The sequence below is a fragment of the Streptomyces sp. NPDC101152 genome (assembly GCF_044768275.1).
GTDB lineage: Bacteria > Actinomycetota > Actinomycetes > Streptomycetales > Streptomycetaceae > Streptomyces.
Map to the genome: position 1 here is coordinate 337859 of NZ_JBIWPO010000002.1, position 57671 is coordinate 395529.

The following is a 57671-nucleotide window of genomic DNA, read 5'->3' on the forward strand; positions in this document are numbered from 1 at the left end:
CACTGCGACGCACGAGCGTGATCTTGTCGCCGGGACCGGGCTGGGGCGGTCCGCCGGATCGTAAAGTGCCCGCATGAGCATCATCGGCGTCGGGATCGACGTGGCCGAGATCGCGCGGTTCGAGGCGTCGCTGAAGCGGACGCCGGGGATGGCGGAGCGGTTGTTCGTGGAGCGGGAGTTGTTGTTGCCGAGCGGTGAGCGGCGCGGAGTCGCCTCGCTCGCCGCCCGGTTCGCTGCCAAGGAGGCGTTGGCCAAGGCGTTGGGGGCGCCCGCGGGGCTGCACTGGACCGACGCCGAGGTGTATGTCGAGGACAGTGGGCAACCGCGGCTGCGGGTGAAGGGAACCGTGGCTGCCAGGGCGGCGGAACTGGGCGTGCAGTCCTGGCATGTGTCGCTCAGTCATGATGCCGGGGTGGCTTCGGCGGTCGTGGTCGCCGAGGGCTGACGTCCGACAGGGATCGCTAAACGCATATCCAGCAGTACAGGCGGTGCCCGCGGGCGACCGCCCGTTCCGCCAGGTCCGACAGTTCGCGCAGGAAGTCCGCCAGGTCGGATGGGTCCGGTGGGGTGGAGAAGCCGCCCGCCGTCGCCCAGCCCTCGGCCACGGCATCCAGCAGTCCTCTGTCGAAGCTCGCGAGCGCGTCACGGAAGGTGTCCGTGAGGGAGACACTGACGACCTCGCCCTCGGCGACCATCGCGATCAGCTCGGCATGGCGGGGATCGGCCTTGACCGCCTCCTCCGACCTGCCCGTTATCAGCGTCTCGGCGGGCAGCAGGTCGACCATCGGGTCGATGCCCTTGACCTCCACCTCGTCGTACCCCGCCCCGAAGGGCTCGTCGTCCTCGCGCACGATCGCCCCGGCGGCGTGCGCGTCGTCCGCGGCGGCGTAGTAGCCGTAGATGACTCCCATACGGCCGATCATGGCAGCCGCCACTGACAATCGGGCATCCCGGGAACCGACGGGGATGCGACCCGGGGTGCCGGCGAGGGAGACTCGTCCGCATGCGTACTGCCTACAGCGTGGAGACGGTCAGGAACGCCGAGCGGGAGCTCATGGCGCGGCTTCCCGAAGGGGCGTTGATGCAGCGGGCCGCGGCCGGGCTCGCCGCCGCCTGCGCCGAGATGCTCGGGCGGGTCTACGGCAGCCGCGTCGTGCTGCTCGTCGGGAGCGGCGACAACGGGGGCGACGCGTTGTACGCCGGCGCCCGGCTCGCCCGGCGCGGGGCAGGGGTCACGGCGCTGCTGCTGGCGCCCCAGCGGGCGCACGCCGGGGGGCTCGCGGCCTTGCGGCGGGCCGGGGGCCGTGCCGTCGACGTGAGTACCGGCAGCGCCGCGACGGCTGTCGGCGGTGGCGAAGAGGCTCTGCGCCGGGCCGATCTCGTCGTCGACGGGATCGTGGGGATCGGCGGTAAGGGCGGACTTCGGCCTGACGCTGCGCAGTTGGTCGGGATCGTCGCGGACGAGCGCGTTCCCGTCGTCGCCGTCGATCTGCCCAGTGGGGTCGATGCGGACAGTGGTGAGGTGCGGGGGGAGGCCGTTCGGGCCGATCTCACCGTGACCTTCGGGACGCACAAGCCCGGTCTGCTGATCGACCCCGCGCGCGACTACGCCGGGTCGGTCAGGCTCGTCGACATCGGCCTGCGGGACGTGCTCCCGGGCGAACCCGAACTGGAGGCGCTGCAGCACGCCGATGTGGCCGCGCTGCTGCCCGTGCCCGGCGCCGAGAGCGACAAGTACCGGCGCGGGGTCGTCGGGATCGCCGCCGGGTCCGCGCGCTACCCGGGGGCCGCCGTGCTCGCCGTGTCGGGGGCGCTGCGCGGCGGCGCGGGGGCCGTACGGTACGTCGGGCCCGCCGGGGACGCCGTCCTCGCACGGTTCCCCGAGACGCTGGTCTCGGACCAGGGGCCGGAGAAGGCGGGGCGCGTGCAGGCGTGGGTCGTGGGACCGGGCGCCGGGGACGACGCCGCGACCGTCGCCGAGGTGCTGGAGGCGGACGTACCCGTGCTCGTCGATGCGGACGGGCTGCGGCTGGCCGAGCGGGAGGCGGTACGAGGGCGTACGGCGCCGACGTTGATGACCCCGCACGCCGGGGAGGCCGCCGCGCTGCTCGGGGTGGCGCGGGAAGAGGTCGAGGGGGCGCGGCTCACCTCCGCGCGCGAACTCGCCGCCCGGTACGGCGCCACCGTCCTGCTCAAGGGCTCGACCACGCTGGTCGCCGACTCAGCGGGAGGGGCCGTACGGGTCAATGCGACGGGGACGGCCTGGCTCGCCACGGCGGGCAGCGGGGACGTGCTGTCGGGGCTGGCCGGGTCGTTGCTGGCTTCCGGGCTCAGCGCGTCGGACGCGGGAAGCGTCGCGGCGTACCTGCACGGTCTGGCCGGACGGTTCGCCGCGAACGGGGCGCCCGCCGGGGCACACGACGTGGCGGAGGCGATTCCGGCCGCCTGGCGCGACGTACGGGAGTGAAGGGCTGACCGCACGCAGGCCCGCCTGGCTCGTCGGAAAGGGTGACCCCGCCGCGCGCCACCTCCGTCTCGACATCCCTCCGCGTTTTTCTGACTGAATGATCAGAAGACGTATCGCATGCCGCGGCCTCGCCGTCCTGCTCGCCGCCGCCTCCGTCCTTCCCGCCGGCACGTCGGCGTTCGCCACACCGGCGCCGCCCCTGCCCGGCCCCCGTCCGGAACTCCAGCTCGTCCCGGGCGTGCCTCCGGGCCCCTCCCAGCCCTGGCAGATCGACACGCCCGACCAGATGCTCGCGCCGAAGGTGTACACGCCCACCGCACGGGAGGACGCCGTACGTCCCCGGGACGCCGCCCCGGGGACGTACGACCTGGTCGAGTACGTGCCGCTCGACGACGCCGTCCAGAAGGTCGCCTGCAGCAAGCAGACGGGGCCGTACCAGCGGGGGGTCGAGCGGTGGCTGAAGCTGAAGGTGGACGGGAAGCAGTCGGCCGCCGACTGCCGGGCGATCCGGGCGTTCCAGCTCCAGCACGGGATCAAGCCCGCCATCGGGTTCGCCGGGCCCGTCACCTGGGCCACCATGCAGCTCATCGGGGCGCGGAAGAACCCCAACGCAGCCGGGAGGTGTCCCGTGCGCGGCTACCGCGTCGCCTGCGTGGATCTCGACCGGCAGCTCACCTGGGTGCAGAAGGGGAGGAAGGTCGTCTTCGGGCCCGTCCCGATGCGGAGCGGGCGGGCCGGGAACCCGACCCGGACCGGGTGGTTCCGGATCTACTGGAAGCACAAGAACCACTGGTCCACGCTCTACAACCAGCCCATGCCCTATGCCCAGTTCTTCAGCGGCGGCGAGGCCTTCCACGCCGTCTACGGGAGCATCTACACCACCGTCGGGTCGTGGGGATGCGTCAACCTGCGGCTGGGGGACGCGCGGACGTTGTGGGGTGTGCTGAAGACCGGGGACCACGTGTACGTGTGGGGACGGCGGCCCGGCGCGTAGGCGTCCGCAGGGTCTGTCGGAGCCCTCTGAGACACTGGGGGCGCCATGACTGAGACAGCATCTTCCCCGACCGCGCCCCTGCGGGCCCGCGCCGAGATCGACCTGGCCGCGTTGCGCGCCAACGTGCGGGCCCTGCGCGCCCGCGCGCGCGGGGCGCAGCTCATGGCCGTGGTCAAGGCGGACGGGTACGGCCACGGCGCGGTGCCGTGCGCCCGCGCGGCCGTCGAGGCGGGGGCCGCCTGGCTGGGGACCGCCACGCCCGAAGAGGCCCTCGCGCTGCGGAAGGCGGGACTGGCGGGCCGGCTCATGTGCTGGCTGTGGACGCCGGGCGGGCCCTGGCGGGAGGCGGTCGAGGCCGACATCGACGTGTCGGTGAGCGGGATGTGGGCCCTGGAGGAGGTCAGCGCGGCGGCACGGGAGGCGGGGCTCCCCGCGCGCGTGCAGCTCAAGGCCGACACCGGGCTCGGCCGGAACGGCTGCCAGCCGGGCGAGGACTGGGCCGAGTTGGTCGCCGCCGCCCTGCGCGCCGAGGCCGACGGGCTCGTCCGGGTCACCGGGCTGTGGTCCCACTTCGCCTGCGCCGACGAACCCGGGCATCCCTCCATCGCCGCCCAGCTCACCCTCTTCCGGGAGATGACCGCGTACGCCGAGCAGCAGGGCGTCCGCCCCGAAGTACGGCACATCGCCAACTCGCCGGCCACGCTCACCCTCCCCGAGGCCCACTTCGACCTCGTACGGACCGGGATCGCGCTCTACGGCATCTCGCCGAGCCCCGAGGTCGGCACGCCCGCCGACTTCGGACTGCGGCCCGTGATGACGCTCGCGGCGAACATCGCCCTCGTGAAGCGTGTGCCAGGGGGTCACGGGGTCAGTTACGGGCATCACTACATCACCCCCGGCGCCACGACCCTCGGGCTCGTGCCGGTCGGGTACGCCGACGGGATCCCGCGGCACGCCTCCGGCACCGGGCCCGTCCTGGTCGACGGCAAGTGGCGGACGGTCGCGGGGCGGGTGGCGATGGACCAGTTCGTCGTCGACCTCGGCGGCGACGAGCCGCCGGTCGGCACGGAGGCGGTGCTGTTCGGGCCCGGTGACCGCGGTGAGCCCACCGCCGAGGACTGGGCGCAGGCCGCGGGCACCATCGCGTACGAGATCGTCACGCGCATCGGAACGCGCGTTCCCCGCGTCTACGTGAATGAGCAACAAGCGGGGTAACCGCACGGGGTGCACCCCGCCAAGGTCAGCAACAGCCCGTTCGACAGCAGCAGCATCACCCGACCCAGCGAAGAACAGTCCGGCGAAGAGGAGCGGTACGTGAGCGAGAGCAGTGCGGAGGCCGTCGCAGCCGTCGCCTCCGCCACGGGGGCGGCCGGCAACTGGCGCAGGGCCACCGGCATCGCGGGCGCCGCGATAGGCGTGGTCGCCGCGGGCGCCGCGGCGGGCGTCGCCATAGAGCGGCTCACGGTCGGCCGGGGCATGCGCAAGAAGGCCCGGCTGGCCCTCGACGCGACCGGGCCGTACGGCTCGCTGCGCGGCACGCCCGGCAAGGCGTACGCCGACGACGGCACGGAGCTGTACTACGAGGTCGACGACGTCGACCCCGACGCCGTGCCCGCGCTCGGCCCGCGCCGACGGCGGCTGTTCGGCCGCAAGGCGCCCGCTCCCGTCACCGTCGTCTTCAGCCACGGCTACTGCCTCAGCCAGGACTCCTGGCACTTCCAGCGCGCGGCACTGCGGGGTGTCGTACGGACCGTGCACTGGGACCAGCGCAGCCACGGGCGGTCCGGGCGCGGGGTGCGGCAGACGCAGGACGGGGTGCCGGTCGACATCGAGCAGCTGGGGCGGGACCTGAAGGCCGTCATCGACGCGACCGTGCCGGAGGGGCCGATCGTGCTGGTCGGGCACTCCATGGGCGGGATGACCGTGATGGCGTTCGCCGACCAGTACCCCGAGCTGGTGAGGGAACGGGTCGTCGCCACCGCCTTCGTCGGCACCTCGTCCGGGCGGCTCGGCGAGGTCAACTTCGGGCTGCCGGTGGCCGGCGTCAACGCGGTGCGGCGGATCCTCCCCGGAGTGCTGAAGGCGCTCGGGCAGCAGGCGGCGCTGGTGGAGAAGGGGCGCCGGGCCACCGCCGATCTGTTCGCCGGGATCATCAAGCGGTACTCGTTCGCCTCGAAGGACGTCGACCCGGCGATCGTGCGGTTCGCCGAACGGATGATCGAGGGCACCCCCATCGACGTGGTCGCCGAGTACTACCCGGCCTTCGACGACCACGACAAGACGGCTGCCCTGGCCCTCTTCACGGACATGCCGGTCCTGGTGCTGGCCGGGGTGCGCGACATGGTCACGCCCAGCGAGCACAGCGAGGCCATCGCCGACCTGCTTCCGGACGCCGAACTGGTGCTCGTGCCGGACGCCGGGCACCTGGTGATGCTGGAACACCCGGAAGTGGTCACCGACCGGCTGGCCGACCTCCTCACCCGTGCGGGTGCCGTGCCCGCAGGGGCTACCGTGGGTGGCTATGGAAGCACCAGCAGCACCGCACAACCCGGCTGAGACCGAGTCCTCCGTACCGTCCGTGGAGATCACCGTCACGTCCGCCGAGCAGATGCGGGACCTCGGCCGCCGGCTGGCCAAGCTGCTGCGCGCCGGTGACCTCGTGATGCTCAACGGGGAGCTCGGCGCCGGCAAGACGACGCTCACCCGGGGGCTCGGCGAGGGCCTTGGGGTGCGCGGGGCCGTCACCTCCCCTACCTTCGTGATCGCCCGGGTGCACCCGTCCCTGGGCGACGGGCCGCCCCTCGTGCACGTCGACGCCTACCGGCTCGCCGGCGGACTCGACGAGATGGAGGACCTCGACCTCGACGTCTCGCTGTCCGACTCGGTGATCGTCGTGGAGTGGGGCGAGGGCAAGGTCGAGGAGCTGACCGAGGACCGGCTGAACGTCGTCATCCACCGGGCCGTCGGGGACACCACGGACGAGGTTCGTCAGGTGACCGTCGCCGGGCTCGGTGAGCGGTGGACGGCGGTGGATCTCACCGTGCTGTCCGCGTGAACGTTCCGACAAGCCGTCGGCAAGATGTTGCGCTCAGGCTCTTGTCCGTGGTCACATGGTATCCAGCTCGTGGTTAGGTCTACCTAACCACGCCCGCCCCCGGTCCTCAGGAGGCGTCCATGTCGGCCACGGAACGATCGGTCGCGCAGCGAGCGGAGACGCTGCCGCGCGAGGTGCCCGAGGTGCCCGAGGTGCCCGAGGTGCCCGGGGCGCCCGGGGCGCCCGGGGTGTCGGGGGTGTCCATGCGGGATCTGCTGGCGTCGTGCGCCGCGGCGACCGCGATCTCCACCCCGCCGGGCCTGCCGGACCCGGGGACCCTGCGGCCCCCCGTACCGCACCGCGACGCGGCCTGAGGTCGCCTAGCGGATCACGACCACCTTCACGCCGATCGTTGCGAACTGCCACATCGCGTCGCCGTCCGCGCGGGACTCGCGGATGCCGCCGGTGCGGACCTCCGCGTCGGCCGTGGGCTTGCGCTGGCCCACCGCCGCGCTGAAGCCGACGGCCACGCCGTCCACGGCCGTGAAGCGGACGACGTGCTCGATGGGGGTGCCGTCGGTGCCGGTGACCGAGTTGGAGCGGGAGGTGACCGGGTAGGTGCCGGGCACCGGGTCGATGCTGCCCGGGGTGACCGTGAACGTACGGGTGACCCGCTCGTGTCCGTCGACCAGCCATACCCGGGCGCGGTCCACCGCGTACACGACCCGTTCACCCCTACCGGTCCCGGCGGGCAGGGCGGCGGGGTTCCTCGCCTCGCGGGTCGCCTTGTCGGCGGCCGCCCTGGCCGAGGCCGTCGGCCGCGGCTTGCCGAGGCCCGCCGGGACGGTCGCGGAGGCCTGGTAGGCGAGGAAACCGACACTCGCCACGGCCGCCGCGGTGAGGCCGAACACGAATCCGGAGCTGCCCTTTGCCACCGTCGCCCACCTGACCCATCGCCTCGTACGCCGCACTTGCGGCGACCGTAGCAGCCACCCCGCCCCCGACCCGGGCGGCAATGCCGCATCCCAATCCGCCGTACGCTGTTTGCGTGCTCTTGCTCGCTCTGGATACCGCCACCCCCGCCGTGACCGTCGCCCTGCACGACGGGACGGGCGTCATCGCCTCGTCGACCCAGGTCGACGCGCGCCGGCACGGGGAGCTGCTGCTGCCGGCCGTCGACCGGGTGCTCGCCGAGGCCGGGCTCCGGCTCGACGCCGTGACCGGCGTCGTCGTCGGGATCGGACCCGGCCCGTACACCGGGCTGCGGGTCGGTCTGATGACCGCGGACACCTTCGGGCTCGTCCTCGGTGTCCCCGTGCACGGCGTGTGCACGCTCGACGGGCTGGCCTACGCGGCCGACATCGAGACGGGCCCCTTCGTCGTGGCGACCGACGCCCGCCGCAAGGAGGTCTACTGGGCCAGGTACGCGGACTCCCGCACGCGGCTGACCGACCCGGCCGTCGACCGGCCCGCCGACATCGCGGACGAGGTGGCCGGGCTGCCGGCCGTCGGCGCGGGCGCGCTGCTGTACCCGGACACCTTCCCCGGCACGCACGAGCCCGAGCACGTCTCGGCGGCGGCGATGGCCTCCCTCGCGGCGGAGAGGCTCGCCAAGGGTGAGGAGCTGCCGGCGCCCCGGCCGTTGTACCTGCGCCGGCCGGACGCCCAGGTGCCCAAGAACTACAAGGTGGTCACCCCCAAGTGACCGACGCCGTGACTCCTCGACTGCGCGAGATGCGCTGGTGGGACATCGATCCCGTGCTGGAGCTGGAGAAGGAGCTGTTCCCGGAGGACACCTGGTCCCGGGGCATGTTCTGGTCCGAGCTCGCCCACGCGCGCGGAGCCGAGGCGACCCGCCGTTACGTGGTCGCCGAGGCCGGTGACCGGATCGTCGGCTACGCGGGCCTCGCCGCCTCCGGGGACCTCGCCGACATCCAGACCATCGCGGTCGCGAGCGACCACTGGGGCACCGGCCTCGGCGGGCGTCTGCTCGCCGAGCTGCTCCGGGCCGCCACCGCCTTCGAGTGCGGTGAGGTCATGCTGGAGTGCCGCATCGACAACATCCGCGCGCAGAAGCTGTACGAGCGCTTCGGCTTCGAGGCCATCGGGTTCCGGCGCGGCTACTACCAGCCGGGCAACGTGGACGCCCTCGTGATGCGCCTGACCGCGCCCTCCGACAGCGGCCCCGCCGCCGGTCCAACCTCCGAACAAGGAACCGAGATCCATGGCTGACGAACCCCTGGTCCTGGGGATCGAGACCTCCTGCGACGAGACCGGCGTCGGCATCGTGCGCGGCACCACCCTGCTGGCCGACGCCATCGCCTCCAGCGTCGACGAGCACGCCCGCTTCGGCGGTGTCGTCCCCGAGGTCGCCTCCCGCGCCCACCTCGAGGCGATGGTGCCGACGATCGACCGCGCGCTGAAGGAGGCGGGGGTGAGCGCCCGGGACCTGGACGGCGTCGCGGTCACCGCCGGCCCCGGCCTCGCCGGCGCCCTGCTGGTCGGCGTGTCGGCGGCGAAGGCGTACGCCTACGCGCTGGGCAAGCCCCTCTACGGCGTCAACCACCTCGCCTCGCACATCTGCGTCGACCAGCTCGAACACGGCGCGCTGCCCGAGCCGACGATGGCGCTGCTGGTGTCCGGTGGCCACTCGTCCCTGCTGCTGTCGACGGACATCACCGCCGACGTACGCCCCCTCGGCTCGACCATCGACGACGCGGCGGGCGAGGCCTTCGACAAGATCGCGCGCGTGCTGGACCTCGGTTTCCCGGGCGGTCCGGTCATCGACCGGTACGCACGCGAGGGCGACCCGGAGGCGATCGCGTTCCCGCGCGGCCTGACCGGCCCGCGCGACGCGGCGTACGACTTCTCCTTCTCCGGCCTGAAGACGGCGGTCGCCCGCTGGATCGAGGCGAAGCGGGCCGCGGGGGAGGAGGTGCCGGTGCGGGACGTGGCGGCCTCCTTCCAGGAGGCGGTCGTCGACGTGCTGACCCGCAAGGCCGTACGGGCCTGCAAGGACGAGGGCGTCGACCATCTGATGATCGGCGGTGGCGTCGCCGCCAACTCCCGGCTGCGGGCGCTGGCCCAGGAGCGGTGCGAGGCGGCCGGGATCCGGCTCCGGGTGCCGCGGCCGAAGCTGTGCACGGACAACGGGGCGATGGTGGCGGCACTCGGCGCGGAGATGGTCGCGCGCAACCGCGCCGCCTCCGGCTGGGACCTGTCGGCGGACTCCTCCCTGCCGGTGACGGACCCGCACGTCCCCGGGCACGACCACGTCCACGAGGTCAGCAAGGAGAACCTCTACTCGTGACGGTCGCCCTGATGTGGGAGGCCCGGGCGGCCGAGGGCCGCGGCGCGGAACTGCTCGCCTGGGCACGGGCCCAGGAGCTGCCGGTTCCGCCCGTACGCCGGGAGACCTTCCGGGCCCCGCAGGACCGGGTCCTCGTCATCACGTGGTGGGACGCCCCGTACGACGCCGAACTCCCCGAACTCCCCGAGCCGGAGGGGGAGTTGGTCAGCCGGGCGGTGCATCGGTGGCGGTTCGAGTCGGTGCGGGAGGACTGACCGTCAGTTCAGCTTCCGGGCCTCCGTCTCGCACGTCAGTCGCCGGTCGGGGCCGAGTTCGCGGACCGGTCCCGTGAGGGTCAGGTGGGCCGTGTGGCGTACGTCCGCGCTCGATGCCGCCAGGCGTAGTTCCAGGGCGCCCGGTTCGACCACCCTGGTGCCGGTGCGGTTCGTGAAGGCGGACAGGTCCGCGTGGAAGTGGAAGGTCACGCGGGTCGACTCGCCGGGGGCCAGGTCCAGGCGTTGGTAGCCGATCAGGCGTACGTCCGGGCGGGTCACGCTTGCCACCGGGTCGTGCAGGTAGAGCTGGACGACCTCGGTGCCGGGCCGGTCGCCGGTGTTGCGGACGGTCGCCGAGAGGTCGTACGAGCCGTCCGTCGTGATCTCCGCGCCCGTGGAGTCGGACTCCCAGGTGAACGTCGTGTACGAGCGGCCGTGGCCGAAGGGGTACAGCGGGGTCGGGTCCAGGTTGCTGACCTCGTCCGCGAGGCCCAGCGGGGGCTGGAGGTAGGTCCAGGGCTGGCCGCCCGGTACCTGCGGGACGCTGACCGGGAGGCGGCCCGAGGGGTTGACGCGGCCCGACAGCACGCCCGCCACCGCCGGGCCGCCCTCCTCCCCCGGGAAGAACGCCTGGACGACCGCGCCCAGGCGTCCGTGCCAGCGGCCCAGCGCGTACGGGCGGCCGGTCAGGAGGACGAGGATCACGGGGACGCCCGTCGACACCAGGGCGTCCAGCAGTTCGCCCTGGACGCCGGGCAGGCGCAGGTCGGTCACGTCGCAGCCCTCGCCCGACGTGCCCCGGCCGAACAGGCCCGCCCGGTCGCCCAGGACCGCCACGCACACGTCCGCCTCCGCGGCCCGCGCCACCGCCTCCTCGAAGCCGGAGGTGTCGGGGTCCGACACCCCGCAGCCCTCGGCGAACGTCACCTTGGCGTCCGGAAGTTCGGTGCGCAGCGAGTCGAGGACGGTGGGGATGTCGATGCCCATCGGCACCTCGGGGTGCCGGGGCAGGACGTGGGAGGGGAAGGAGTAGCAGCCGAGCATGGCGAGGGCGTCGGCGGCGCGCGGGCCGACCACCGCGACCCGGGTGTCGGGGGCCAGCGGCAGCAGGCCGTCGGGGTTGTCCAGCAGGACCACCGACTCCTCGGCCAGCCGGCGGGCCAGCGTTCGGTTCGCGGCCGAGTCGAGGTTCAGGGGTTCCTTGGGTTCCGGATCCCAGTCCTCGTCCAGCAGGCCCAGCTCGCACTTCTGCAGCAGCACCCGGCGGGCCGCGCGGTCGACCAGCGCCTCGGGGACGTCTCCCGCCCGCACCGCGTCGAGCAGCGGCCTGCCGTAACACTTGAGCGTCGGGAGCTCCACGTCGATGCCGGCCTCCAGCGCCGCGTGCGCCGCCTCGGCGGGGGAGCCCGCGACCCGGTGCAGGGTCTCGAGGAACCCGATGCCGAAGTAGTCCGCGACCACCGTCCCCGTGAACCCCCAGAGCTCCCGCAGGAGTTCGGTCAGCAGCCCGGGGTCCGCGGAGGCCGGGACACCGTCCGTGTCGTTGTACGCGGCCATCACCGACCGCGCCCCGCCCTCGCGCAGCGCGAACTCGAAGGGCGGCAGTGTGATGTCCGCGAACTCCCGCACGCCCGCCCGCACCGGCGCGAGATTGCGGGCCCCGGCGGAGGACGCGTACCCGGCGAAGTGCTTGAGCGTCGCGACCACACCCGCGGACTCCAGGCCCCGCACATAGGCCGCCCCGATCGTGCCCACCAGGTACGGGTCCTCGCCGATCGTCTCCTCGACCCGTCCCCACCGCGGATCGCGTACGACGTCCAGGACCGGCGCCAGCCCCTGGTGCACGCCGGCGGCCCGCAGGTCACGTCCGATGGCGCGGGCCATCTCCTCGACCAGGCCCGCGTCGAAGCTCGCTCCCCAGGCCAGCGGCACCGGGTAGGCGGTGGCGCCCCAGGCCGTGAAGCCGGCCAGGCACTCCTCGTGGGCGACGGCGGGGATGCCGAAGCGGCCCGCCGCCGCGATACGGCGCTGGGCGCGGGCCAGTGCCTGCGCGCCCAGCGCCGGGTCCACGGGGGCGGTGCCGTAGGAGCGGGTGAGCTGGCCGAGGCCGTGGGTGATCAGTTCGTCCCAGTCATAGTCGGCGGTCATCTCGGACTGCAGCGGGGCGACTCCGTCGCCGTCCGTGGCGGCGCCCACCCACACGCCGTAGAGCTGGGCGGTCTTCTCCTCCAGGGTCATCCGGGAGAGGAGGTCGTCGACGCGGGAGGCGGCGGGCAGGGCGGGGTCACGCCAAGGCGCGGTGGTCATGAAACTCCTGCTCTGGTCGAGTCGGGACGAGCCCTCTCACGAATGTTTCGCTTTTCATCTCGAATGTTCCGGGAACCTAGGCCGGTCGCAAGGGTTCGTCAAGAGGGGGCGCAGGGATACGATCGCCGCCATGACGCCTCCGGAGCCCGTTGAGACGCGGACGACAAGCCCGACGACAGGCCGGTCCTCGCAGACCGCGACCCTCGCCGAGATCGCCCGCGAGGCCGGCGTGTCCGCGCCGACAGTTTCGAAGGTCCTCAACGGCCGGGCCGACGTCGCCCCGGCCACCCGCGGGCGCGTGGAGGAACTGCTGCGCGCGCACGGCTACCGGCGCAGGCGGGCGGAGGCCAGCCGGTCGCCGCTCATCGACCTGGTCTTCCACGAGCTGGAGAGCGCCTGGGCGATGGAGGTCATCCGGGGCGTGGAGAACGTGGCCCGGGACGCCGGGCTGAGCGTCGTGCTGAGTGAGAGCGCCGGGCGGCTGACCCCGGGGCGGACCTGGGCGGACCAGGTCGCCGCCCGCAGGCCGCACGGGGTGATCCTGGTCCTCTCCGGCCTCGACGAGTCCCAGCGGGCGCTGCTGACCAGCCGTTCCATCCCGTTCGTGGTGATGGACCCGGCGGGCGACCCGGGCGTCGACGTCCCCTCCATCGGCGCCACCAACTGGCAGGGCGGCCTCGCCGCCACCCGGCACCTCGTCGAACTCGGCCACACCCGTATCGGCGCCATAACGGGTCCGTCCCGCATGATGTGCAGCCGCGCCCGCGTGGACGGCTACCGCGCGGCCCTGGAGACCGCCGGGCTCCCGGTCGACCCCTCGCTCGTCGCGTCCGGCGACTTCCACCACGAGGCCGGCTACCGCCAGGGCCTTGAGCTGCTGCGCCGCCCGGAGCGGCCCACCGCCGTCTTCGCCCTCAACGACCTCCAGGCCCTCGGCCTGTACGAGGCCGCCCGCGAGCTCGGGCTGCGCATCCCGGAGGACCTGAGCGTGGTCGGCTTCGACGATCTGCCGGTCGCCCGCTGGGTGGGGCCGCCGCTGACGACCGTCCGGCAGCCGCTGACGGAGATGGCCGAGGCGGCGGCCAAGCTGGTGCTGGACCTGGGGCGGGAGGACCAGGCGCCGGTGGCGACGCGGGTGGAGCTGGCGACGAGCCTGGTGGTGCGCAGCAGCACGGGAGCGCCCCCGGCGGCTTAGCGGATGACCCGAAGTCAATCGGTTACCCGGCCGAAACTTTCGAAGGTCCGGCCCGACTCCCGACGGTGACCCTGGGCTGAGGAAACCTGAGATTTTCCGAAGAAAGCCGTCTCGCGCGGTCAGCGCTAACACTCTCCTCATATTTCGGACGTACGTTCCTGTCCGTGACGCGATCGAAGGTACTGAAGGTCGCCGGCCTCACCCTGGCGGGTCTGCTGGTGCTGGGAGCGGGGGCCGCGGGGTGGGCGTACTGGCACCTCGACAGCAACATCAAGAGCGTCGACATCAACCAGGCGCTGGGCGACGACCGCCCGGCCGAGGGGGTGCGGACGCCGTCCGCCGGGGTCTCGGAGTCCCCCCTGCCCACCGGCTCCGTGAACATCCTCGTCCTGGGCTCCGACTCCCGCAGCGGCCAGGAGAACCAGGCGCTCGGCGGGGGCAGCAGCACCGGGGCCCGCTCCGACACGGCGATGGTGGTGCACATCGACGCGGGCCGGAAGACGGCGACGATCGTCAGCATCCCGCGCGACACGCTCGTCACCCGCCCGTCCTGCCCGCTGAAGTCGGGCGGGTCGACGGCGGTGGCGTACAACTCGATGTTCAACAGCGCCTACGAGGTGGGCGGCCCGGTGTGCGCGGTCAAGACGGTCGAGTCGATCACCGACGTCCGCATGGACCACTACGTCGAGATCGACTTCGCCGGGTTCGCGAAGCTGGTGAACGCGCTGGGCGGGGTCACCGTCACCACCGACCAGAACATCGACGACAACGACAGCCACCTGCACCTCGCGGCCGGCACCCACCACCTCGACGGCACGCAGGCCCTCGCCCTCGCCCGCACCCGGCACGGCATAGGCGACGGCAGCGACCTCGGCCGGATAGGCCTCCAACAGAAGCTGGTCAAAGCCCTGCTGACACAGATCTCCTCGACGAACCTCCTCACCGACCCGGCCCGGCTCTACTCCGTCGCCGACGCCCTGACCGGCAGCCTCACCACCGACACGGGCCTGGACTCCATCAGCGAACTGGTGAGCTTCGGCCGCAGCGTGCAGGGCCTGTCCGCGCAGAACGTCAGGACCGTGATGATGCCGGTGGTCATCGCCCCTTCCGACGCCAACCGGGTGGTGGCGAAGGAACCGGCGGCGAGCCGACTGTGGGCCTCGCTGCGCTGACCTCGCCGCCGGAAAAAAACTTCGAGGATTTCCGGCGCGCCTGTCGATCCGCCCGTCCCTCGATCGACGCACTGGTGAGAGGCCGGGAAGGACCCGGCCCGCGACCCACCGAGGAGTCACCATGCCGCGCTACCTGTCGATCGTCCGCGTCGACGAGACCACCGCACCGCCCGAGGGCCCGAGCCCCGAGCTGATGCAGCGGATGGGGGAGCTGATCGAGGAGATCACCAAGGCCGGCGTCATGCTGGACACCGCCGGGCTGACCCCGCACAGCCAGGGCAAGCGGGTGCACTGGGAGGGCGGCGAACTCACCGTCACCGACGGGCCGTTCACGGAGTCCAAGGAGGTGATCGGCGGCTACGCCATCACCCAGTGCAAGGACCTCGACGAGGCCGTCGAGTGGACCAAGCGGTTCGTGAAGGTCCACGAGGACTACTGGACCGTGACCTGCGAGGTGCGGGAGATCGCCGAGGGCTGAGAGTTCTTGGCTCGTGCCCGTGCGGGGTGTTCGATGGTGGGTTGTGGAACCGCAGCCCACCCCCGTCACCCCGCCGGACCCCTCGGCGCACGCCATCGAGACCGTCTTCCGCCTGCAGTCCCCGCGCATCATCGCCGGCGTCACCCGCATCGTCCGAGACGTGGGCATCGCGGAGGAACTCGCCCAGGACGCGCTGGTCGCCGCGCTCGAGCAGTGGCCGCGAGACGGGGTGCCGGACAACCCGGGCGCCTGGCTCATGGCCACCGCCCGCCACCGCGCCGTCGACCTGATCCGGCGCCGGGAGAACTACGCCCGCAAGCTGGCGGAGATCGGCCGCGACCTGGAGACGGCCGCGCAGCCGGAGGAGCCCGCCGACCCCGAGGACATCGACGACGACCTGCTGCGCCTGGTCTTCACCGCCTGCCACCCCGTCCTGTCCGCCGCGGCGCGCACCGCCCTCACCCTGCGCCTGCTCGGCGGCCTGACCACGGCCGAGATCGCCCGCGCCTTCCTCGTCCCCGAACCGACCGTCGCCCAGCGCATCGTCCGCGCCAAACGCACCCTCGCCACGAGGAACGCCGCCTTCGAGGTGCCGTACGGGCCGGAGCGCGAGGCCCGGCTGGGCTCGGTCCTCGACGTCATCTACCTGATCTTCAACGAGGGGTACGCCGCCACGGCCGGCGACGACTGGCTGCGCCCGGGGCTGTGCGAGGACGCGCTGCGGCTGGCCCGCGTGCTGTCGTCGCTGATGCCGAAGGAGCCGGAGGTGCACGCCCTGACCTCCCTGCTGGAGTTCCAGGCCTCCCGCGCCGCCGCCCGCACCGGCCCGGACGGCGAGCCCGTGCTGCTGAGGGACCAGAACCGGCGCCGCTGGAACCGTATGCTCATCGCCCGCGGCATCGCGGCCCTGCACCGCGCCGAGGCCGCCTCCTCCACTCTCGGCTCCGCTCGAGCGGGGGGACCCCCATCCGGCGCTCCGGGCCCCTACGCCCTCCAGGCCGCCATCGCCGCCTGCCACGCGCACGCTTACACCTACGAGGAGACCGACTGGGCGTCCATCGCCACCCTGTACGGCCTGCTCGCCGCCCGGGCCCCCTCGCCGGTCGTGGAACTCAACCGCGCGGTCGCCGTGTCGATGGCGCAGGGGCCGGCCGAGGGCCTGGCGATCGTCGACGCCCTCGCCGCGGAGCCCGCCCTCAGCGACTACCACCTGCTCCCCAGCGTGCGCGGCGACCTGCTGGAGCGGCTGGGGCGTACGACGGAGGCGCGCGCCGAGTTCGCCCGCGCGGCGGAACTGACCCGCAACGAACGCGAGCGGGAGCTGCTGCTGCGGCGGGCGGGGGAGTCCTCCTGATCAGGCGGGGTGCCCGAGGAGCATCGTCGGGGCACCGGCCACCCGGGTCAGGAACACGGTCGCCGAGTGGGGGCCGCTCGGCTTGACCTTCTTGCGGAGTTCCTCCGGCTCCACGGCCGACCCGCGCTTCTTCACGGTCAGCGTCCCGACCTCGCGTTCCCGCAGCAGCGCCTTCAACTTCTTCACGTTGAAGGGGAGTTGGCCGGTGATCTCGTAGGCGGTGGCGTACGGGGTGGGGAGGAGGGCGTCGGAGGTGACGTACGCGATGGTGGCGTCGACCAGCCCGCCGTCCAGCTCCTCGGCCACCTCGGCGACCAGATGGGCGCGGATGACGGCGCCGTCTGGTTCGTACAGGTAACGGCCCACGGGGCGGACCGCCGGGTCGGGGAGTCCCTTGCCGAGCAAGGTGCGCGGACCCGGCAGCAGGGTGGCCCGGACGGCTCCGGGCCGCGTCCCGAACCACAGCACCGCTTCCTTGACGTCCCCGCCGTCCGAGACCCACTCGGCCTCGGCGTCCTCGGGTACGGCCTCGTGCGGGATGCCGGGGGCGACCTTCAGGGCGGCCGCCAGTGACGCCTTGCGGGCCGCCTCGACCGCCCAGGACAGCGGCGGCGAGTAGGCCTCCGGGTCGAAGATCCGGCCGCGGCCGCCCCGCCGCGCCGGGTCGACGAACACGGCGTCGTGGCCGGCCGTGTCCACCTCCGTGACGTCGGCCTCCCGCACCTCGATCAGGTCCGCCAGCCCCAGCGCCCGGGCGTTCGCCCGCGCCACGGTCACCGTGAGCGGGTCCCGGTCGACGGCCAGCACCCTGATCCCGGCCCGGGCGAGCGCGATCGCGTCCCCGCCGATCCCGCAGCACAGGTCGGCGACCGACCGTACCCCCAGGGCCCGGAAGCACTCCGCCCGGTATGCCGCCACACTCGCCCGCGTCGACTGCTCCACCCCGTTCGGCGTGAAGAACATCCGCTGCGCGTCCTCGGCGCCGAACTTCGCCGCCGCCCGCTGCCGCAGCCGTGCCTGCCCGAGGGCCGCCGAGACCAGGTCGGCGGGGTGCTCGCGGCGCAGCCGCGTGGCCACGGCGAGCTCGTCGGCCGGGGCGGTGCCGCGCACCTCGTCGAGGAGGGCGCTGCCTTCAGGGGTGAGGAGGAGGGCGAGGTCGTTCACCGGGTCATTGTGGGCCAGTCGGTGGACGGTGCGCCCGCGCACGCGGTGTCGGCCCGGGATCGGGTTTCCGGCCTGGGAGGATCCGGCACCATGCGAGTAGTAGGACAAAACGATAAAAACGGGGCGTCCCGGAGGTTGCGAGTCCGTGGCGGAATCGCCGTGCTCGCCGTCGCCGCCATCGCCTCCGGCTGCGCGACGGGCTCCGGCCCCGACGTGGACCCCGCCCACGGCCAGCAGCCCACCAAGGCGGCCGAGGCCCGGGCCCTGGACTCGTACGCCACGAAGCTGCGCGCGGCCCGCGCCGCACGGGCCCTCGCCGCGCGGCACTGGGGGCTGCGGCAGGTGCCCCTCATGGCCCCGCCGGCACCGGTCACCAAGCCCAGGATCACCGCCCGCAAGGGCTTCGAGGTGGACGAGCAGGAGGAGCTGGGCCTCCCGCCGGTGTTCACCACCGTGCCCACCCGGCAGAAGGTCGTCTTCCTCACCATCGACGACGGCGCCGAGAAGGACCCGGCGTTCCTGCGGATGATGAGCGACCTGAAGATCCCCTACACCGCGTTCCTCACCAACTTCCTGATCAAGAACGACTACGGGTACTTCCGCAGGATGCAGTCCGAGGGGGTCACGCTCAACAACCACACCCTCACCCACCCCTACCTGCCAGGGCTGTCGTACGCGGAGCAGCGGCACGAGATCTGCGGCATGCAGCAGATCATGAAGAAGGAGTTCGGCAGGGCGCCGACCGTCTTCCGGCCGCCGTACGGCAACTACAACCAGGACACCCTGCGGGCCGCGAAGTCCTGCGGCATCAGGTACGCCCCGATCTGGGACGAGGAGGTCTACGTCGACCACTGGGAGTTCCGCGAGGACGACCAGGACCTGCACCCCGGCGACATCGTGCTGACCCACTTCCGGGGCCGTGACGAATGGAAGGGCACGATGGTCGACGACATGCGGCGCTTCCTGAACAGGGTCACCGCCGAGGGATACGCGGTGGCCCGCCTGGAGGACTACCTGTGAGGGTCCGCCCCCTGGCGGCCGCCGCCCTGGCTCTGGCCCTCCTCACCGGCTGCGCCCAGTCCGTCGACCCCATCGAACGGCTCGGCCGGAAGGCGGCCCAGGAGGTACGGCCGCACGTGTACGCGGCCCGCCCCGTGCGGTCGTACCGCCGCTGGGGCCTCCCGGCCCCGCTGCCCCGCGCCCCGAGACCCACCCCCGCCCCGGCTCCCCGCCCGACGGGCACCGCTCTGCCGCCGGTGGTCACCCGCGTCCCCACCCACGACCCGGTCGTCTTCCTCACCTACGACGACACCGCCGAGCGGGACCCGCGCTTCGGCGCCATGGTCCGCGAACTCCGGCTGCCGGTCAGCGTGTTCCCGGCCGACGCGGGCAACGGTCACCCCGCGCGCCCCCGGCCGGCCCGCACCGCCCTGCGCGGCCTGCCCCACGCCCGCCGGCGCGCCGGGATCTGCGGCCGGCGAGGCGGACTCCCCTCCCGCCTGCTCCGCCCGCCCCACGGCGCGTACGACACCGACACGCTCCGCGCGGCCGCCGACTGTGGGGTGACGGCACTGGTCCTGTGGCGCGCGACGATGACAGCCGCGGGCCGCCTGACCTACCGGCACGGCGTCCACCGTCTGTGCCCGGGCGACATCGTCTCCGTCGCCCCGGACGACGGAAGGGGCCCGTCCCTCACCCGGCGGACGTCGGGGCTGCTGGCGAAGGTGGAGGAACGGGGGCTGACGGTGGGCCGTCTGGAGGACTATCTCTGACCGGCGCCGACGGGCGAATCCGGAGCGGTCAGCGCGTCGAATTAGCAGTCCGCTTGACCGAGTGCTAATCGCGGTCATAGTCTCGGCTCTGGCACTCGGCAGATGAGAGTGCCAACCACGCGACGGGCAGGTCCGGCACCCGCGACGACGGATCCACCTGGTCGCCACCTCAGACAGTTAACCCCGTGAGATCTCCGAAGGGGGAGGTCGGATCGTGACGACCACCAGCTCCAAGGTTGCCATCAAGCCGCTCGAGGACCGCATCGTGGTCCAGCCGCTCGACGCCGAGCAGACCACCGCCTCTGGCCTGGTCATCCCGGACACCGCCAAGGAGAAGCCCCAGGAGGGCGTCGTCCTGGCCGTGGGCCCGGGCCGCTTCGAGAACGGCGAGCGCCTGCCGCTCGACGTCAAGACCGGCGACATCGTGCTGTACAGCAAGTACGGCGGCACCGAGGTGAAGTACAACGGCGAGGAGTACCTCGTCCTCTCGGCTCGCGACGTGCTCGCGATCATCGAGAAGTAACCCCACCTCGAAGCACCTTTCTGCTTCCAGCTGCGCCCCTGGCCCCCGCGACCACACAGAAGCCGGGCGCCCGGGGCGCAGTGTCTTTTTGAACCCACAGATTCCGAGAGGGCTCCCGCTGTCATGGCGAAGATCCTGAAGTTCGACGAGGACGCCCGTCGCGCCCTCGAGCGCGGCGTCAACAAGCTGGCCGACACGGTCAAGGTGACGATCGGCCCCAAGGGCCGCAACGTCGTCATCGACAAGAAGTTCGGCGCGCCCACCATCACCAACGACGGTGTCACCATCGCCCGCGAGGTCGAGGTCGAGGACCCGTACGAGAACCTCGGCGCCCAGCTGGTGAAGGAGGTGGCGACCAAGACCAACGACATCGCGGGTGACGGCACCACCACCGCCACCGTGCTCGCCCAGGCGCTGGTCCGCGAGGGCCTGAAGAACGTCGCCGCCGGCGCCTCCCCGGCCGCCCTGAAGAAGGGCATCGACGCCGCGGTCAAGGCCGTCTCGGACGACCTGCTCGCCTCGGCCCGCCCGATCGACGAGAAGTCCGACATCGCCGCCGTCGCCGCGCTGTCCGCCCAGGACCAGCAGGTCGGCGAGCTCATCGCCGAGGCGATGGACAAGGTCGGCAAGGACGGTGTCATCACCGTCGAGGAGTCCAACACCTTCGGTCTGGAGCTGGACTTCACCGAGGGCATGGCCTTCGACAAGGGCTACCTGTCGCCGTACTTCGTGACGGACCAGGAGCGCATGGAGGCCGTCCTCGACGAGCCCTACATCCTCATCACGCAGGGCAAGATCTCCTCGATCGCCGACCTGCTGCCGCTGCTGGAGAAGGTCATCCAGGCCAACTCCTCCAAGCCGCTGCTGATCATCGCCGAGGACGTCGAGGGCGAGGCCCTCTCCACGCTGGTCGTCAACAAGATCCGCGGCACCTTCAACGCGGTCGCGGTCAAGGCCCCCGGCTTCGGCGACCGCCGCAAGGCGATGCTGCAGGACATGGCGGTCCTCACCGGCGCCACGGTCATCTCCGAGGAGGTCGGCCTCAAGCTCGACCAGGTCGGCCTGGACGTGCTGGGCTCCGCCCGCCGCGTCACCGTCACCAAGGACGACACCACCATCGTGGACGGCGCCGGCAACTCCGCGGACGTCCAGGGCCGCGTCGCCCAGATCAAGGCCGAGATCGAGAACACCGACTCCGACTGGGACCGCGAGAAGCTCCAGGAGCGCCTCGCGAAGCTGGCCGGCGGCGTGTGCGTGATCAAGGTCGGCGCCGCCACCGAGGTGGAGCTGAAGGAGAAGAAGCACCGTCTGGAGGACGCCATCTCCGCGACCCGCGCCGCGGTCGAGGAGGGCATCGTCTCCGGTGGTGGCTCCGCTCTGGTCCACGCCGCCAAGGTGCTCGAGGGCGGCCTCGGCAAGACCGGCGACGAGGCCACCGGTGTCGCCGTCGTGCGCCGCGCGGTCGTCGAGCCGCTGCGCTGGATCGCCGAGAACGCGGGCCTCGAGGGCTACGTCATCACCTCCAAGGTCGCCGAGCTCGACAAGGGCCAGGGCTTCAACGCCGCGACCGGCGAGTACGGCGACCTGGTCAAGGCCGGCGTCATCGACCCGGTCAAGGTCACCCGCTCCGCCCTGGAGAACGCCGCCTCCATCGCCTCCCTCCTCCTGACGACCGAGACCCTGGTCGTCGAGAAGAAGGAAGAGGAGGAGCCGGCGGCCGCGGGCCACGGCCACGGTCACTCCCACTGACGTACGTCAGCACGAAGGCCCGGCACCCCTCGGGGTGCCGGGCCTTCGGCGTGCCGCTACTGCTCCAGCGCGTCCAGCGCGCCCAACTGCGCCATCAGCCCCAGCCGGTCGTACTGCCACCAGCCCTCGACGATCTTCCCGTGCTCACCGAACCGGAAGACGGTCGTGCCGGTCATGACGACCTTCCGCCCGCTGGCCGGGATCCCCATGAACTCGCCCTTGTGGGTCGCGTTCCCGGTCCACCGCGTGCACACGCGGTCGCCTTCGCAGATCTGGTCCTCGATGGTGAACGTCATGGCGAAGCCGCCGCGCCACATCTCCATCTCGCGCCGCACGGCGTCCATGCCGATGGTGTCCTGCTCGTTGGCGGGATCGTGATCGTGGTAGTCCTCGTCGAACAGGTCGTTGAGCGGGGGCAGCTCGCCCCGGCCGGCCATCGTGTCGAAGAAGCGCCGCGCGGTGGCCGCGTTCAACTGGTCGTCCCGCACCACGTCCAGGTCCGTGAACGTCGGCATCTCCTCGCAGAGAGCCACCATCTCCTGGAAGATCCTGTCCGTCTCCGGCATGTTCGAGTTCCGCATCGCCTCCTCGTACGACGGGAACTCCACGATCTCGATGAAGTGCGACGCGTCCGCGTGGTCCTTCCCCACCACCGCGTGCGTCGCCGTCCGCTTCCCCCTGGTCTGCTCGACCCATGTGTCCATCAGCCGGTTCATGTCGTCGAAACGGCTGGTCCTGCAGTCGATGATCTGAACGAAGGTCATGGTGGTGCCTCCGGCCACTCGGGTCCGGTTGAACACCCCCATTCTCTGCCCGCCGGCGTCATCGGGCCATGCCGGAGCCCTACTGCGGCCCGTACTTCCGCCCCGTCCGCGAGGTGATCCCGCCCAGCAGCGCCCTCGGCGTCACCTTCACGATCCCCATCAGGGCCTTGTAGCGGGGGTCCGGAATCGAGAGGGACTTGCCCCGGGCCAGGTCGCCGAGTGCCGCCGCGACCAGTTTGTCCGCGTCGAGCCACATCCAGCCGGGGATGTTGTCCGTGCCCATCCCGGCCCGCTCGTGGAACTCGGTGCGGACGAAGCCCGGACAGAGGGCCATCAGGCGCACTCCGCTTCCGGCCAGGTCCTTCGCCGCGCCCTGCGTGAACTGCACGACCCACGCCTTGGACGCGCCGTACGTGCCCCGGGGGACGAAGGCCGCCACCGACGCGACGTTGACGACCCCGCCGCGGCCGCGCTCGCGCATCGCCTCCGTCGCCGTCGCCGTCAGCCGGAGCACCGCCTCGCAGTGCACCTTGAGCATCTTCAGCTCGTCGGCCATCGGGACGTCGAGGAAGTGGCCCTTGTTGCCGAAGCCCGCGTTGTTGATCAGCAGGTCGACGGGGTTCCGGCGGTCGCCGAGGCGGGCGGCGACCGTGTCGATTCCGTCGTCGGTGGACAGGTCCGCCGTCAGGACCTCCGCCTCGACGGCGTGCCGGTCGTGGAGCTCCGTCGCCTGTTCCGTGAGCCGCTTCGTGTCGCGGGCGACGAGCACCAGGTTGTGCCCGTCCGCCGCCAGCCGCCGCGCGAAGGCGGCGCCGATGCCCGCGGTCGATCCCGTAATCAGAGCCGTTGTCATGGCCCAAGGGTAGTGAGCCGGAGGGCGCGCATCCGATCTCTGCACACGGCCCGACGGTGGTGAAGGCCCTGGGGAGAGGGCTCACGCGGGCCGTCAGGACGGCTGTCGGACGACTGTCAGAGGGTGCCCGCCGAGGGCTGCGCAGGACCGTACTTCGCCAGGTACTCGCGGGCCGCCCTCAGGGCCTCCGGATGCAGTGCCTCCCCGGCCGGCAGCAGGCGCGGCAGTAGTTCCCGCGCCGTGGTCGTCGCCCGGAACTGGAGCGCCACGGTCACGTCGTGGTCGGGACGGTGGACCACCTCGACCGGGTCGCCGGCACGGATCTCGCCCGGCTCGACCACCCGCAGGTACGCCCCCGGCGCCCCCTTCGCCGTGAACCGCTTCACCCAGCGCTTCTCACCCAGATGGCCCTGAAAGGTGCCGCACGGAATCCGCCCGCAGGTGACCTCCAGGACCACCTCGCGGCCGATCCGCCAGCGTTCGCCGATCAGCGCGCCAGAGATGTCCAGACCCTCGGTGGTGAGGTTCTCGCCGAAGGAGCCGTTCGGCAGCTGGCGGGCCAACTCCCGCTCCCAGTCGTCCAGATCCTCGCGCGCCATCGCGTACACGGCCTGGTCGTTCCCGCCGTGGTGCTGCCGCTTGCAGACCGCGTCCCCCGCCAGCCCGCTCCCGCCGATCCCCTTCGGCCCGGGCGCGGCCACCCGCACCGGTCCCCCCACCGGCCGCTTGTCGATGCCGGTCACCCCCTCCGGGTTGTCCGTGTACGGCACGGCCTTCGCGCTGCCCAGGTTCACCGACAGAAGCCTCATGCCGGAGACGGTAGTGACCGCACACCAAAGCGTCGACGCATTATTCGGCGGTGTACCAAAGCCTCGCTTATTCTCGGAGGGTGATCGAGGCCCGTCATCTCCGTGTCCTGCGCGCCGTCGCCGTCGGCGGCTCCTTCTCGGCGGCGGGGCGTGCGCTGGGCTGCACCCAGCCCGCCGTCAGCCAGCAGATGAAGGCCCTGGAGACGTCCGTGGGCACGCCGCTGCTGGTCCGCAGCGGCCGCGAGATGCGGCTCACCCAGGCGGGCGAGGCGCTCGTGCGGCACGCCGGCACCATCCTCGCCGGGCTCACCGCCGCCGAGGAGGAGGTCGCCGCCATCGCGGGACTGCGCGCCGGGCGTGTACGGCTCGTGTCGTTCCCCAGTGGCAGTTCCACGCTCGTGCCCACCGCCCTCGCGGCCCTGCGCGCCGCGCATCCCGGTACCCGCGTCTTCCTGGAGGAGGCCGAACCGCCCGCGTCGGTGGAGATGCTGCGCGAGGGCGAGTGCGACGTGGCGCTCGCCTTCCGCTACGAGGGCGCTGGGGGCGCCGAGGAGTGGGACGACCTCGTCGTACGGCCGCTGCTGACCGACCGGTTGGTCGGACTCGTGCCCGAGCGGCACCGGCTCGCCGGGGCCGGTTCCGTGGCCATCGGCGAGCTCGCCGACGAGCCCTGGATCGCCGGGTGTCCGCGCTGCCGGGGGCAGTTGGTGGAGGTGTGCGAGGACGCCGGGTTCACCCCCCGGATCGACTTCGCGACCGACGACTACCCGGCCGTGGTCGGCCTCGTCGGCGCCGGTCTGGGGGTCGCCGTCCTGCCCCAGCTCGCCATCGAGTCCGCACGGCCGCGCCACGCGCGCGTGTTGCGGCTGGAGCCGGCCGTACGGCGGCGGATCGTGGCGCTGACCCTGCCGGACCTGGCGCAGGTGCCGGCGGTCGCGGCGACCCTGGAACAACTCGCGCGGGCCGCCGCGCGGTAGGGAAGGCGGGGGAGAAAAGGACGGGCACGCGTGCGCGTGCCCGTCATCGGTGAATGCTGAAACGTTCCTTCAATTGTTCGAGGCGCTGTCCCCGCCGGCGGCCATCGCCGATACCAGCCGGTTCCGCGCCCGCCCCATGAGCTCTTCGCGCTCGTCCTCGGTCAGGCCGCCCCACACGCCGTACGGTTCTCTCACCGTCAGCGCGTGCGCCGCGCACTGCGCGCGCACCGGGCACCTCATGCAGACCTCCTTGGCCGAGTTCTCGCGAGCGCTCCGGGCCGCGCCCCGCTCGCCCTCCGGATGGAAGAAGAGCGAGCTGTCCACCCCGCGACAGGCGGCCAGGAGCTGCCAGTCCCACAGGTCCGCGTTCGGTCCGGGAAGGCGGGAGAAATCTGCCATTACGTGACCCCTTGCAGCCGTTCTGAGCGGATACGGTGCCCACGACCGTACATCTACGATCTAAGGAGATGAAAATATGACTCATTGCGAATCTAGCCTCAGACACCAGTACATGGGAAGAAAAGGGGCTGAATGGGGCATCGGTTGTGATGAAACGTTGTGGGTCGGCCTCGCGTGTCTGCACCGTGTCCGCCTCCTCACGTAGAGTGCCGAAGATGGCACACGGCCCCGTAACTCTTTCGAGTGACCGTCGTTGAGAGTGCGGAGGCGGTTGAAACAGGAAGTGCTCGGGCTAGTGTCCGAGACGGTCGACCGCACAGGTGACGATTTCGTACCAGCCTGGAGGCTCAAGGTGACGTGCATCAGCTGCGGAGGGCGGCCATGACATCCGTCCTCGTCTGCGACGACTCCCCGCTTGCCCGAGAGGCGCTCCGCCGCGCGGTCGCGACCGTGCCCGGTGTCGAGCGCGTGACGACCGCGGCCAACGGCGAGGAAGTCCTCCGCCGCTGGGGCGCCGACCGCTCGGACCTGATCCTGATGGACGTACGCATGCCCGGACTGGGCGGCGTCGAGACCGTGCGCCGGCTGCTGTCCGCCGACCCGGGCGCGCGCATCATCATGCTCACCGTCGCCGAGGACCTGGACGGCGTCGCCCTCGCGGTCGCCGCGGGGGCGCGGGGCTACCTCCACAAGGACGCCTCGCGCGCGGAGTTGCGCGCGACCGTGACGCAGGCGCTCGCCGACCCGACGTGGCGGCTCGCCCCGCGGCGGCTGAGGTCCGCCGAGATGGGGGCGGCGCCGACGCTCACCGCGCGGGAGATCCAGGTGCTCGAGGGGATGAGCCACGGGCGGTCCAACGCGGAGATCGGGCGGGAGCTGTTCCTGTCCGAGGACACCGTGAAGACGCATGCGCGGCGGTTGTTCAAGAAGCTCGGCGCTTCGGACCGGGCGCACGCCGTGGCACTTGGCTTCCGGTGGGGTCTGGTTCGGTAGACCTCATGGGGTGCCGCCTTGTGTCGTCTGGCGGCTGCGGGGTCGTATTGGCTGGTCGCGCCCACACGGCGGAGCCGCACAGTGTCTCGCCCCGCGCCCCTTCGGGGCGCGGTCGCGACGTCCGTCAAGCGGTCCCCTCGGTACCCGCTGCTCGTTTCGGCGCGGATGCCGCATCCTTGAAGATGTGGAGTCTCTCGGGGACGAGTCGGTCGAGCGGAAGGGGAGGGCGCAGGGGATGAGTGCCGGCGCACCTGCTCATAACGCTTCGGTGCACAACATCGGACGCGGTGCCACGGACCGCACGGCCGCAAGGCACCATGGACCGATGCGCGACGACGAGGCGGCAGGCGCCGCAGGGGCGATCGGTGCACTCGTCCATCGCGCCGTCGACGGGGACGAGCAGGCCACGCACGACCTGCTCGCCCATGTCCACCCCTTGGCGCTGCGGTACTGCCGCACCCGTCTGTCGCGGCTGCCGGGCGACGCCCGGCACTTCGTGGAGGACCTCGCCCAGGAGGTCTGCGTCGCCGTCCTCCTCGCGCTCCCGCGCTACCGGGACACCGGCCGCCCCTTCGAGGCGTTCGTCTTCGCCATCGCCGCGCACAAGGTCGCCGACCTGCAGCGGGCGGCGATGCGGCACCCGGGCTCGACGGCGGTCCCCTCCGACGAGATGCCGGAGCGGCCGGACGACTCGCTGGGCCCGGAGGAGCGCGCGCTGCTCAGCAGCGACGCCGAATGGGCCAAGAAACTGCTGGCCAACCTGCCGGAGAACCAGCGGGAGCTGTTGCTGCTGCGCATCGCGGTGGGGCTCACGGCCGAGGAGACCGGCCAGATGTTGGGAATGTCACCCGGCGCGGTCCGGGTGGCGCAGCACCGGGCCCTGAGCCGGCTCAGGGCGCTGGCGGAACAGTAGGTCCAGGGCGGTCGGCGTCCTTTCCGAAGGTGCGCCTTGCTTGAACAGGCCGCCCCGGTATTCCGTACGAACATACGAAGCCGGAGGTCACGCGGAACCGTGGAATTCGGCGCCCCTGCTTCCCGTTAGCATGGACATCCGCACCGATCAAGGCCATTTGGGGAAGGTGTCATGACTGCAAACGTCGACGGAGTGCCCGGTAAATTCGCGACACTCGGGCTGACCTACGACGACGTGCTGCTGCTGCCGGGAGCCTCCGAGGTCCTCCCCAACGCGGTCGACACCTCGTCCCGCATCTCCCGCAACGTCCGGGTCAACATCCCGCTGCTCTCGGCGGCCATGGACAAGGTGACCGAGTCCCGCATGGCCATCGCGATGGCCCGGCTCGGCGGCGTCGGCGTGCTGCACCGCAACCTCTCCATCGAGGACCAGGTCAACCAGGTGGACCTGGTCAAGCGGTCCGAGTCCGGCATGGTCACCGACCCCATCACGGTGCATCCGGAGGCCACCCTCGCCGACGCGGACGCGCTGTGCGCGAAGTTCCGCATCAGCGGTGTCCCCGTCACCGACCCGGCCGGCAAGCTCCTCGGCATCGTCACCAACCGTGACATGGCCTTCGAGTCCGACCGCAGCCGTCAGGTGCGCGAGGTCATGACGCCGATGCCGCTGGTCACCGGCAAGGTCGGCATCTCCGGTGTGGACGCCATGGAGCTGCTGCGCCGCCACAAGATCGAGAAGCTTCCGCTGGTCGACGAGGCGGGCGTCCTCAAGGGCCTGATCACCGTCAAGGACTTCGTCAAGGCCGAGAAGTACCCGAACGCCGCCAAGGACTCCGAGGGCCGCCTGCTCGTCGGCGCCGCCGTCGGCGCGAGCCCCGAGGCCCTGGAGCGGGCCCAGGCGCTCGCCGAGGCAGGCGTGGACTTCCTGGTCGTCGACACCTCGCACGGCCACAACAGCAACGCGCTCAGCTGGATGTCGAAGATCAAGTCCAGCGTGAGCGTCGACGTGATCGGCGGCAACGTCGCCACCCGCGACGGCGCCCAGGCGCTGATCGACGCCGGCGTCGACGGCATCAAGGTCGGCGTCGGTCCCGGCTCCATCTGTACGACCCGTGTCGTCGCCGGCATCGGCGTCCCGCAGGTCACCGCCATCTACGAGGCGTCCCTCGCCGCCCGCCCGGCCGGCATCCCGCTGATCGGCGACGGCGGCCTGCAGTACTCCGGCGACATCGGCAAGGCCCTCGCGGCCGGCGCCGACACGGTGATGCTGGGCTCGCTGCTCGCGGGCTGCGAGGAGTCGCCCGGCGAGCTGCAGTTCATCAACGGAAAGCAGTTCAAGTCGTACCGGGGCATGGGCTCGCTCGGCGCCATGCAGTCCCGCGGCCAGGGCAAGTCGTACTCGAAGGACCGCTACTTCCAGGCGGAGGTCGCCTCCGACGACAAGCTCGTGCCCGAGGGCATCGAGGGTCAGGTGCCCTACCGCGGCCCGCTGTCCAGTGTCCTGCACCAGCTCGTCGGCGGTCTGCGCCAGACCATGGGCTACGTGGGCGCGGCCACCATCGAGGAGATGGAGTCCAAGGGCCGCTTCGTGCGGATCACCTCGGCGGGGCTCAAGGAGAGCCACCCGCACGACATCCAGATGACGGTCGAGGCGCCGAACTACAGCAGCAAGTAGGCGGCAGGCGTCACCGAGGGCGGTCCCGGGAGCATCCGGGGCCGCCCTTGTCGTACCCGTCGGCGATACTGGGAGACGCTGAAACGCATCAGGGAAAGGCCACAGACGTGACTGAGATCGAGATCGGGCGCGGCAAGCGCGGCCGCCGGGCGTACGCCTTCGACGACATCGCCGTCGTCCCCAGCCGCCGTACGCGGGACCCGAAGGAGGTCTCGATCGCCTGGCAGATCGACGCCTACCGCTTCGAGCTGCCGTTCCTGGCCGCCCCCATGGACTCGGTCGTCTCCCCGGCCACCGCGATCCGCATCGGCGAGCTCGGCGGCCTGGGCGTGCTGAACCTCGAAGGCCTGTGGACGCGGTACGAGGACCCGCAGCCCCTCCTCGACGAGATCGTCGAGCTGGACGCGGACACCGCCACCCGCCGCCTCCAGGAGATCTACTCCGCCCCCATCAAGGAGGAGCTGATCGGCGCGCGCATCAAGGAGGTGCGCGACTCCGGCGTGGTCACGGCCGCCGCGCTCTCCCCTCAGCGCACGGCCCAGTTCTCCAAGGCGGTCGTGGACGCGGGCGTCGACATCTTCGTCATCCGCGGGACGACGGTCTCCGCGGAGCACGTCTCCGGCTCGCACGAGCCGCTGAACCTGAAGCAGTTCATCTACGAGCTCGACGTCCCGGTGATCGTCGGCGGCTGCGCCACGTACACGGCGGCCCTGCACCTGATGCGCACCGGCGCGGCGGGCGTGCTGGTCGGTTTCGGCGGCGGCGCGGCGCACACCACGCGCAACGTCCTGGGCATCCAGGTCCCCATGGCGACCGCGGTCGCGGACGTGGCGGCGGCCCGCCGGGACTACATGGACGAGTCCGGCGGCCGGTACGTGCACGTCATCGCCGACGGCGGTGTGGGCTGGTCCGGCGACCTCCCGAAGGCGATCGCCTGCGGCGCCGACTCGGTGATGATGGGCTCCCCGCTCGCCCGCGCGACCGACGCCCCGGGCCGCGGCCACCACTGGGGCATGGAGGCAGTCAACGAGGAGCTGCCGCGCGGCAAGAAGGTCGACCTCGGCACGGTCGGCACGATCGAGGAGGTCCTGACGGGCCCCTCGCACACCCCCGACGGCTCGATGAACTTCTTCGGCGCGCTGCGCCGCGCGATGGCCACGACCGGCTACAGCGAGCTGAAGGAGTTCCAGCGCGTCGAGGTGACGGTGGCGGACTCGCAGCACAAGCGGTAGCGGTAGGGCTTACGGCGGGAAGGGGGCCGGTCACCTGACGGGTGACCGGCCCCCTTCCGTGTGCCTGGGGCTTGCGCGGGCCGCGTGGGGTGGCGTGGGGGCGTGCGGTTGCGTTCGGGGCAGATACGGGCTGGTCAGCCGGGTCGAGGACGATAACGTCCGTATCGGCGCCCCAAGTTGCTGGAGCGCCCCCTTCCAAGGACTTGGTTCCGGACCCCGCTCCTCGGGGCCCGGCCCGATTTCCGACGGACCGTCTCACCGGGCTACTGGGCGGTGTCGTGGAAGGGGGCGCCCATGGGACGTCACCGCAAGCCCACTCGCTGGGATCGGATCCGTCTGTGGGTGAAGTGCCGGAGGAGGTGGATCTTGCGGATTTTCGGATGGTGAGCGGCCGCCCCCACGCAACCTAGGGGCGGACACTCCGTGAACCATCCTGGAGTCTGCCGCAGTGCCTGCTGCGGCGGGCTCCACCTTTTCGGTGGTGAGCGGACGCCCCCATAGCGACTAGGGGCGGACACTCCGTGAACCATCCTGGAGTCTGCCGCAGAAGCCCCTGCGGTGGGCCCCACCTGCCATGTACGGTACCCGCGCCGCGCCCCCCATGCCACCAGCCCCGGAGTCCGTCGCATCCGCGCGCGCCCCTTCACAACCGGTGCGCCGCCCCCGTCGGTGTCGCCCCCCGTGTGTCCAGGAGTAGTTGCGCCTTCACCGACAGGCCCTGGAGGTCGTACGTGCGGTGGTGCTGGAGCAGGATGGTGAGGTCCGCGTCGGCTGCCGCCTCGTAGAGGGAGTCGGCGCGTGGGACCGGGCGGTCGAGGACGTTCCAGGACGGGACGTGGGGGTCGTGGTAGCTGACGGAGGCGCCGAGTCCCATCAGGCGGACGGCGATCTCGCGTGCGGGGGTGGCCTGTTGGTCGGCGAGGTCGGGCTTGTAGGTGACGCCGAGGAGGAGGACGCGGGCGCCGCGCGCCGACTTGCCGTGTTCGTTCAGGAGCGTGGCCGCGCGCTGGACGACGTAGCGGGGCATCTGGCTGTTGACCTGCCGGGCGAGTTCGACCATGCGCAGGGTGCGGCCGGCCGGGACGGTCAGGTCCTGGGGGACGGTGTGGCCGCCGACGCCGGGGCCGGGGCGGAAGGCGTGGAAGCCGAACGGTTTGGTCTCGGCGCAGCGGATGACGTCCCAGAGGTCGACGCCGAGGTCGTGGCAGAGGACGGCCATCTCGTTGACCAGGGCGATGTTGACGTGCCGGAAATTCGTCTCCAGGAGCTGGACGGTCTCCGCCTCGCGCAGGCCACGCGCGCGTACCACCTTGTCGGTGAGGCGGCCGTAGAAGGCGGCGGCCGACTCGGTGCAGGCGGGGGTGAGGCCGCCGATGACCTTGGGGGTGGTGGCGGGCGTTACCTCACGGTTGCCCGGGTCCACCCGACTGGGGGAGTAGGCCAGGTGGAAGTCGCGGCCCGCGTGGAGCCGGGAGCCCTCTTCGAGGATCGGGCGGAGCAGGGTCTCGGTGGTTCCCGGCGGGACGGGCGATTCGAGGATGACCGTGGTGTGCGGACGCAGGTGTGTGGCCAGGGTGCGGGCCGCCGACTCGACCTGGGTGAGGTCCAGGCCGCCGTCCGGGACGGGCGGGGTGGGCACGCAGATGACGGCGGTGCGGACGCGGCCCAGCTCGGCGGGGCTGGTGGCGTGCCGGAAGCCCCCCGAGAGCATCCGGCGCAGTTCGGCGGGGCTGAGCGAACCGGGCTCCGGCCCGGTGCGGTAACCGAGCGTGGGGATGCCGGCCGCGACGGCGGCCTGGGCCAGGGGCAGGCCGAACGGGCCGAGTCCGATGACGGCGAGATCTGCGGGCATGGCGTGGGCCGTCCTTCCCAATAGCGGAAGCGGGGCAGGTGCGCAAGCCCGGTGGACAGGATGGGCGAGTGCAATGTCAGACTAGGAGTAAATATGACCGTTATGCGGGATTGGCCGCCTGTGTTTTCCGGGAGTCCCGGGAAAGTTGTCCACAGGGTGGGGAGCCGTGGTGGCTGAAGTCGGGCAAGACGGTCAGAATTTGGGCATGGGGGGTACGACACGGGCTTCGCCCGACGGGTGCGGCCGGCGCTATCGATAGCGGGAGGCAGCAGTGAGGACAGCGACACTAGGGCCGGTGCAGCGCGCCGAGTCACTGGCGGCGATGGCCGAGCGCGAACTGGACATCCTGGTGGTGGGCGGCGGTGTGGTGGGCGCGGGCACCGCCCTCGACGCCGTGACCCGTGGCCTGTCTGTCGGCCTCGTCGAGGCGCGTGACTGGGCGTCGGGCACCTCCAGCAGGTCCAGCAAGCTGATCCACGGCGGACTGCGCTATCTGGAGATGCTGGACTTCGCCCTCGTACGGGAGGCGCTCAAGGAGCGCGGGTTGCTGCTGGAGCGGCTGGCCCCGCATCTCGTGAAGCCGGTGCCCTTCCTGTACCCGCTGCAGCACCAGGGCTGGGAGCGGCTGTACGCCGGTTCGGGCGTCGCGCTCTACGACGCCATGTCGATGGCCCGCGGCCACGGGCGCGGCCTGCCGACCCACCGTCACCTGACCCGCCGTCACGCCCTGCGCGTGGCCCCCGCCTTGAAGAAGGACGCGCTGGTCGGCGCCCTGCAGTACTACGACGCCCAGATGGACGACGCCCGTTATGTGGCCACGCTGGTGCGCACGACCGCCGCCTACGGCGCGAAGTGCGCCAACCGGGCCCGGGTGACGGGCTTCCTGCGTGAGGGCGAGCGGGTCGTGGGCGCGCGCGTGCAGGATGTCGAGGGCGGCGGCGAGTACGAGATCCGCGCCAAACAGGTCGTCAACGCGACCGGCGTGTGGACCGACGACACCCAGGCGATGGTCGGGGAGCGCGGGCAGTTCCACGTCCGGGCCTCCAAGGGCATCCACCTGGTCGTACCGAAGGACCGCATCAACTCCTCGACCGGGCTCATCCTGCGCACCGAGAAGTCCGTCCTCTTCGTCATCCCCTGGGGCCGGCACTGGATCGTCGGGACGACCGACACCGACTGGGACCTCGACAAGGCGCACCCGGCCGCCTCCAGCGCCGACATCGACTATCTGCTGGAGCACGTGAACTCCGTGCTCGCGGTGCCGCTCACCCGCGACGACGTGCAGGGCGTGTACGCGGGGCTGCGCCCGCTGCTGGCCGGCGAGTCCGATGCCACCAGCAAGCTGTCGCGCGAGCACACCGTGGCGCACCCGGTGCCGGGGCTGGTGGTCGTGGCGGGCGGCAAGTACACGACGTACCGGGTGATGGCCAAGGACGCCGTGGACGAGGCCGTGCACGGGCTCGACATGCGGGTCGCCGAGTGCGTGACGGAGGACGTGCCGCTGCTCGGTGCCGAGGGCTACCGGGCGCTGTGGAACGCTCGGGCGCGGATCGCGGCCCGGACCGGCATACACGTGGTGCGCGTGGAGCACCTGCTGAACCGCTACGGCTCGCTGGCCGAGGAGATCCTGGATCTGATCGCCACCGACGCCTCGCTCGGCGAGCCGATGCCGGCCGCCGACGACTACCTGCGCGCCGAGATCGTGTACGCAGCCTCGCACGAGGGGGCCCGGCACCTGGACGACGTGATGACCCGGCGCACCCGCATCTCCATCGAGACCTTCGACCGGGGCACCCGCAGCGCCCGTGAGGCCGCCGAACTGATGGCGCCGGTGCTGGGCTGGGACAAGGACCAGATCGAGCGGGAGGTCGAGCACTACGAGAAGCGGGTGGAGGCCGAGCGGGAGTCCCAGCGCCAGCCGGACGACCTGACGGCGGACGCGGCGCGGCTGGGGGCGCCGGACATCGTGCCGCTGTAGCGGGCTGCGCTGCAGACGCTCTGTTGCTTGTCCGGCTGCTGGGCGGGGTCTCAGGGGCAGTTGTGCGGGGCCTGTCCGGGGGCGCGGGGGCGTGCGCGGCCGTCGAACCGGTGTGCGGCGCGTGCTCCTCTGCCAGGGGCACCCTGGGCGTCGGGCACTTGTCGGGTGAGGGACAATGGAGGCTCTGTCAGGGCGGGTTGTATGAGGGGACGCATGTCGGAGGCGGAGCGGGCGGGGACATCTCGTCAGGACACTCGTCAGGACTCTCGTCAGGACAGGAGCGAGCGTCTTCTCGCAGGGCGCTACCGGCTGCACGACGTGCTCGGCCGGGGCGGCATGGGCACGGTGTGGCGGGCCGAGGACGAGACCCTGGGCCGGACGGTCGCCGTGAAGGAGCTGCGGTTCCCGTCGAACATCGACGAGGAGGAGAAGCGCCGGCTGATCACCCGGACGCTGCGCGAGGCCAAGGCCATCGCGCGGATCCGCAACAACAGCGCGGTGACGGTCTTCGACGTGGTCGACGAGGACGACCGGCCGTGGATCGTGATGGAGCTCGTCGAGGGCAAGTCGCTCGCCGAGGTCATCCGGGAGGACGGCCTGCTGGAGCCGAAGCGCGCGGCCGAGGTCGGACTCGCGATCCTCGACGTGCTGCGCTCGGCGCACCGCGAGGGCATCCTGCACCGTGACGTGAAGCCGTCGAACGTGCTGCTGGAGTCGGACACCGACCGGGTCGTGCTCACGGACTTCGGCATCGCCCAGGTCGAGGGCGACCCCTCCATCACCTCGACCGGCATGCTCGTCGGCGCGCCCTCCTACATCTCCCCGGAGCGGGCCCGCGGGCACAAGCCCGGCCCCGCGGCCGACCTGTGGTCGCTCGGAGGACTGCTGTACGCGGCGGTCGAGGGTGTGCCGCCCTACGACAAGGGCTCGGCGATCGCGACCCTGACGGCGGTGATGACGGAGCCGCTGGAGGAGCCGAAGAACGCGGGGCCGCTCAAGGACGTCATCTACGGGCTGCTCACCAAGGACCCGGCGAAGCGGCTCGACGACACGGGTGCGCGGGCGATGCTCAACGCCATCATCCACGCGCCCGAGCGCAGGCCCGACCCGGAGCCGCCGGCCGACGCGACCAAGGTCGTGCCGATCCCGGTGCAGCCCGACCGGCCCACGGCCAAGGGGAGTTCGGGCGGCGCGGGGAGCAAGCGGGGCGAGGAGGCCGGGGACAAGCTGCGCGGGGCGCTGCGGTCCATGCGCAAGGCCGCCGTGGCGGCGAGCGCCGCGGCCGGATCGGCAGCCGCGTCCCGGAGCAGGCCGGGCACCGGTACGGCGGGTGCGGGGACCGAGGGTTCCGCAGCCGGCGGGACCGTGAGCGACGGGACGGCCGGGACGGGGGCGGCGGCTGCCGCCTCGGCGCCGGGGGCTGCCAAGGCCCCTGGCACACCGAAGAGTTCGGGATCTCCTGCGGTTCCGGGCGCCTCAGCGGCTCCGGCGGCCGGGAAGCCGGTTTCGGCGCCGTCCGTTCCCTCGCCGTCGACTGCCTCTGCCGCGTCGTCGGCGTCGTCCGGGGCGGGTGCCTCGGCGGCTGCGGCTCCCTCGGTCTCTTCCCCGGGGTCCAAGAGCTCCGGACAGCAGGGGAGCAACTCCCAGGCCAATGGTCGGAGTTCCGGGTGGCCCGTGATGACGCCGCCGGATCTGCCGCCGCGGCCCGTGCCCCGGGCGCCGATCACCGACGTGGTGCCGAAGCGGACGCTGGTGATCATCGGGGTGGTCCTCGCGGTCATCGTGATCGGGATCGTGCTCGCCCTCACCCTCGGCGGTGACGGCGGCAGCTCGAACAAGAGCGCCGGGCGCGACGGCGGAAAGACCGGCGCGAGCGCTTCCGCCGGTGCCCGCACCAAGGAGGACACGGGCGCCGCGAGCAGGGCGGACGGGGGCTCGGCCCAGTCCGCTGGGGCTTCGGCGGGCGACGGGACGCCGGGCAACAGCCCGAGCGCGTCCGGGGGCAGCGGGACGCAGCCGGGCGGTTCGTCCGGGGGCGACGGTGCGGTGGAGTCGACGTACAAGGGCGCTCAGGGGTACTCGATCGGACTGCCCAAGGGGTGGAAGTACCAGTCGGCGAGTGCGGCGGGTGACCGGTTCGCCGGGCCGGACGGGCAGAAGCTGCTCATCGCCTGGACGTCCACGCCGAAGGGCGACCCGGTGGCGGACTGGACGAACCAGGAGCGCTACATGGTGCGTTCGGAGTACCAGAAGATACGCATAGCGAAGGTGGACTACCGCGGCTGGAACACCGCCGACTGGGAGTTCACCTATGCGGACGGCGGGATCAAGTACCGGACGGTCGACCGGGGGTTCGTCGTGAACGGCCATCTCGGGTATGCCCTGATGTACACGGCGAAAGCCGCGAACTGGGACAGCGGCCTCCGTAAGGACACCTGGAACACGCTCGCCAGGACGTTCGAGCCGAAGTCGTAAAGCGGCCGGTCCCTTATTGGGGCGTCAGATATGGCATCCCGTCTTTGCGGGTTGCCTCCGGCACGTATCGTGAAGGCTTACGGACCGTACGCATCCAGGCATGTGTTCGGTCGGAACGGGGCGCAAGGCGAACGGAACTGACCAACCGGGCGGCCGAGGGAGGCAACGTGGACGACTATGCGGGTCGGGTGCTCGCCGACCGCTACCGCCTGCCGTTGCCGCCCTCCGACGAGTACGAACTCACCGAGACCCGGGCCTTCGACACCTACAGCGGTCAGGAAGTCCTGGTGCGTCAGGTGCCGTTGCCGGAGGTCGTCGAGGCGGAGGTGCTCGACGCCGAGGGACTGCCCGAGGGGTTCACTGCGCGTGACTCCTGGGACCGGGGGGCGCGGCGACCGTCCGCGCGAGGGGGCACCCGGCGGCCCACCGATCCCGCCGTGCGGCGCGCGGTCGAAGCGGCCCAGGCGGCGGCCGGGATACCCGATCACCCGCGGCTCGACCAGGTCTTCGACGTGTTCGCCGAGGGCGGGTCGCTGTGGATAGTCAGCGAACTGGTGGCCGCGCGCCCGCTGGCCGCGCTGCTCGCCGAGAGCCCGCTCAGCCCGTACCGGGCGGCCGAGGTCGCCTCCGACGTCCTCATGGCCCTGCGGGTGCTGCACGCGCACGGCTGGGTCCACCGCAACATCACCGCCCGCACGGTGCTCGTCTGCGACGACGGCCGCGTGATGCTCACCGGCCTCGCGGTCGGCGCGGCGGAGGAGGCGCTGTGCGGGTACGACCCGGTACCGGCGCCGGATGACGACGAGAGCGTGGGGCGCGGCGGCGGTACGGTGGGCGGACCGGGCGGACCGGGCGGGCAGGGTGGCCATGGGGGGCAGGGCGTCCCCGGTTCGCAGGGTGGGCCCGCCGGCGTCGACCCCGTGGCCGCGCGGAGTGCCGCCATCCGGGCGCGTACGGCCGCGGGCCAGCCCGGCGCGGAGGCGGACGCGGGCGGCGGGAGCGGTGGGTCGGGGGCCCTGGTGCCCAAGGCGCCGGACAGCGGCGGGGACATCAGGGCCGCGCGCGCCGGCGCGATCGCCGCGTACCGGGCGGGCGCCCGGGCAGCGGCGCGGGTCCAGGAGGCGCAGAACGGCCGGGCGGCCCTGCCCGCAGCCCGCCCGGCATCCACGGCGGGCCCCGCCTCCCACACCAACGGCACGGCACAGCCGTACGCCTCCGGCGAAGGAGTCGAGAGCGTGCCCGGCACGCCGCCGGGGCAGATAGCCGACCCCTACGGCGTGGGCGGCACCTCTTGGCACGGTGCCTCGCCCCGTACCGGTGCCGGTGACGGCCCCGCAGCGCTGCCGTCCGGCGACGGCGGCCACCAGCCCGGCACCTCCGTGGGCGACCTGGGCACCGCCCCTCCGACCGGCCTCCCCTCCCAGCATCCGGGCGGCATCCCTCCGCAGACCGGCTTCAACGCCCCCGCCCCAACGGATCGGCCCGCAACCGGCGTTGGTTCCGCCCACTGGGGCGACCTGGCGGCCAGGACCCCCGCTCCGTCACGCGGCCCCGCCACCGCGCTCGCGGCCGAGCGGGCTCGGCAGGCGCGGATGGCCGTGGTGGGGCCCGTGACCGAGCGGTGGGCGCCCGAGCAGGCCGGACCGGTGCACGAGAACTGGCAGTTGGCGGCGCCGATCGGTCCCGCCACCGACCTGTGGGCGCTCGGGGCGCTGCTGTTCCGGGCCGTACAGGGGCACGCGCCCTACCCCGAGGAGTCGACGGCCGAGCTGGTGCAGCTGGTGTGTGCCGAGCCGCCCGCCTTCGCCGAGGAGTGCGGGCCGCTGAGGCCGGTCGTGGAGTCGCTGCTGCGCCAGGACCCCACCGAGCGGCTGGAGTTCGAGGAGCTCAGGGGCTGGCTGCGGTCGCTCGTGCGGTCGGCGCCGGAACCGGACGCCGGCACGCATGTCGTCGCCGCGCCGCCCGCCGACCCCAACCGGCTGCCGATCGTGCGCCGGCGCGGGGAACTCGTGCGCAGGCGACGCGCGGGGCTGCCCGCGACGCACGGCCGGCACAAGCGGGCCAGGGAACAGGAGCAGTCCCCCCGTCGACTGGGCCGCACCCTGCTGCTGTTGGTGCTGCTCCTGCTCGTCGGCGCGATCGCGTACGCCATGCTGTTCCTGCCCAAGGCGGGACACGACGGTGCCGCGGGCGGGCAGCGCACCGGCACGGCAGGCGACGTCAGCCCGGCGCCCGGCCGCTCGCAGGACGGCGGCGGCCCTTCGCAGCCCCCGCGGACCTCCTCGCCCACGCCGAAGGACAGCCCCTCCACCTCGAGCGGAGCGGCCGGCACCCAGACCACCAACCCCGACGTCGCCAGCGGATTCACCCTGCGCAAGGACCCCGAGGGCTTCCAGGTCGCCGTCGCCCAGGGGTGGAGCCGGGCGGGCAGGAACGCCTGGAACCAGGTGGTGTACTCGAAGGGCGACTACCAGCTGATCATCGTCCCGGGGCGGGACGGCGCGGGGACGTACGGCAGCGACCCGATGGCGTACCAGCGGGACGAGGAGCACGAGTTGCAGCCGTACCGCAGCTCCAGTTGGGCCACCGCGACCGGCCTGCGGACCATCACCGTGGGGACGCGGGTCATGGCCGAGGGACAGTTCACCTGGACCGACGACGGCGGGCACGACCTGTACGTGCGCAACCTGGCGATCCTCATCAACGGGCGTTACCACGTCGTGCAGGTGCGCGGTCCGGAGTCGCAACGGGACGAGGTGACCCGGCTGTACGAGCAGGCGTACGGCACCTACAGCTCCACCAAATAGGTCACTCTCCGTCATCCACCGTTCCGTAACGTGCGGGGCGCCGGAAGGTTCACTCCTCGTTGCGGAAGCGACAACCGTCACAGTGCTGTCACCTTGGCACCCCCGTGGTTCCCTGCGGGCGGAGCGGTCCTTAGTCTGACCCTGTCAAGACCATTGCGGGGCAACGTGAATCAGATGCAGGGCCAGCTTGTCGCGGGCCGCTACCGGCTCGCCGACTCCATCGGCACCGGCGGCATGGGCCGTGTGTGGCGGGCGCACGACGAGGTGCTGCACCGGGCCGTCGCGATCAAGGAGCTGACCGCCGCGCTCTACGTCTCCGAGAGCGACAGAGAGCGGTTGCTGGCGCGTACGCGCGCGGAGGCGCGGGCCGCGGCGCGGATCAACCACTCCGCGGTCGTCACCGTGCATGACGTGCTCGAGCACGACGGCCGGCCGTGGATCGTGATGGAGCTCGTCGAGGGCTACTCGCTGGCCGACGCCGTCAAGGAGCACGGGCGCCTGGAGTCCGCCGAGGCCGCGCGGATCGGTCTGTGGGTGCTGCGGGCGCTGCGCGCCGCGCACTCCGCCGGGGTGCTGCACCGCGACGTGAAGCCCGGCAACGTGCTGATCGGGCACGACGGCCGGGTCCTGCTCACCGACTTCGGCATCGCCCAGATCGAGGGCGACACCACGATCACCCGCACCGGCGAGGTCGTCGGCTCGGTCGACTACCTCGCCCCCGAACGCGTCCGCGGCCACGACCCCGGCCCCGCCTCCGACCTGTGGGCGCTGGGCGCCACGCTCTACACGGCGGTGGAGGGCCGCTCGCCGTTCCGCCGCACCTCGCCGCTGTCCACCATGCAGGCGGTCGTCGAGGAGGACGCCGCCCAGCCGCAGCACGCCGGCCCGCTCGGCCCCGTCATGGCCGCGCTGCTCCACAAGGACCCCGCCGCCCGGCCCGACGCGGCCGAGGCGGAGCAGATGCTAGCGGAGGCGGCGGAGGGGCGTCGGCCGCAGACGGCGCAGGCGTATGTGCCCACCCAACATGGGGGCATCCGCCACGAGACCCGGTCGGGCACCGGTTCGCACACCCACACAGGTGCGACACCGCCCACGGGCTCCGCTGCGCCGTACCCGCCGATGACCGGGGCGACGGCGATCGGGCCGACGGGCCTGGGGCCGAGTTCCGCTCCCGCCGCCCCGCCCAAGCGCCGGCGGCTGCGTGCCTTCGTCCTCGTCGTCGCCCTCGCCGCGATCCTGGCCAACGGTGTGGCGTTCGCACTGCAGAAGTGGGACGAGGTGCGGAGCTCGGGCGGCGGCACCAGCTCGGCCTCGGGGAGCCCGACGCCGACGGGCACGTCCACGCAGGGCTCCAACGGTACCGATTCCGCCAACTGGAAGCAGTACAAGGACCCCTGGGGCTTCAGCGTCTACCTGCCCGCGGGCTGGAAGCGGAAGGTGTACGAAGTCGTGGGCCCCCTGAGGCAGGTCGACTACACGCCCGACGGCGGAAAGCACTTCGTCCGCATCGCCATCGACACCTCGCCGGACTTCAGGGACGCGTACGCGCACCAGTTGAACCTGGAGAAGCAGCTTCAGCGGCTGGTGGACTACAAGCAGGTCCAGATGGTGAAGAACATCTACCGCGATCGCCCCGGCTCCGTCTGGGAGTACACCTGGACCGCGCTGAAGAAGGACCCGCCCTACGTCGCCGGGCCGCGCCACGCCATCGAGGAGACGTACTTCTCGCAGGACGGCACCGAGTACGCGATCTACATGTCCGCACCCGCGGCCGACTGGGCGACGACGAGCAAGCAGTTCAAGTCGGTGCTGCAGGGCTGGCAGGAGAAGGCGGGCCAGTAGACGGCGCGCGGGAGTTGGCCGGTCGGTGTCCCGGAGCCGGTCCGTCCGGTGCGGCATGATGGGGCGCATGGGGACCGAGGGGGAAGGCGTCCGTGTCGTGGCGGGCCGGTATCGGCTCGAGACGCGGATCGGGCGCGGCGGCATGGGCGTGGTGTGGCGGGCGACCGACGAACTGCTCGGCCGGCAGGTGGCGGTCAAGGAACTCCCCTTCGACGACACCCTGTCCGAGGAGGAGGCCCGGCAGCGGCGCGACCGCACCCTGCGCGAGGCCCGTGCGGTGGCCCAACTGCGGCATCCGCACATCATCGTCGTGCACGACGTGGTCGAGGACGATGAACGCCCTTACATCGTCATGGAGTTGATCGACGGCGGCTCGCTCGCCGACCGGATCGCCGCGCACGGCCCGGTCGACGCCGACGAGGCCGCGCGGATCGGCATCGGCCTTTTGAGCGCGCTGCGCACGGCACACGCGGCCGGGGTGCTGCACCGGGACATCAAGCCCGCCAACGTCCTGGTCGAGTCCGACTCGGACCGGGTCGTGCTCACCGACTTCGGCATCGCGCAGGTCGCGGGGGCCACCACCCTCACCGAGACCGGCTCGTTCGTCGGCTCGCCCGAGTACACGGCGCCGGAGCGGATGTCGGGGGTGGCGACCGGCCCGGAGTCCGACCTGTGGTCGCTGGGCGCGCTGCTGTGCACGGTGCTCAGCGGCGAGTCCCCGTTCCGGCGCGACTCGCTGGGCGGCATCCTGCACGCCGTCGTCTTCGACGAGATCCGCCCGCCCGCACAGGCCGAGCCGCTGCTGCCCGTCGTCCGGGGCCTGCTGGAGCGGGACCCGGAGCGGCGGCTGGGCGCGGCGCAGGCCGAGCACATGCTGCGGGCCTTCCGCGACCTGGGCCGCACCCCGTCGCCGTCCCTCTACACGCCGACCCAGCGGGACGTGCCCAAACCGCCACCGCCCGCCCCGGCGCCCCCGACGCCGCCCACGGTGGAGACCCGGCATTCCACCCGGGGCGTGCTGGTGGCCGCGCTGCTGGTCGCCGCGGTGGCGGGCGCGGGGGTTTCGGCGGCGGCACTGCTGATGAACCAGGACCATGCGGGGGGCCGTACGCCGGCGGATTCGGGCCCGGTGACCTCGGTGAGCGCATCAGCCTCGCCCTCGCCCTCGTCGAGCGCCCACCGTCCCACACCCAGCCCCAGTTCCAGCGCCGGTGCGGCCGCGACCCGTCCCTCCGCTCCCTCCGGCTACCGCGTCGCCGACGACCCCGGCGGCTTCTCGCTCGCCGTGCCGGAGGGCTTCACGCGGGTACCGCAGGGGGAGCGGATCTTCTACATGTCGCCGGGGGAGACGTTCCGCCTCGGCATCAAGGTCGCCGACCCGGCCGCGGGCGGCCCGCTCGCGGTCATGAAGAACTCGGCGGTCAACGGGCCCGACACCAATCCCGGTTACCACGACGGCCAGGTCACGGCGTCCCAGCACGCCGGACACCCCGCCGCCCTCTGGGAGTTCACCTGGAACGGATTCAGCGCGGCGGAGGGCCCCCGGCACACCTACGACCTGTGCTGGGACGAGGGCGGGCGGATGTACGACGTGTGGGTGTCGGCACCGGTCGGCAAGGTGCGGGAGGCGAAGGAGTACTTCGACGTCGCGGTCGACACCTTCGCGCCCGCGCTCCAGGGCACGCCGTAGGACGGGCCCGCGTCGACAACCCGCCGTTGCGCACGGTACTCATGGGACATGAGTGCAGGTGGCGAACAGACGCGCGGAGGCCGGGTGCTCGGCGGGCGCTACCGGCTGATCGGGCGCATCGGCTCCGGCGGTACGGGCACCCTGTGGCAGGCCCACGACGAACTCGTGGACCGGGACGTCGCCGTGAAGCAGCCGCGGCTGCCGGGCGACCCCGAGGACGAGCAGTACCGGCGCGCCGCCCACCGCCTCTACCGCGAGGCCCGCGCCGCCGCCCGCGTCGACCATCCCTCCGCCGTCTCCATCCATGACGTCGTCCTGGACGAGGACGGACTCCCGTGGATCGTCATGGAGTTGGTCCGGGGCGAGTCCCTGCACGAGGTGCTCCGGCGCGGCCCGGTCGACCCCGTGGAAGCCGCCCGGATCGGCCTCGCCGTCCTCGGTGCCCTGCGCGCCGCGCACGCCGTGGGGATCGTCCACCGGGACGTGAAGCCGGCCAACGTCCTGCTCGGCCCGAACGGCCGCGTCGTCCTCACCGACTTCGGCATCGCCCATGTCCAGGGCGAGGAATCCCTCACCGTGGGGCGCGGCGCCGGACCGGCCGCCGACCTCTGGTCCCTGGGCGCGCTGCTGTACACGGCCGTCGAAGGCGCGTCTCCCGTCCCGCGTACGGCGGTGGAGTCGACGCCGGCCGTCGCCGTCACCGCCGATCCGCCCGAGCCACGCCAGGCCGGCCCGCTCGGGCCGTTGATCGCCGGGCTTCTGGCGAAGGATCCCGAGCAGCGGCCCGGCGCGGAAAAGGCCGCGGCGGTGCTGGAGGCGGTGACGGAGGGGCGGCCGGTTCCGCGGGCGGAGGCTCAGGGTACGGCGGAGCAGCGGGAGTCCGCCGAGGACAAGGGAACCTTACGGCTGGAACCGATACCCCAGCCGGACACGGCGGGCGCGTCCGACGCCCCGGGAGAGCCGGCAGCCGCCGGTGGTCCGCGCCCCTCGAAGCGTGCCCTCCCTGTCCGCCCCGTCCCCCTCGCCGCGGTCGCCGTGCTCCTCGTCGGCGGGACCTGGTTCGGCACGTCGTACGTCACCGGTTCCGGCAGGGGCACGGGCGTCTCCGAGGGAGCCGCCACGCTCACCGAGGCTCCGGCCCGTGCGACCCCGGATGCAGCGGCCTGGACCGCGCACCGGGAGGCGGACATGGACGCCGTCCTGTATCTGCCCGAGCGGTACCGGCGGATCTACTGGACGGAGGAGGCCGGCTCCGCCCGGCTGAGCGTCTACGAAGACGGCGCCGACGACACCGTCGCGGTCCGCCTCGCCGAGTGGAGGAAGGCCCCCGCCGCCCCGATGACCGAGGCGAAGAAGACCATGAAAGGGATGGAGGGGCACCAGCGCACCGCGGGCCGGTACACCGCCACCACCTTCCACGGTGACCAGGCCGCCCTGTCCGACGTCACCTACGATCCGGACGGCAGAGCGTCCCGGGTGCTCCAGCTCGTCGTCCGCACCGCCGACGACCGCATGTACCGGCTCCAGGTGCAGATGCCCCAGGGCACCCCGGACGAGAAGCAGGGCACCGCCGTCTTCGAGGGCGCACGGGACCGCCTGCGGATCGGAGTGGGCCGAACCACCGCCCCCGGACCTCCTCCAACGCCCTGATCAGCGCAAGCCCTGCCAGTGACCACTGGCGGTGTGTGCGCACTCGGTGAAGCCGCGTTACCGACGGGTACCCAAAGTTTCGGTACCGGCATACCCTGCGGCCATGACGGACGCGCTAGCCCCGGCCAAGACCGGCACGAACCCCCTCGCCCCCGCGCCCGAGGGCGCCCGTACCGCCTCCGACGTGGTCACCCCGGAGCTGGTCGCCCAGCTCACCAAGGGCGTGGTCGGCTCCGGACGCACCGCCAACCACACGCCGTTCACCGGCGAGAAGCTGGCCGACCTGCCGGAGTCCACGCCCGAGGACGTGGCGAAGGCCTTCCAGGCGGCCCGCAAGGCGCAGGCCGTGTGGGCGGCGACGCCGGTACGGCAGCGCGCGGCCGTCCTGCTGCGCTTCCACGACCTGGTCCTGGAACGCCAGGCCGAGGTGCTCGACCTCATCCAGTTGGAGACCGGCAAGGCGCGGCTGCACGCCCACGAGGAGGTGCAGGCCGTCGCGGTCGCCGCCCGCCACTACGGCCGCAAGGCGCCCGCCTATCTGAGGCCGAAGCGGCACACGGGTGCCGTGCCTACGCTCACCAAGGTCACCGAGCTGCGCCACCCGCGTGGGGTCGTCGGCCAGATCGCCCCCTGGAACTACCCCCTCGAGCTCTCCGTCGGCGACGCGCTGCCCGCCTTCGTCGCGGGCAACGCCGTCGTGATGAAGCCGGACACCGAGACCTGCCTCACCGCCCTGTGGGCCCGCGATCTGCTCATCGAGGCGGGGCTGCCCGCCGACGTCTTCCAGGTCGTGCTCGGCGAGGGCCCGGTCGTCGGCCCCGAGGTGGTCCGGCACGCGGACTACGTCTCCTTCACCGGCTCCACCCGCACCGGCCGCGAGGTCGCCCAGGGCGCCGCCGCCCGTCTGGTCGGCGTCTCCCTGGAACTCGGCGGCAAGAACGCCATGCTGGTCCTGGAGGACGCCGACATCGAGAAGGCCGCCGCGGGCGCGGTCCGCGCCTGCTTCTCCTCGGCCGGCCAACTGTGCATCTCCATCGAGCGGTTGTACGTCCACGAGTCGATCGCCGACGCCTTCCTGGAGCGCTTCGCCGCCCGCACCAAGGCGATGCGGCTCGGCACCTCCCTCGCCTACGGTGCCGACATGGGCTCGCTGGTGGGGGAGCGGCAACTGGAGACCGTCACCCGCCATGTCGAGGAGGCCGTGGCGAAGGGCGCGAAGGTCATCGCCGGCGGCGTCGCCCGTCCGGACGTCGGCCCGTACTTCTTCGAGCCGACGATCCTCGACGGCGTCACCGAACCGATGGCCGTCTGCACCGAGGAGACCTTCGGCCCGGTCGTCTCCATCTACCGCTTCTCCTCCGACGACGAGGCCGTCGAGCACGCCAACTCCACGCCGTACGGCCTCAACTCCTCGGTCTGGACGAAGAGCGGCAGCCGCGGCCGGGAGATCGCCGCCCGCCTGCGCACCGGCACGGTCAACGTCAACGAGGGCTACGCCCCCGCCTACGGCAGTGTCCAGTCCCCCATGGGCGGCATGAAGGACTCCGGCCTCGGCCGCCGGCACGGCTCGGAGGGCATCCTCAAGTACACCGAGGCGCAGACGGTCGCGCAGCAGCGGCTCCTCCCGATGGCCCCCTCGCTGGGGATGGACGACGAGAAGTACGCCCAGTTCATGAGCCGAAGCCTGAGGCTCATGAAGGCATTCCGGTTCAAGTAGAACCACCCGTTCTCAACGAGGAGAGCACGTGGCACAGGACACCTACGACTACGACGTCATCGTCGTCGGCTCAGGCTTCGGCGGCTCCGTGACCGCCCTCCGCCTCACCGAGAAGGGCTACCGCGTAGGTGTCCTGGAAGCCGGCCGTCGCTTCACCAGGGAAACCCTCCCCAAGAACTCCTGGGACCTGAAGAACTACATCTGGGCCCCCAAGCTCGGCATGTACGGCATCCAGCGCATCCATCTGCTGGGCAACGTCATGGTGCTGGCGGGAGCGGGCGTGGGCGGCGGCTCGCTCAACTACGCCAACACCCTCTACGTACCGCCGAAGCAGTTCTTCGACGATCCCCAGTGGCGTGACATCACCGACTGGCAGGAGGAGCTGAAGCCGTACTACGACCAGGCCCGGCGCATGCTCGGGGTACGGCTCAACCCGACGATGACCCCCTCGGACGTCCACCTGAAGGCGGCGGCCGAGCGGATGGGCGTCGGCGACACCTTCCACATGGCGCCGGTCGGCGTGTTCTTCGGCGACGGCAAGGACGCCGAGGGCCACAGCAAGGCCGCGCCCGGCGAGCAGGTCGACGACCCCTACTTCGGCGGCGTGGGTCCGGCCCGCAGCGCCTGTACCGAGTGCGGCGAGTGCATGACCGGCTGCCGGCACGGCGCGAAGAACACCCTCAACGAGAACTACCTCTACCTCGCCGAGAAGGCGGGCGCGGTCGTCCACCCCATGACGACGGTCGTGTCGATCACCGACGACTCCCAGGGCGGGTACGCGGTCGCCACCCTGCCCACCGACGACCGGAGCGCCCGGGGCCGTACCTTCAAGGCCCGCCAGGTCGTCGTAGCGGCCGGCACCTACGGCACCCAGACGCTGCTGCACCGTATGAAGGCGGGCGGCCAACTGCCGTACATCTCCGACAAGCTGGGCGAGCTGACCCGTACGAACTCGGAGGCACTGGTCGGCGCGCAGACCGACAGCCGCCGCTACCGCAAGGTGACGGGCGCACCGCAGGTCGACTTCACCCGCGGCGTCGCCATCACGTCCTCCATCCACCCGGACGAGAACACCCACATCGAGCCGGTCCGCTACGGCAAGGGCTCCAACTCGATGGGCGGCCTGTCGATCCTCCAGGTCCCGTACGCGGAGGGCTCGTCGCGGGCGCTGGCGTGGCTGCGCAGTGCCGCCCGGCATCCCCTGCTCGTCCTGCGCTCCCTCTCCAACCGCCGCTGGTCGGAGCGGACCATCATCGGCCTGGTGATGCAGTCGCTGGACAACTCCCTGACGACGTACCTGAAACCGGACGGCGTCGGCAAGGGCCTGCTCACCGCGCGGCAGGGCCACGGTGCCCCCAACCCCAAGCAGATCAGGGCCGCTTCCGAGGCCGCGTCCGCGATCGCCGCCGACATCAACGGCTTCGCCGGGTCGAACGTCGGCGAGCTGATGGGTACCCCGCTCACCGCCCACTTCCTCGGCGGCTGTCCCATCGGCGCCTCCCGCGAGAGCGGCGTCATCGACCCGTACCACCGCCTGTACGGCCACCCGGGCATCTCGGTCGTGGACGGCGCCGCGGTCTCCGCCAACCTGGGCGTCAACCCGTCCCTCACCATCACCGCGCAGGCCGAGCGGGCGATGTCGTACTGGCCCAACAAGGGCGAGGCGGACCCGCGTCCGGCGCAGGGAGCGGCGTACGAGCGCCTGCAGCCCGTCGAGCCGAAGAGCCCGGCGGTCCCGGCGGAGGCGTTCGGCGCGCTGAGGCTGCCGTTCCTTGGGATGCCGGCGGTGCCACCGAAACCGTAGCCGCGCACGCACAAGGGAAGGACCCGCGCTCCCCTCCGAGCACGGGTCCTTCCCTGTTCCTGCGGTGAGCTCCGGCTACGCGTCCGACCCGGCCCTGCGGCGGCGCGCGACGACGATCGAGCCGGCACCGAGGACGACCGCGACACCGCCGACCAGGCCGATCACCGGCAGCGCGGAGCTGGAGCCGGTCGCGGCGAGGCTGCCGGTGGCGGACACGTCGGTGACGTCCTTCAGCGGCCTGCGGCCACCGGCCTGCGGCTTGGCCTCGTTCGGCTTACCGGCGTGGGAGCCGGCGGCCAGGATCTCGAAGAAGTAGACCCAGCCCTTGGGGTCGTCGGCGACCCAGCAGCCCTTGTCGTCCGAGTACTCGGCGAGGCCGCCGGTCAGACCGAGGGAGGCCGGCACCTTGCCGCTGACGCTCAGCCGCAACTGGTACGAGACCGACTTGCCCGCGCCGAGCGAGAACGCGGTGAACGTGCCGCCCTCGCCCGCCGCGTCGGCGATCGTCTTCCAGGTGCCGGAGGACTTGTCGAGGACCTGGACCTTGATCTGGCCCGAGTAGTCCTTCGCGTCCTCCCAGCCGACGGCGGCGACGCCGATCAGCGGCTTGATGTCCTTGATGTCGTGGTCGCCGTGGTTGGACACGTTGAAGGAGAACGTCGTCCAGCCGCTTCCGGCGACGATCGTGTCGGGCAGCCCGGACAGGCCGCTCTTCAGGTCGGCGCTGAGTTCGGCGGTGCTGTCGCCGTTCTGGTCGACGCACAGCTCCGCGCCGCCCGGGGTGCTCGCGCTGGGGCTCGGCGACGGGGACGCGGGGGCGCTGCTCTGGGTGGCGGCCGGGCTGCTCGCGGGCGCCGCGGGAGTCGTCTTGGGGGCGGCCGGGGTGCTTTCCGGTGCGGCAGGGGTGCTCTCGGGGGCGGCCGGCGTGCTCTCCGGCGCCGCGGGGGTGCTCTCGGGAGCGGCGGGGGTGCTCTCCGGTGCCGCCGGGCTGCTGCTCGACGTGTCCGGCGTGTCGCCCGTGGCGAACGCGGCCGGGGCCGACAGCAGGGCAAGGGGTGCCAGGACGGCCGTAGCGGCCGCCACGCCCATGGCACGGCGAAGCTTCATGGAAGACCTCAAGGGAGTCCAGTGTGGAGGGCTCCGCGTGTGGGGCGCGGGTGTGGCCCTTGGTTCGCCTGGTTGGATCAGTGACGGCAGGGACAGGTTGTGTTCGCCTTGACACGTTTTTCATGTGCGCTGCGTCACGTACGCTCTGCTGCCCGACAGACCGTCACGTTTCACAGAGAGGCGCCGCGCCGTGGCCGACAGACCGTCCGACGAGGCGAGACCCGGATCCGGATCCGGAGAGGAACCCTCCATACCCGACGACGTCTGGGAGAAGTTCCTCAAGGACAGCGAACGCGACATCCACGGCTCCGCGCCCAAGGAGCCGTCCGCGCGGGCCCGTATGGTCACCGAGCGGCTGCGCAACCAGGAGGCCCGGGGGGCGTTGCCCGAGGGCTGGCGCACCGGGCCGGCCTGGCAGCAGGAGAAGGGGCGCCGCGGGCGGCGGATCGGTGGGGCGCTCGCCGTGCTGCTGGCCGCCGCCGTGACCGTGGTCGCCATGAAGCCGTCGTTGCTGCCGGGCGACCTCTTCGGCACCCGCAAGTCGGCGGCGGCCGACGCGTCACGCCTGCCTGAGGAGACGGCGGCGCCCACCGCCCCGCCCGCCTCGGTCGACCCCCATGTCCCCACGCTCACCCGCCCGTTCGCCGGTTCCCCGGCGGAGAGCTGGGCGGACGGCGAGGCCGGCATCGTGCTGCCGAAGGCGACCGCGCTCGGCTCGATCCCCCAGGACCGCGTGGCCCTCGCCCTCCAGCTGACGAAGGAGCTGCTGGTCGACGCCAACCTCGACCCCCGGGTGCTGGCCGGGGCCCGCCCCGAGGCCGCCCTCGCGGTCCTCGACCCGAAGCAGCCGAAGCTGCTCGACGACCTCGACACGGCCCTGCGCACGCCGAGCAAGGCACACAACCCGCTGACCCTCTTCAGCCGCTTCGACCCCAGGGAGGTCAAGCCCGCCGGGAACGTCGTCAAGGTCCGGGGCCGGATCACCTTCGACAAGGGCGACTTCGCGGGGGTGGCGGTGCACGCCGACTACACCTTCGTCTACCCCGTCGTCCGCACCGACGGCTCCACCGAGGTCACCCGCACCATCGTGCGCCGCGTCATCGACGCCGAACTCCCCGACCCCGCGCACTACCGGGTCACCCCCGGCCTCCTGAACCTCGTGCGCTACGACGAGGACGGCGGCAACACGGCCTGCGACATCCACGACGGCTATCTGCACCCGCAGTTCCCCTCCAAGGCCCCCACGGCCGGCGCCACCCCGACCGGCCCGTCGGTCGACCCGTACGACCGCAGCCGCCCCATCGACCAGTCGCACTCCTGCGGAACGGTGAGCCGCACGTAGTGCCCGGCACTCCTCCTTGACACGCGACGGCATGCGAAGGGCCCCGCGGGACTCGAGGCCGCGGGGCCCTTCTCCGTCAGCACCGACGTCAGGGCAGCGCCGGTGCCCGGGAGCGGCGCCGGGGGGTTGCGCCGCTTGTCCTGTGTGCACCCTGATGGTCTGGACCTCTGGCACTGAGCAAGGACAGTGCAATGCGGTTGTCTGCGGTGGGACTTGGGGGCTGTCTAGGCATCGTGCTGGATGGACGCGCCCTCCGCAACCGTTTGACCCAGGACTGTGCGTTTTCGCAGGTTCCGCCGGTCGGCCCCGGGCGTCCCCGGAGCCGACCGTTTACTTGGGTGACCGGGCTGCTGTCCCCTGCCGTCCGGTCACGACCCTGGAGCGAGGTCCCACGACGCACGGCACGACCCGTACGTCTCATCGCTCCAGCAAGCCACGCGTGGTTCTTTCGGGCCCGCCCCTGGCTGGCACGGACACCACCACCAACGAAGCGGTCCGCGGGGCGGTCACGCGCCGTACGGGTGAGAAGGGGCCCGAACTCAGATGCGACCGCGGCACAGTTCGAGCAGCGTCATCGCAAGGGGCGTGCCCGGCTTGCCCAGAGCCTCGCGGTAGCGGCCGAGGATCTCCATCTCCCGGGACAGGTGCACCCGCCGGCCGCCGGAGGCGATACGGGTCTGCTGTACGACGGCGGAGACGGCCATCCGTTCCTGGATGAGACCGATGATCCGGTCGTCGAGCGCGTCGATGCGCTCCCGGGCATCAGCGATGGTCGCTTCCGGTGTGGTGGTCATGTCGGGCTCCTCGGTGAGGGGCGTCCCGAGGCGACAGGATCCGGAGAAACACCAGGCGCCCCGGACCTTGTCGGCCCGGGGCGCCTGGGGAAGTCGCTTGTCAGTGTCTCAAGCAGCACGACCATGGCAGCCGGTGGGCCGGTTGCCATAGGTAAAGGTCGAGTGCTGAAGCATGCGGGGAGTGTATACCAGCCCGTCCGGCATGTGGGGACGAGGCCCGTTCAGGGTCGAACCGGGGGCCCGCGGGCGCAGCCTCCAGCACGACGGCGAGGTCACCCACGCCCACCCCGCTAGACTCGGTACCACAACCCTCGCCCAACCGCCGGAAGGCACCCCGTGTCATCAGCGACCCCAACCGCCACCGACACCGTTCTGGTCGTCGACTTCGGCGCGCAGTACGCCCAGCTCATCGCCCGTCGCGTCCGCGAGGCCCGGGTCTACAGCGAGATCGTGCCGAGCACCATGCCGGTCGCGGAGATGCTCGCGAAGAACCCGGCGGCGATCATCCTCTCCGGCGGCCCCTCGTCCGTGTACGAGGAGGGTGCTCCCCGCCTGGACCGCGAGATCTTCGAGGCCGGCGTCCCCGTCTTCGGCATGTGCTACGGCTTCCAGCTGATGGCGCAGGTCCTCGGCGGCACCGTCGACAACACCGGCGCGCGCGAGTACGGCCGCACCGACCTGCACGTCTCCAAGTCGGGCTCCACCCTCTTCGAGGGCACCCCGGACGAGCAGCACGTGTGGATGTCGCACGGCGACGCCTGCTCCGCCGCCCCCGAGGGCTTCTCCGTCACCGCCTCCACGAACGTGGTGCCGGTCGCCGCCTTCGAGAACGACGAGAAGAAGCTCTACGGCGTCCAGTACCACCCCGAGGTCATGCACTCCACGCACGGCCAGCAGGTGCTCGAGCACTTCCTGTACCGCGGGGCCGGCCTCACCCCCTCCTGGACCACCGGGAACGTCATCGAGGAGCAGGTCGCCGCGATCCGCGAGCAGGTCGGCGACAAGCGCGCCATCTGCGGTCTGTCCGGCGGCGTCGACTCCGCCGTGGCCGCCGCTCTCGTGGCCCGCGCCATCGGCGACCAGCTGACCTGCGTCTACGTCGACCACGGCCTGATGCGCAAGGGCGAGACCGAGCAGGTCGAGAAGGACTTCGTGGCCGCGACCGGCGTCAAGCTGGTCGTCGTCGACGCGGAGGAGCGTTTCCTCACCGCGCTCAAGGGCGTCTCGGACCCCGAGGAGAAGCGGAAGATCATCGGCCGCGAGTTCATCCGGGTCTTCGAGCAGGCCCAGGCGGAGATCATCGCGGACGAGGGCCCGGCGGTGGAGTTCCTGGTCCAGGGCACGCTCTACCCGGACGTCGTCGAGTCCGGCGGCGGCACCGGCACCGCGAACATCAAGTCCCACCACAACGTCGGCGGCCTGCCCGAGGACCTCGAGTTCCAGCTCGTCGAGCCGCTGCGCAAGCTGTTCAAGGACGAGGTCCGGATGGTCGGCCAGGAGCTCGGCCTCCCGGAGGAGATCGTCCAGCGCCAGCCCTTCCCCGGCCCGGGCCTCGGCATCCGCATCGTCGGCGAGGTGACCAAGGAGCGGCTCGACCTGCTCCGGGACGCCGACGCCATCGCCCGCGAGGAACTGACCGCCGCCGGTCTCGACCGGGACATCTGGCAGTGCCCGGTGGTCCTGCTCGCGGACGTCCGCTCGGTCGGCGTCCAGGGCGACGGCCGCACCTACGGCCACCCGATCGTGCTGCGTCCGGTCTCCTCCGAGGACGCCATGACGGCCGACTGGTCCCGCCTGCCGTACGACGTCCTCGCGAAGATCTCGACACGGATCACCAACGAGGTGCGGGACGTCAACCGGGTCGTCCTGGACGTCACCTCGAAGCCGCCGGGCACCATCGAGTGGGAGTAGGCCCCGGCACGCGCACGATCAGGCGCGCTTGATCGTGCGCAGGGGTTCGCCGGGCTTCCAGACCTGGACGACGAGGTACTTGTCGTCCTCCACGGAGGTCCGCACGACCTCCGTCAGCTCGGCGCGGAAGAGGTGGAACGGCTCCGGCGGTTCCACCTCTTCGCTGTACCCGGCCTTGGTCGCGGGATCGTCGACCTCGACCGCCCGCCCGGCGATCCGCACGTCGCCCCCGCCCATCGACTGGCCTTCGCCGGGGTTCGCCTGGAGCGCGAACCGCGGGTCGCGGCGCAGGTCGAGCGCCTTGAGCGAGTCCGGTATCATGCCGAGCCACAGCTCGCCGTTCAGGAAACGCACCTCGAGACCGGTCGTGCGCGGGGAACCGTCCTGCCGCAGCGTGGCCAGGACATGATGGGTGAAGGCACCGAAGCGTTCCTCGGCGGTCTTCGCGAACTCGGGTTCGGCGGCGCTGAAAGCCGCCCAGTTCCATGCCATACGTCCAGGGTGGCGCCGATACCGGACATCTCCTGTCGTGTATTGGCTGCGCGCGTCATCTTTACAAAACAGCACTGTTCTCCTGCGCTGACCGAGGGTAACTTCCGCCTCGTCAAGCAACCCAGTGCCGGAGGACCACATGCCCGGGCCGACCCCACCGACTCCGCTGCCCACCGATCGGCTGCGCTTCGCCATGCCGCCGATGCACGACTCGGTCGACGACGAGCGCCGACACCGCAAGGAGCGGCTCGCGGGCGCGCTGCGGATCTTCGGGCGGTACGGGTTCGAGGACGGCGTCTCCGGGCACATCACCGCCCGCGACCCCGAGTACAGCGACTGTTTCTGGGTCAACCCGTTCGGTATGCCGTTCAAGCACGTCACGGTGAGCGACCTGGTGCTCGCCAACTCCGACGGGCAGGTCATCGAGGGCCGCTACCACGTCAACCAGGCCGCCTTCACCGTGCACGCCCAGGTGCACGCCGCCCGCCCGGACGTCGTCGCCGTCGCCCACTGCCACTCGGTGCACGGCCGCGCCCTGGCCGCGCTCGGCGACCTCCTGGACCCCATCACCCAGGAGAGCTGCGCCTTCTACGAGGACCACGCCCTCTACGACGCCTACACCGGCGTCGCCGTCGACGCCGAGGAGGGCCGCCGGATCGCCGGCGCCCTCGGCACCCGCAAGGCGCTGGTGCTGCGCAACCACGGGCTGCTGACCGTCGGCGACTCGGTGGACGCGGCGGCCTGGTGGTTCCTGTCGATGGAGCGGTCCAGCCAGGTGCAGCTGACGGCGAAGGCGGCCGGTCGACCGGTCCTGATCGAGCACCGGGCAGCGGTGGCCACCCGCGAACAGCTCGGCGGCGACCTGGTGGCGTGGATCAACTACCAGCCCCTGTGGCAGGACATCAGCCGCAGCGAACCGGACCTGCTGTCCTGAGGGTTTCCGAGGAAGGTTCAGAAGCCCCGCAGCACCGCCGCCTTGGTCATCGCGAACTCCTCGTCCGTGAGCACCCCCTCCCGGTGCAGCTCACCCAACTCCCGCAGCCGGCGCAGCAGTACGTCGTGGTGGTCGGCCGGCGGTGACACGGCAGCGGCGGGCCGGCGGCCCGCGAGCTCGCCGCCGCCCCGGGTGGAGGGATGCGGCAGCCGCGCGGTGACCGCCGTGGCGACCAGCGCGGTCAGCAGATCCCGACGGGCGCTGCCCCACAGGTCCAGCGCGTACGGGTCCTTCTCCGGCGGCAGCTTCGAGAACACCGTCTCCCGGGTGACGAACCGCAGGAAGCCGTCCTCGTAACCGGAGTTGGGCAGCCACTCCACCTGCACCACATCGCCGACGGCGATGATCCGCGGCCCGGTCGCCCGCTTGACCCGGTCCGAGGTGTCGGCCCAGTCGATGCGCACCTGGGTGCCGTCGAAGGAGACGGTCCCGTCGGAGGAACGGACCGAGACCGGCACCGGCGGCCCCGGCAGCAGATACGCCTTCGTCGGCTCCTTGGGGATCTGCTCCAGCAGGAGCGCTCGCCGGATCTCCTCGGCCACGTACTCCGCGACCCCGGACCGGTCCAGGTCCACCAGCAGCCGGTACGGGTCCGCCGGATCGGGCAGCCGCCCACCGGTCGCCTGCAGCAACGGATCCGCGCCCTCGCGCAGCCGCACCCGAAGCCGCCCCCGCTTGCGCTCGGGTTCGTAGACCACGCCCGCGATGGCTTCGAGGGGTACCGCGACCTCGCCGTACGTCTGCCGGAACAGCGGCACGGAGCGGTGCAGGCCCGGCGTGATCCTGACCGTGGTGCCGTCGAAGGCCCAGGTCCCGTCCCGCTGGATGATCTCGGCCATGGGGAAATTCTCGCAGCCGGGTCAACACGGCGGCCCCCGCTTCCCCCGCGCTGACCAGACCTGCCGGACGCGGAGGGGGTGGCGTAGGGCACAATTCGCTGGCATCACACGGGAGTTGCAAGGCGGCGGCCGGCTGCTGGACAGGCGGCGCCGGTCGATGGGGTCGTGCGGAAGGCGGGCGTCGGGCGTGGCGGTGCAGGAGGCGAGAGGTGGCGCGGACGCGGGCGCGCACGGTGGCGGACACGCGGGCGGCTGCACCTGCGGGGACTGCCCGCACGGAGCGCGCGAGGGACATCGACGGGCCGTCGCCGAGTTCCTGCTGATGCGGGACGGGTTCGCGGCCGGACAGGGGGTGCCGGCAGCGGTGGCCCACTCGGCCCAGGCCTCCCGCCAATGGGTGTCGGAGGAACTCACCCAGTCGGCGGACGTGGTCGCCGAACGCGGCCGCGCGGAGGGCGAGGCGTGGCTGGCCCGCCTGTGGGCCCGTACGGCCGTCACCGTCTGGGCCCTGGTGCTGCTGTTGCTGCTCGTGCAGTCCCTGACGGCGATCGGCGCGGGCTGGACGACGGCCCGTACGGCCGGACTGCTGGCGGCACTGGTGCTCGCCGGCGCGCTCACGGCCGCCTCCTTCTTCCACCGCGCACGCGGCGGCGCTCTGGCCCCCGTGATCGGCGAGGACAACCGCCTCTCCACCTCCCGCACGGTCGCCGCCGTCTGGGTCCTTGTCGTCGCCTACGCGGTACTGGTGCTGGTCGGGCGCCTGGCCGCGGCCTCCGACCACAGGGAACGGGACGCGCTGATCTCCGGCCTCCAACTCGCCCGGGGCGCGGGCGTGGTGACCGTACTCGCCGTGGTCTGCGGGATCGCGGTCCTCGTCCGGCGCGTGGTCGCCCTGCGCATCCTCGCCCAACGGCTGCAGAAGGTAAGGGCGCACCGGCCGAGGGCGGCCGACCTGCTGACCGACGACGCCGGACGCGGCAGCTTCGCCGACATCCAGTACGTCGTGATCAGCGCGGTCGCCGCGCTGTTCGCCGCGGTACGGCTGGCCCGGCGCCCGGACCAACTGCCCGACCTGCCCTGGGGACTCGCCGTGGTGGTCCTGGTCTCGGCGGCGACCTACCTGGCGGGCAAGTACGCCGAGGGCGGCCGCCCCGTGATCCTCTCCGTGGTCCGCGCCCGGGAGGCCGGTGACCTGGACGGCCCGATCCGCACCGGGGACGACATCGAGATCCGCGGCGCGGGCTTCGTCCCGGCGGGTGCGCAGGGCGCCGACCGGCTGTCGCGCATGGTCGTACGCATCGGTGCGGTGAACGTCCATGTTCCTCTCGTTCCGGTGGCCGGCGGTTTCAGCAACCCGACCGACGCGGTCCTGACCGTGCCGGTACCGGCCGACGTGGAGCCAGGTCGGGTTGAGGTGCAGGTGGTCACGGCGGCGGGGGTGGAGACCAATCGGTACGCGGTGGATGTGACCGAGTGATCGGTGTGAAGTGATGTGAGGTGATTGGTGTGAAGGCCTGAGGGGAACGGCACTTCAGAGGACGGCGCTCCTCACGCCGTTCCGCGCACTACGCCAGAAATCGGCACGAACGCATTGAGTACCCCCGCCCCTGATGTACGTATCGTCTTCCAAGGGGTCCCGGCACGGCGGGCGAGAGGCGGCAGTGATGACCCACGGCATGCGCACCGACACGCACACCCCCTACCTCGACGGCGGCCGGAGCTGGCGCGACAACGCCACCCGCTACGCCCTCCTTCCGCTCCGCGTCTTCCTCGGTGTCACCTTCATCTACGCGGGCCTGGACAAGATCACCAACAGCGCCTTCATGAAGTCCTCCGGCGCCGGCTCCATAGGCGAGACGATGCGCTCGGTCCGCGACTCCTCCGCCATCCCGGCCCTGGTCGACCTGGCCCTGAAGAACCCGACCGGTTTCGGCTACGCCATCGCCTTCGGTGAACTGGCCGTGGGCATCGGCACCCTGGTCGGCCTCCT

The 57671-nt window shown here is 72.1% G+C and carries 50 protein-coding genes (1 of these 50 cut by a window edge); 37 read left to right on the forward strand and 13 right to left on the reverse strand.

Annotated elements, in window-relative coordinates; genetic code table 11:
* Positions 1–73: 73 nt before the first annotated feature.
* Complete coding sequence (locus tag ACIRVK_RS04200; RefSeq protein ID WP_404243723.1) at positions 74–445, forward strand: holo-ACP synthase; 372 nt, start codon at positions 74–76, stop codon at positions 443–445.
* A 16-nt stretch (positions 446–461) separates the two neighbouring features.
* Here the strand turns inward: ACIRVK_RS04200 and ACIRVK_RS04205 are convergent, their stop codons facing one another.
* On the reverse strand, positions 462–911 hold the full coding sequence (locus tag ACIRVK_RS04205) for a hypothetical protein (RefSeq protein ID WP_404243724.1): 450 nt from the start codon (positions 909–911) through the stop codon (positions 462–464).
* 92 nt (positions 912–1003) lie between these two features.
* Here ACIRVK_RS04205 and ACIRVK_RS04210 point away from each other — a divergent pair, with 92 nt between their 5' ends.
* The 6 genes from ACIRVK_RS04210 to ACIRVK_RS04235 all read left to right on the forward strand — a co-directional run bounded on the left by ACIRVK_RS04210 (position 1004) and on the right by ACIRVK_RS04235 (position 6869).
* On the forward strand, positions 1004–2467 hold the full coding sequence (locus ACIRVK_RS04210; protein ID WP_404243726.1) for an NAD(P)H-hydrate dehydratase: 1464 nt from the start codon (positions 1004–1006) through the stop codon (positions 2465–2467).
* Between the two features lie 97 nt (positions 2468–2564).
* Complete coding sequence (locus ACIRVK_RS04215) at positions 2565–3461, forward strand: L,D-transpeptidase family protein (protein WP_404243728.1); 897 nt, start codon at positions 2565–2567, stop codon at positions 3459–3461.
* 45 nt (positions 3462–3506) lie between these two features.
* Entirely contained in the window at positions 3507–4676 is a 1170-nt protein-coding gene (alr, locus tag ACIRVK_RS04220) for an alanine racemase (RefSeq protein ID WP_404243730.1), read from the forward strand.
* 99 nt (positions 4677–4775) lie between these two features.
* Positions 4776–6017: an alpha/beta fold hydrolase gene (locus ACIRVK_RS04225; protein WP_404243732.1), complete on the forward strand. Its 1242-nt coding sequence runs from the start codon at positions 4776–4778 to the stop codon at positions 6015–6017.
* On the forward strand, positions 5983–6516 hold the full coding sequence (gene tsaE / locus ACIRVK_RS04230) for a tRNA (adenosine(37)-N6)-threonylcarbamoyltransferase complex ATPase subunit type 1 TsaE (RefSeq protein ID WP_404243734.1): 534 nt from the start codon (positions 5983–5985) through the stop codon (positions 6514–6516). The genes ACIRVK_RS04225 and tsaE overlap by 35 nt, the downstream gene beginning before the upstream one ends.
* 119 nt (positions 6517–6635) lie before the next feature.
* Complete coding sequence (locus ACIRVK_RS04235; RefSeq protein ID WP_404243736.1) at positions 6636–6869, forward strand: hypothetical protein; 234 nt, start codon at positions 6636–6638, stop codon at positions 6867–6869.
* 6 nt (positions 6870–6875) lie between these two features.
* Here the strand turns inward: ACIRVK_RS04235 and ACIRVK_RS04240 are convergent, their stop codons facing one another.
* Positions 6876–7430, reverse strand: coding sequence for a hypothetical protein (locus ACIRVK_RS04240; protein ID WP_404243738.1), 555 nt, complete (start codon positions 7428–7430; stop codon positions 6876–6878).
* A gap of 113 nt (positions 7431–7543) precedes the next feature.
* Here ACIRVK_RS04240 and tsaB point away from each other — a divergent pair, with 113 nt between their 5' ends.
* Genes tsaB through ACIRVK_RS04260 form a run of 4 tightly spaced genes read left to right on the forward strand, consistent with a single transcriptional unit; the run spans position 7544 to position 10059 of the window.
* Positions 7544–8200 (forward strand): tRNA (adenosine(37)-N6)-threonylcarbamoyltransferase complex dimerization subunit type 1 TsaB, encoded by a 657-nt coding sequence (gene tsaB, locus ACIRVK_RS04245; RefSeq protein WP_404243740.1) that lies wholly within the window; start codon positions 7544–7546, stop codon positions 8198–8200.
* Positions 8197–8727, forward strand: coding sequence for a ribosomal protein S18-alanine N-acetyltransferase (gene rimI / locus ACIRVK_RS04250; protein WP_404243742.1), 531 nt, complete (start codon positions 8197–8199; stop codon positions 8725–8727). The genes tsaB and rimI overlap by 4 nt, the downstream gene beginning before the upstream one ends.
* Positions 8720–9805 carry a tRNA (adenosine(37)-N6)-threonylcarbamoyltransferase complex transferase subunit TsaD gene (gene tsaD / locus ACIRVK_RS04255; protein ID WP_404243744.1) on the forward strand — a complete coding sequence of 362 codons (1086 nt, stop codon included), beginning with the start codon at positions 8720–8722 and terminating at the stop codon, positions 9803–9805. The genes rimI and tsaD overlap by 8 nt, the downstream gene beginning before the upstream one ends.
* Complete coding sequence (locus ACIRVK_RS04260) at positions 9802–10059, forward strand: hypothetical protein (RefSeq protein ID WP_404243746.1); 258 nt, start codon at positions 9802–9804, stop codon at positions 10057–10059. The genes tsaD and ACIRVK_RS04260 overlap by 4 nt, the downstream gene beginning before the upstream one ends.
* A gap of 3 nt (positions 10060–10062) precedes the next feature.
* Here the strand turns inward: ACIRVK_RS04260 and ACIRVK_RS04265 are convergent, their stop codons facing one another.
* Entirely contained in the window at positions 10063–12366 is a 2304-nt protein-coding gene (locus ACIRVK_RS04265) for a glycoside hydrolase family 3 N-terminal domain-containing protein (RefSeq protein ID WP_404243748.1), read from the reverse strand.
* Positions 12367–12496: 130 nt separating this feature from the next.
* Between ACIRVK_RS04265 and ACIRVK_RS04270 the strand changes: the two genes are divergently transcribed.
* The 4 genes from ACIRVK_RS04270 (at position 12497) to ACIRVK_RS04285 (ending at position 16565) form a co-directional block, all read left to right on the forward strand.
* Complete coding sequence (locus ACIRVK_RS04270) at positions 12497–13561, forward strand: LacI family DNA-binding transcriptional regulator (RefSeq protein WP_404243750.1); 1065 nt, start codon at positions 12497–12499, stop codon at positions 13559–13561.
* Positions 13562–13725: 164 nt separating this feature from the next.
* Positions 13726–14733 (forward strand): LCP family protein, encoded by a 1008-nt coding sequence (locus ACIRVK_RS04275; RefSeq protein ID WP_404243752.1) that lies wholly within the window; start codon positions 13726–13728, stop codon positions 14731–14733.
* Positions 14734–14854: 121 nt separating this feature from the next.
* Positions 14855–15211: a YciI family protein gene (locus tag ACIRVK_RS04280; RefSeq protein WP_404243754.1), complete on the forward strand. Its 357-nt coding sequence runs from the start codon at positions 14855–14857 to the stop codon at positions 15209–15211.
* A gap of 43 nt (positions 15212–15254) precedes the next feature.
* Positions 15255–16565 carry an RNA polymerase sigma factor gene (locus ACIRVK_RS04285; RefSeq protein ID WP_404243756.1) on the forward strand — a complete coding sequence of 437 codons (1311 nt, stop codon included), beginning with the start codon at positions 15255–15257 and terminating at the stop codon, positions 16563–16565.
* Here ACIRVK_RS04285 and ACIRVK_RS04290 read toward each other — a convergent pair whose 3' ends face one another.
* Positions 16566–17729, reverse strand: coding sequence for a methyltransferase domain-containing protein (locus tag ACIRVK_RS04290; protein WP_404243758.1), 1164 nt, complete (start codon positions 17727–17729; stop codon positions 16566–16568). It lies immediately after the preceding gene.
* 90 nt (positions 17730–17819) lie between these two features.
* Between ACIRVK_RS04290 and ACIRVK_RS04295 the strand changes: the two genes are divergently transcribed.
* From ACIRVK_RS04295 to groL, 4 genes are all read left to right on the forward strand, one after another.
* On the forward strand, positions 17820–18749 hold the full coding sequence (locus tag ACIRVK_RS04295; protein ID WP_404243913.1) for a polysaccharide deacetylase family protein: 930 nt from the start codon (positions 17820–17822) through the stop codon (positions 18747–18749).
* On the forward strand, positions 18746–19501 hold the full coding sequence (locus ACIRVK_RS04300) for a hypothetical protein (protein ID WP_404243760.1): 756 nt from the start codon (positions 18746–18748) through the stop codon (positions 19499–19501). Before ACIRVK_RS04295 ends, ACIRVK_RS04300 begins: the two co-directional genes overlap by 4 nt.
* A gap of 214 nt (positions 19502–19715) precedes the next feature.
* Entirely contained in the window at positions 19716–20024 is a 309-nt protein-coding gene (gene groES, locus ACIRVK_RS04305) for a co-chaperone GroES (protein WP_003998759.1), read from the forward strand.
* Positions 20025–20147: 123 nt separating this feature from the next.
* Positions 20148–21773 carry a chaperonin GroEL gene (gene groL, locus ACIRVK_RS04310; protein WP_404243762.1) on the forward strand — a complete coding sequence of 542 codons (1626 nt, stop codon included), beginning with the start codon at positions 20148–20150 and terminating at the stop codon, positions 21771–21773.
* Between the two features lie 56 nt (positions 21774–21829).
* Here groL and ACIRVK_RS04315 read toward each other — a convergent pair whose 3' ends face one another.
* The 3 genes from ACIRVK_RS04315 to ACIRVK_RS04325 form a co-directional block, all read right to left on the reverse strand.
* Positions 21830–22537 (reverse strand): ester cyclase, encoded by a 708-nt coding sequence (locus ACIRVK_RS04315; protein ID WP_404243764.1) that lies wholly within the window; start codon positions 22535–22537, stop codon positions 21830–21832.
* 79 nt (positions 22538–22616) lie between these two features.
* Entirely contained in the window at positions 22617–23390 is a 774-nt protein-coding gene (locus ACIRVK_RS04320) for an SDR family NAD(P)-dependent oxidoreductase (RefSeq protein WP_404243766.1), read from the reverse strand.
* A gap of 116 nt (positions 23391–23506) precedes the next feature.
* Positions 23507–24199, reverse strand: a complete 693-nt coding sequence (locus ACIRVK_RS04325; protein ID WP_404243768.1) for an MOSC domain-containing protein — start codon at positions 24197–24199, stop codon at positions 23507–23509.
* Between the two features lie 80 nt (positions 24200–24279).
* Here ACIRVK_RS04325 and ACIRVK_RS04330 point away from each other — a divergent pair, with 80 nt between their 5' ends.
* Positions 24280–25176 carry a LysR family transcriptional regulator gene (locus tag ACIRVK_RS04330; RefSeq protein ID WP_404243770.1) on the forward strand — a complete coding sequence of 299 codons (897 nt, stop codon included), beginning with the start codon at positions 24280–24282 and terminating at the stop codon, positions 25174–25176.
* A 69-nt stretch (positions 25177–25245) separates the two neighbouring features.
* On the opposite strand, the gene ACIRVK_RS04335 is transcribed toward ACIRVK_RS04330, so the two are convergent.
* Positions 25246–25575, reverse strand: a complete 330-nt coding sequence (locus ACIRVK_RS04335; protein ID WP_404243772.1) for a WhiB family transcriptional regulator — start codon at positions 25573–25575, stop codon at positions 25246–25248.
* Between the two features lie 381 nt (positions 25576–25956).
* On the opposite strand from ACIRVK_RS04335, the gene ACIRVK_RS04340 reads away from it, so the two are divergent.
* From ACIRVK_RS04340 to ACIRVK_RS04355, 4 genes are all read left to right on the forward strand, one after another.
* The gene (locus tag ACIRVK_RS04340; RefSeq protein ID WP_003948568.1) at positions 25957–26568 is read left to right on the forward strand and encodes a response regulator transcription factor; all 612 of its coding nucleotides are present in this window, start codon (positions 25957–25959) and stop codon (positions 26566–26568) included.
* Between the two features lie 325 nt (positions 26569–26893).
* Positions 26894–27481: a sigma-70 family RNA polymerase sigma factor gene (locus ACIRVK_RS04345; RefSeq protein WP_356342397.1), complete on the forward strand. Its 588-nt coding sequence runs from the start codon at positions 26894–26896 to the stop codon at positions 27479–27481.
* A 171-nt stretch (positions 27482–27652) separates the two neighbouring features.
* Positions 27653–29155: an IMP dehydrogenase gene (gene guaB, locus ACIRVK_RS04350; protein WP_404243774.1), complete on the forward strand. Its 1503-nt coding sequence runs from the start codon at positions 27653–27655 to the stop codon at positions 29153–29155.
* Positions 29156–29262: 107 nt separating this feature from the next.
* The gene (locus ACIRVK_RS04355; protein ID WP_404243776.1) at positions 29263–30387 is read left to right on the forward strand and encodes a GuaB3 family IMP dehydrogenase-related protein; all 1125 of its coding nucleotides are present in this window, start codon (positions 29263–29265) and stop codon (positions 30385–30387) included.
* A gap of 643 nt (positions 30388–31030) precedes the next feature.
* Here ACIRVK_RS04355 and ACIRVK_RS04360 read toward each other — a convergent pair.
* Complete coding sequence (locus tag ACIRVK_RS04360) at positions 31031–32239, reverse strand: nucleotide sugar dehydrogenase (RefSeq protein ID WP_404243778.1); 1209 nt, start codon at positions 32237–32239, stop codon at positions 31031–31033.
* 271 nt (positions 32240–32510) lie between these two features.
* Between ACIRVK_RS04360 and ACIRVK_RS04365 the strand changes: the two genes are divergently transcribed.
* From ACIRVK_RS04365 to ACIRVK_RS04400, 8 genes are all read left to right on the forward strand, one after another.
* Complete coding sequence (locus ACIRVK_RS04365) at positions 32511–34217, forward strand: glycerol-3-phosphate dehydrogenase/oxidase (RefSeq protein WP_404243780.1); 1707 nt, start codon at positions 32511–32513, stop codon at positions 34215–34217.
* Between the two features lie 213 nt (positions 34218–34430).
* The gene (locus ACIRVK_RS04370) at positions 34431–36692 is read left to right on the forward strand and encodes a protein kinase (protein ID WP_404243782.1); all 2262 of its coding nucleotides are present in this window, start codon (positions 34431–34433) and stop codon (positions 36690–36692) included.
* A 167-nt stretch (positions 36693–36859) separates the two neighbouring features.
* Positions 36860–39499, forward strand: a complete 2640-nt coding sequence (locus tag ACIRVK_RS04375) for a protein kinase (RefSeq protein WP_404243784.1) — start codon at positions 36860–36862, stop codon at positions 39497–39499.
* A 174-nt stretch (positions 39500–39673) separates the two neighbouring features.
* A complete protein-coding gene (locus ACIRVK_RS04380) occupies positions 39674–41341 on the forward strand; it encodes a protein kinase (RefSeq protein ID WP_404243786.1) in 1668 nt (555 codons plus the stop codon).
* A gap of 67 nt (positions 41342–41408) precedes the next feature.
* The gene (locus tag ACIRVK_RS04385) at positions 41409–43031 is read left to right on the forward strand and encodes a serine/threonine-protein kinase (protein ID WP_404243788.1); all 1623 of its coding nucleotides are present in this window, start codon (positions 41409–41411) and stop codon (positions 43029–43031) included.
* 48 nt (positions 43032–43079) lie between these two features.
* Positions 43080–44681, forward strand: coding sequence for a protein kinase (locus ACIRVK_RS04390; RefSeq protein WP_404243790.1), 1602 nt, complete (start codon positions 43080–43082; stop codon positions 44679–44681).
* Positions 44682–44784: 103 nt separating this feature from the next.
* Positions 44785–46398 carry a succinic semialdehyde dehydrogenase gene (locus tag ACIRVK_RS04395; RefSeq protein ID WP_404243792.1) on the forward strand — a complete coding sequence of 538 codons (1614 nt, stop codon included), beginning with the start codon at positions 44785–44787 and terminating at the stop codon, positions 46396–46398.
* 28 nt (positions 46399–46426) lie between these two features.
* Positions 46427–48202: a GMC family oxidoreductase N-terminal domain-containing protein gene (locus ACIRVK_RS04400; RefSeq protein ID WP_404243794.1), complete on the forward strand. Its 1776-nt coding sequence runs from the start codon at positions 46427–46429 to the stop codon at positions 48200–48202.
* 75 nt (positions 48203–48277) lie between these two features.
* On the opposite strand, the gene ACIRVK_RS04405 is transcribed toward ACIRVK_RS04400, so the two are convergent.
* The gene (locus ACIRVK_RS04405) at positions 48278–49309 is read right to left on the reverse strand and encodes a hypothetical protein (protein ID WP_404243796.1); all 1032 of its coding nucleotides are present in this window, start codon (positions 49307–49309) and stop codon (positions 48278–48280) included.
* A gap of 190 nt (positions 49310–49499) precedes the next feature.
* Between ACIRVK_RS04405 and ACIRVK_RS04410 the strand changes: the two genes are divergently transcribed.
* Entirely contained in the window at positions 49500–50651 is a 1152-nt protein-coding gene (locus tag ACIRVK_RS04410) for a hypothetical protein (protein WP_404243798.1), read from the forward strand.
* 539 nt (positions 50652–51190) lie between these two features.
* On the opposite strand, the gene ACIRVK_RS04415 is transcribed toward ACIRVK_RS04410, so the two are convergent.
* Positions 51191–51445, reverse strand: coding sequence for a chorismate mutase (locus ACIRVK_RS04415; RefSeq protein WP_240863518.1), 255 nt, complete (start codon positions 51443–51445; stop codon positions 51191–51193).
* A 336-nt stretch (positions 51446–51781) separates the two neighbouring features.
* Here ACIRVK_RS04415 and guaA point away from each other — a divergent pair, with 336 nt between their 5' ends.
* Entirely contained in the window at positions 51782–53356 is a 1575-nt protein-coding gene (guaA, locus tag ACIRVK_RS04420; protein WP_404243801.1) for a glutamine-hydrolyzing GMP synthase, read from the forward strand.
* An 18-nt stretch (positions 53357–53374) separates the two neighbouring features.
* On the opposite strand, the gene ACIRVK_RS04425 is transcribed toward guaA, so the two are convergent.
* Positions 53375–53848, reverse strand: a complete 474-nt coding sequence (locus ACIRVK_RS04425; protein WP_404243803.1) for a pyridoxamine 5'-phosphate oxidase family protein — start codon at positions 53846–53848, stop codon at positions 53375–53377.
* Positions 53849–53987: 139 nt separating this feature from the next.
* On the opposite strand from ACIRVK_RS04425, the gene ACIRVK_RS04430 reads away from it, so the two are divergent.
* Complete coding sequence (locus tag ACIRVK_RS04430; protein ID WP_404243806.1) at positions 53988–54782, forward strand: class II aldolase/adducin family protein; 795 nt, start codon at positions 53988–53990, stop codon at positions 54780–54782.
* A gap of 17 nt (positions 54783–54799) precedes the next feature.
* On the opposite strand, the gene ACIRVK_RS04435 is transcribed toward ACIRVK_RS04430, so the two are convergent.
* Positions 54800–55681, reverse strand: a complete 882-nt coding sequence (locus ACIRVK_RS04435) for a DUF4429 domain-containing protein (protein ID WP_404243808.1) — start codon at positions 55679–55681, stop codon at positions 54800–54802.
* A 187-nt stretch (positions 55682–55868) separates the two neighbouring features.
* Between ACIRVK_RS04435 and ACIRVK_RS04440 the strand changes: the two genes are divergently transcribed.
* Together ACIRVK_RS04440 and ACIRVK_RS04445 are read left to right on the forward strand one after the other, a co-directional pair.
* Positions 55869–57158, forward strand: a complete 1290-nt coding sequence (locus tag ACIRVK_RS04440; RefSeq protein WP_404243810.1) for a hypothetical protein — start codon at positions 55869–55871, stop codon at positions 57156–57158.
* Positions 57159–57345: 187 nt separating this feature from the next.
* On the forward strand, positions 57346–57671 hold the 5' portion of the coding sequence (locus ACIRVK_RS04445; RefSeq protein WP_404243812.1) for a DoxX family protein. 202 nt of this gene lie beyond the right edge of the window; 326 of the gene's 528 nt are visible here — the first part of the coding sequence; its start codon is at positions 57346–57348; its stop codon lies beyond the right edge, outside the window.

Coding starts and splice junctions, on each gene's coding strand:
- ACIRVK_RS04315 (WP_404243764.1), bottom strand. CDS start 22,537: ATGACCTTCGTTCAGATCATCGACTGCAGGACCAGCCGTTTCGACGAC.
- ACIRVK_RS04200 (WP_404243723.1), top strand. CDS start 74: ATGAGCATCATCGGCGTCGGGATCGACGTGGCCGAGATCGCGCGGTTC.
- ACIRVK_RS04390 (WP_404243790.1), top strand. CDS start 43,080: ATGAGTGCAGGTGGCGAACAGACGCGCGGAGGCCGGGTGCTCGGCGGG.
- ACIRVK_RS04270 (WP_404243750.1), top strand. CDS start 12,497: ATGACGCCTCCGGAGCCCGTTGAGACGCGGACGACAAGCCCGACGACA.
- guaB (WP_404243774.1), top strand. CDS start 27,653: ATGACTGCAAACGTCGACGGAGTGCCCGGTAAATTCGCGACACTCGGG.
- ACIRVK_RS04345 (WP_356342397.1), top strand. CDS start 26,894: ATGCGCGACGACGAGGCGGCAGGCGCCGCAGGGGCGATCGGTGCACTC.
- ACIRVK_RS04215 (WP_404243728.1), top strand. CDS start 2,565: ATGATCAGAAGACGTATCGCATGCCGCGGCCTCGCCGTCCTGCTCGCC.
- groL (WP_404243762.1), top strand. CDS start 20,148: ATGGCGAAGATCCTGAAGTTCGACGAGGACGCCCGTCGCGCCCTCGAG.
- ACIRVK_RS04235 (WP_404243736.1), top strand. CDS start 6,636: ATGTCGGCCACGGAACGATCGGTCGCGCAGCGAGCGGAGACGCTGCCG.
- ACIRVK_RS04395 (WP_404243792.1), top strand. CDS start 44,785: ATGACGGACGCGCTAGCCCCGGCCAAGACCGGCACGAACCCCCTCGCC.
- ACIRVK_RS04380 (WP_404243786.1), top strand. CDS start 39,674: ATGCAGGGCCAGCTTGTCGCGGGCCGCTACCGGCTCGCCGACTCCATC.
- ACIRVK_RS04430 (WP_404243806.1), top strand. CDS start 53,988: ATGCCCGGGCCGACCCCACCGACTCCGCTGCCCACCGATCGGCTGCGC.
- ACIRVK_RS04325 (WP_404243768.1), bottom strand. CDS start 24,199: ATGAGGCTTCTGTCGGTGAACCTGGGCAGCGCGAAGGCCGTGCCGTAC.
- tsaE (WP_404243734.1), top strand. CDS start 5,983: ATGGAAGCACCAGCAGCACCGCACAACCCGGCTGAGACCGAGTCCTCC.
- ACIRVK_RS04335 (WP_404243772.1), bottom strand. CDS start 25,575: ATGGCAGATTTCTCCCGCCTTCCCGGACCGAACGCGGACCTGTGGGAC.
- ACIRVK_RS04360 (WP_404243778.1), bottom strand. CDS start 32,239: ATGCCCGCAGATCTCGCCGTCATCGGACTCGGCCCGTTCGGCCTGCCC.
- ACIRVK_RS04265 (WP_404243748.1), bottom strand. CDS start 12,366: ATGACCACCGCGCCTTGGCGTGACCCCGCCCTGCCCGCCGCCTCCCGC.
- ACIRVK_RS04405 (WP_404243796.1), bottom strand. CDS start 49,309: ATGAAGCTTCGCCGTGCCATGGGCGTGGCGGCCGCTACGGCCGTCCTG.
- ACIRVK_RS04320 (WP_404243766.1), bottom strand. CDS start 23,390: ATGACAACGGCTCTGATTACGGGATCGACCGCGGGCATCGGCGCCGCC.
- ACIRVK_RS04210 (WP_404243726.1), top strand. CDS start 1,004: ATGCGTACTGCCTACAGCGTGGAGACGGTCAGGAACGCCGAGCGGGAG.
- ACIRVK_RS04205 (WP_404243724.1), bottom strand. CDS start 911: ATGGGAGTCATCTACGGCTACTACGCCGCCGCGGACGACGCGCACGCC.
- ACIRVK_RS04415 (WP_240863518.1), bottom strand. CDS start 51,445: ATGACCACCACACCGGAAGCGACCATCGCTGATGCCCGGGAGCGCATC.
- ACIRVK_RS04280 (WP_404243754.1), top strand. CDS start 14,855: ATGCCGCGCTACCTGTCGATCGTCCGCGTCGACGAGACCACCGCACCG.
- ACIRVK_RS04340 (WP_003948568.1), top strand. CDS start 25,957: ATGACATCCGTCCTCGTCTGCGACGACTCCCCGCTTGCCCGAGAGGCG.
- ACIRVK_RS04370 (WP_404243782.1), top strand. CDS start 34,431: ATGTCGGAGGCGGAGCGGGCGGGGACATCTCGTCAGGACACTCGTCAG.
- tsaD (WP_404243744.1), top strand. CDS start 8,720: ATGGCTGACGAACCCCTGGTCCTGGGGATCGAGACCTCCTGCGACGAG.
- ACIRVK_RS04295 (WP_404243913.1), top strand. CDS start 17,820: ATGCGAGTAGTAGGACAAAACGATAAAAACGGGGCGTCCCGGAGGTTG.
- ACIRVK_RS04385 (WP_404243788.1), top strand. CDS start 41,409: ATGGGGACCGAGGGGGAAGGCGTCCGTGTCGTGGCGGGCCGGTATCGG.
- ACIRVK_RS04435 (WP_404243808.1), bottom strand. CDS start 55,681: ATGGCCGAGATCATCCAGCGGGACGGGACCTGGGCCTTCGACGGCACC.
- ACIRVK_RS04425 (WP_404243803.1), bottom strand. CDS start 53,848: ATGGCATGGAACTGGGCGGCTTTCAGCGCCGCCGAACCCGAGTTCGCG.
- alr (WP_404243730.1), top strand. CDS start 3,507: ATGACTGAGACAGCATCTTCCCCGACCGCGCCCCTGCGGGCCCGCGCC.